Genomic DNA, 44,763 nt, shown 5'->3' on the forward strand with positions numbered 1-44,763 from the left:
TACAAAAGATCAAATGCAATCTATTCATGTATCGGTGACCGATTCCAACACGAAAATTCAATCGTTACATGAACGCTCTCAGCAAATTACGTCCATTTTAGATGTGATTACAAGCATTGCTGATCAAACGAACTTACTTGCTCTCAATGCAGCTATTGAGGCAGCAAGAGCAGGAGAGCACGGAAAAGGCTTTGCAGTTGTTGCTGATGAAGTTAGAAAGCTGGCGGAGCAATCGCAGGAATCTGCAAAGCAAATTTTCGGCCTAATCAATGGTATTCAATTAGAAACAGAACAATCCGTAAACATCATGGCAAAGGTTACGGAGGATGTTCAAAATGGACTACAAGTATCGGATGAAGCCATCACTAAATTCCAAATGATTAAAACGAGCATGGATAAAATTACTCCTAAAATGGAAGAGGTATCTTCTGCCTCTGAACAAATGTCAGCAGGTGTACAAGAAGTGACTGCTGTAACGGAAGATTTGGCATTCTCAGCAAAAGGAAATGCAGCTGCCTCAGAGGATGTTGCAGCGTCTACAGAGGAACAATTAGCTTCGATGGAAGAAATTAATGCTTCTGCACAAGCGCTTGCTCATATGGCAGACGAGCTAAAGCAGCTAATTAGTCAATTTAAATATTAATTTAAACATAACAAAAAACGCCATTCCGTTTGAGGAATGGCGTTTTTGTATAGATTATCGATCTTCTTCCCAGCAATCAGTATTTTTCAATGTTGGGATTGATTTTGCATAAAATACAGGATTTTTGCCTGCATTGCGTTGCATTGTAAAGTCGTCTAACACTTGGAAGGCAATTTTACCAAGTAACAAGATGATCGTAATATTGATGATAGCCATTAGTCCCATGAATAGGTCTGCTAAGTTCCAAACAAGCTCTACTTGCGCAAGAGAACCAAACATCACCATAGCAAGAACTAAAATACGGTAGACAAACATCCAACTTTTATGAGCATTCATAAACTCAATATTAGATTCACCGTAATAGTAATTTCCAACGATCGAACTAAAGGCAAAGAAAATAATAGAAATTGCAATAAAGTAAGGAGCCCATCCACCTACATGTACAGCTAAGGAATTTTGTGTAAGAATAATTCCATTACTTTCACCAGTATTATATAGACCCGCTAAAATAATGATAAATGCTGTTGCAGAACAAATCATAATTGTATCAAAAAATACACCTAAACTTTGCACTAACCCTTGCTTCGCAGGATGTGAGGTATTAGCTGTAGCTGCGGCATTAGGGACACTACCCATACCGGCTTCATTAGAAAATAAGCCACGGCGTACACCTTGCATAATAGCAGCACCAATCGCACCACCAGCAGCTTCCTGAAGACCAAACGCTTCTGTGAAAATCAGTTTGAAAACGGCAGGTATTTCAGTCAGATTCGTTACAATAACAAATAGAGCTACAGCTAAATAGAAAACTGCCATCACGGGTACAAGTACTTGCGTAACTTTTACGATTCTATGTACGCCACCAAAAATAATCATGGCCGTTAACACAACTAGAATAATACCAATGATAGTAGGATTAATATTAAATGCCTCACCTACAGAAGTTGCAATCGTATTCGATTGTACCGCATTAAATATAAAGCCAAAGCTTAACGTTAAAAGAATACCAAAAATAACCCCTAATTTACGTTGGCCTAACGCTTTTTCCATATAATAGGCTGGTCCACCACGGAACGTATCGCCATCCTTTACTTTGTACACCTGTGCAAGCGTACTTTCAATAAAGGCAGTCGCCATTCCTAAGATGGCAATAATCCACATCCAAAATACTGCTCCAGGTCCACCTACACCGATGGCTAATGCAACACCTGTAATATTCCCAGTACCTACACGTGAGGCTGCGCTAATCGTAAAGGCTTGGAACGGAGAAACACCTGAATCTCCCTCTCTTTTCTCCACTATTAAACGAAACATTTCAGGGAAAAGTCGAATTTGGACAAATTTTGTGCCAAATGAAAAATACAATCCAGCAGCTATTAACAATGTGATAATGCAATATGTCCATAAAATATTATTAGTATCACCTACAATATTCGATAACCATTCCATTTGCTTTCCTCCAATCTCAATACGCTTTAGTCTACACTGTTTTTTTGCAATATATCCACTTTTTGAAAATACAGAATTGTATTAATTTTTTTGTGCGACGCAATATTTTTACAATATTTGATATATATATCCCTAGATGTTGATTAGTATTACTTTTTTGTTTTCTGGGTTTCCATTTATTGTGTTATTGATTTTGAATGGTTTAATTGGCTTTTCATATTCTCTATTAACTTCTTTCAGTAGAGATCTCTACCTCTATAGGTGGTGAGAAGAATACGGATTTAATCTACTTTTCAATAGGTGTACAACATACGCTGAAATAGAGGAACTCAGTCTAAGAACGCCACGTCCTGTGGAAAGGCATAATTGATTTGAGTATAAAGATGCTAGTTACTTTTTTATTAGTATTAATATTGTTGTTACCTCTATTCCCATCCTATTAATTAGATAGTTACGCTCTTAAAAAGAAAAGCGGTAGAAATGGAGGAAGGAGAATACAAACAGCAAAATTTTTGAAAATTCCCTTATTTATTGTGGCTTTTTAGTATAATAATAAAATCATAGCCTTATTAACAAAAGTAGGGTATAGCATTTGTTGAAACCGAGTCGATTAGAGTGAAGACTGAGGCCGCAAAAAAGGCGCTAGTCGAGCGGAAATCAACATGATGTTTCGGGTAATCAGTCAAATTAAAGGGGGAATTTGTATGAAAACTATTGGCATGATTGGTGGTATGAGCTGGGAGTCTTCTGCTGAGTATTACCGTCTTATAAATCAAGAGGTAAAGACACAATTAGGAGGCTTACATTCAGCCAAATGTATTTTGTATAGTGTAGATTTTCAAGAAATTGAGCATTACCAAGCTAAGGGAGATTGGGAGAAGGCTGGGCAAGTGTTGGGAGAAGCAGCTCAATCTCTAGAGAGTGCAGGGGCAGATTTTATTATCATTTGTACAAATACAATGCACAAAGTTATAGATATCGTTGCCGCAAAAATCCAAATACCGATTTTACATATAGCGGATGCGACAGCAAATCAAATAGAAAAAGCTAGTTTACAGAAAGTTGCCCTTCTTGGGACAAAGTACACGATGGAACAAGATTTCTATAAAGCTAGAGTAGAGGGATTTGGTATTGAAGTGATTGTTCCACTTGCTGACGAGCGTACTGAGGTCAATCGTATCATCTATGAGGAATTATGTTTGGGCCAAATTGAACAAACATCGAAGGAATATTATTTACATGTAATTGAAAACCTTGTGCAGTCGGGAGCACAAGGAATTATATTAGGCTGTACAGAGATTGGATTACTTATTAAACAGGAAGATCTGGAAGTACCAGTTTTTGATACAGCAATTCTTCATGCAATGGCTGCTGTAAATATGGCGATTCATAAGGGGGAGTAAAATGAAAGTACGAGATAGGGGAATCGTTATTGGAACAATACCCACTGGTGAGAAAAATTGTATTACCGATGTAGCTGGCGTGCATGTAGGTCATGTAACGCTCGATGAGAAGTTGAATCAAGACGGCGCTTATGCCTGTACAGGAGTAACAGCGATTTTACCGCATAATGGCAATTTATTTCAGCAAAAGGTTACTGCTGCAAGCTATGTGATAAATGGTTTTGGGAAAACGACAGGGCTCGTTCAAGTGAATGAACTAGGGGTTATTGAATCACCAATTATGCTAACGAATACATTTGGCGTTCCAGCTGTAACACAAGGAACGTTACAATTTATGCTAGATTCGAATAGTGAAATAGGTCATTCAACAGGAACAATTAATATCGTAGTCGGGGAATGTAACGATAGCTATTTAAACTCTATCCGAGAATGTCCTATCACACCGGAGCATGCTGTGGAAGCAATCCGCAACGCATCAAATGAAACAGCAAAGGAAGGGGCAGTTGGTGCAGGAAAAGGAATGATGTGCTTTGGCTATAAAGGTGGGATTGGCTCATCTTCCCGAACTGTGACGCATGAGTCAACGAACTATACGGTAGGATGTATGGTCCTTAGTAATTTCGGGCAAAGCTCAGAGTTTCAAGCACATAGATATATTGCTTCGAACGGTCAAAGTGAATCGACATTATCTCCGACAGATGGTTCCATTATCATCGTACTTGCCACGGATGCGCCGCTTAGTAGTCGTCAACTGACACGTGTCATTAAACGCTGTAGTATCGGATTAGGGCGTACAGGCAGTCATTTTTCACATGGTAGCGGAGATATAGTTATTGGCTTTACAACAGCCCATCATATCGCTCATCTATCAGATCAGCTCGTCGAAACACGTACACAACTACGTGAGGATCATCCTATTATGAATCAATTATTTGCAGCTGCTACAGAAGCAACAGAGGAAGCCATTTTAAATTCACTATCACAGGCACAGACTACAATTGGTCGACATGGACATAAAGTTGAAGCTTATCAATTCTAGCTTTATGAATGATGGAATGCCGTTAGATGAACAAGTGGAACATATTAATTTCAGCCCTTTGCTACCAAATGAGAAACAACTGCAAAAAATCTATAATTTTTCATTGCGTCCGGAAACAAAAGACAATCGCAGTTCTATTTACTTCTACGCAAAACTTCAAAATGGACTTATTCGAGTAAAACAATTTTTTTATGATTGGGCTTTCCCTTTTATTTATGCTGATACAAATTTGGTAAAACAGGGTAATCCTTTTATCATTAATAATAGAGTAGGCTTTATTGGAATTGATTATAAAAATAACAAGGCTTTAAGCTATTCTGTAGGATTTACAACGATAGAGATATCCGTTTTTGAAGGTGATGCCACTGACGAAGAGTTACTAGAATTTCTTGCGAATTTAATGGAAATAAACCGTGATTTATCAAAAAAATTTTTTGCTACTGTAAGTTATACAGCTAGATATGATCGAGGGAAATGGGGGGAAGATGAAGTAACGAGAGTAGAATGGTTTACTTCAGAAAGAATGAATTCTTTCTCCGAGACATTATTAGATTATAAGTTAGATTCGATTGGAATTGGTAAAGAAATAAATGAAGTCCAATTACTTTATCGACAGAAGGAAAATCTTACAGATGGATGTTGGATTTCAATAGCGCCGCAATCTCTTGAACAAGACTTACCAAAAACTGTAGGGAGAAATATCGGAATTCGTCAAAAATGGAGATTTAGATTATTGAAGATATCATATGAAAATAGAAAAATTGAAGTATATTACGGAGTTCAAGAAACTAAATATCCAGCAAGATGGTTCTGGTTTAACTTTGATAATAAAACTATTCAATGTCATATTCGTTCTTCTGTATATGAAACTTCATCTTTAGTGCGCGAAATATTAATAAAAATACTATTTACTTGGCCATTAGACCGTTTAGTAATTTCGAAATAATTAGAAGAGTTTACCTCCGTTTTGATTAATATCAAAATGGAGGTTTTTTTATAACTAATTACTAAGGCTCATCACAACAGGTGGATGTCATTTCATAAAACGTATGCCATTTATATAAGCTAATTTCCGTTCCATTGCATGCCCCCAGGAAAGCGCCCAGTTAGAACGAAATCAACCTCACGTTATGGTTGAGAAATCCTTGAAGAGGCTTAAATTGGTCATTTTTTATTATATTTCGGTAATCTTCTACCCTATCCACGAATAAAATCCCTAAAAAGGTGATAAAACATCACCTTTCGACTGCTCGCATCAATGATTTGGCGCATCTTGTTAAAAAAGCAGAGAATAGCTATAACTCTGTAAGATTTCTTTTTTTATCTAGTCAATAAATTTAAGGTGTGATACATTCGATAAAACTGAATTATCTAAAAATTTTATCGAAACCTGAAATTGGAGGTGTGAACTATACATGACCCCATCCTTCAACCCATTGAGGTAAATAAAACTTCAATGAGGGAATCAACACCAGCAATTTGTGAAAATGGCGAGCCAATCATTCGAATTGGAGAAGAACATTCAAGAATTTTTATTGAGCCAATGTACTATCATCAAAAAATACCAAATAGTTTACAAGCTTTTTATTTACGTCAAGGTGTATATGACCGATTAATAGAAGCGTTATTATTATTACCTGAAAATTTTAGTCTGATCTTATATGATGGCTATCGTCCATTCCAAGTGCAGCAATTTTTGTTTGCGAATTTTTCAAAGCAAATAGCCCAGCTTTTTCCCCATTTTTCTGAGCAAAAGGTTGTAAAAGAAACGCGTAAGTATGTTGCGTTTCCAAGCATTGATCAAGCTCATCTTGTTCCGCATTTAACAGGTGGAGCGATTGATCTAACACTAGGAGATTTAGAGGGGAATGCGTTAAATTTAGGTTCAGCATTTGATGAAATCAGTGAAAAGTCTGCAACACGCTATTTTGAACAACATCCAAAGGAAGATTGGGAAGCATGTGTTCATCGACGTCTTCTGTATAACTGTATGACCATGGTTGGGTTTACGAATTATTCAGAGGAATGGTGGCATTACGATCTTAACAATGTTTCATGGGCAAGACGTGTTGGTGCAAAAGAAGCTAGCTATGGAGCTGTGGAAGCAATGATCCAAGACAATAAAGTAAAGGAGTTTCGATTTCTATGAAGGTCTATATTAGTGCAGATATTGAAGGGATTACTGGTACAACAGCTTGGAGTGAGACGGAGCTAAACGCGCCAGATTATCAGTTTTTCCAAAAGCAAATGACAAGGGAAGTGGAAGCCGCTATAGAGGGGGCTATTCGTGGTGGAGCAACTGAAATATTACTAAAGGATGCCCATGATTCGGCACGTAATCTTGATATTTCTAATTTACCAGTAAATTGCAAGATTATACGAGGTTGGACGTATGACCCGATGTGTATGGTTGCAGGACTTGAAAAGAGCTTTGATCGCGCGATTTTTATTGGGTACCACAGTAAAGGGGGAAGTGCGCGTAATCCTTTGGCACATACGCTTTGTGTTTTTGCGGATGTAAAAATTAATGGGGAGTATGCGAGTGAATTTTTAATTAATACGTACGCGGCTGCTTTACATGGTGTTCCTGTTTCATTTGTTAGTGGAGATGTGGGGTTAACAGAGGAAATTCAATCAATCAATAATCATATCCTCACATTTGCTACAAAAGAAGGGATCGGAAATGCGACTATTAGTGTCAGCCCGCAGCTGACGATTAAAGAAACGAAACGACTTGTTGAGGACTCAATGAAAGTTCCTCGGGAAGATTTGAAAGTACCATTACCGGAGCGCTTTGTAGTGGAAATCATTTATCGTGATCATACGCGTGCATATCGAAACTCGTTCTATCCGAATGCTACGTTTAAACCACATAATACAGTGGAATTCGTAACGGATAATTTTTATGAGGTGCTTCGAATATTACAATTCTTAACATAAGCAACGTAAAGGTAGGTGAATGGATGAAAATAAAAAATATTATCGTAGGGAAAGTTAAAGCACCGCTTATAACACCGTTTAAAACAGCTTTAAGAACAGTGCACAGCATTCACAATATTGCCGTCTATGTTCACACTGATGATGGGCAAATAGGCATCGGTGAAGCTGCACCAACTGCAGCCATTACTGGTGAAACACTAGGGTCCATTTCGCACGCTATAGAGGAGTATATCAAGCCAGCCATTATCGGGATGGATATTGAAGAATTGACAGCAATTATGGAGCGAATAGACAGCAGTATTTATCAAAACACCAGTGCGAAAGCTGCCGTAGATATGGCGATTTATGATTTATTGGCGAAACACTATCATACACCGCTGTATAAATTACTAGGGGGCTACCGGAAAGAATTAATTACAGATATTACGATAAGTGTAAATGATTCTGAAGAAATGGTGAAGGACAGTATAGCTGCTGTTCAGCGAGGTTTTCAAATTTTAAAAATCAAGGTGGGGAAAGATCCAGAAGGTGATGTAAAGCGGGTTATTGCTATTCGTGATGCAGTTGGACACGCCATAACATTACGAGTGGACGCGAATCAGGGCTGGACACCGAAGCAGGCTGTACAAATTATTGGCGCACTTGAAGATGCAGGGACGAATGTTGAATTGGTTGAGCAGCCTGTTCATTGCCACGATCTAGTAGGAATGCAATTCGTGACGGCTAATACATTGACGAACATTTTGGCGGATGAAAGTGTTTTCTCTGCAAAAGATGCCTATACAATTATTGAAAAGCGAGCTGCCGATTTGATTAATATTAAGCTCATGAAAACGGGAGGCATATATCAAGCACAGAAAATTTGCCACATTGCGGAGGCAAACGACATACCATGCATGATTGGCTGTATGCTAGAGACAAAAATTAGCGTAAGTGCTGCTGCACATTTTGCCGCATCACAGAAAAATATCACGATGATAGATTTAGATGGACCTAGTTTATGTGTGAAAGATCCTATTGCCGGGGGTCCAATATTTGAAAATGATCGAATTAGGATGACGGATGCGGTTGGGGTAGGATTTTCAATGTAGCTTCATCAGTGGAAGTGTTTCACCCTCCACTGATGAACAAAACGGGCTTTTACGGGTAGTTAACCTCCCCACTTATATATCTTGAAGTGGGAGTCTTGTACTTGACGATTTCGCTTACGGTACATATAAATCGCTACCCGTTTATGCGAGATAAAAAGATTGCTAGGGGGATGCTTATGATGAAAAGGTATTGGTTGCTTTTCGCGTGTCTAGTTGTAATGCTTTGTGCAGCCTGTAGTGACGATTCTTCAAGTGAAAAAAAATCAGAGTATCGGGTTGTTTATTCTGGGGAAATAAAGACGCTAAATTACTTAAAGACCTCTGAAACGAATGAGTTTGCTGTAGCAGCGAACTTAGTGGATGGATTAATTGAGTATGATAAGTATGGTGTTGTGCAACCGGGCTTAGCGAAAGAATGGTCATCAAATGACGATGCTACTGTTTGGACGTTCAAGCTTCGTGACGATGCAAAATGGGTTACACATGACGGTAAAGAGTATACGGATGTTGTTGCTCAAGATTTCGTAGATGGCTTGCATTATGTACTTGATGCAAAAAATGAATCATCGACAGCTTGGATTGCAACGGTCGTGAAAAATGGGGAGGCCTTCTATAACGGGGATATGACTGACTTTACGAAGGTAGGCATTAAGGCGATAGATAAGCAAACAGTGGAATATACTTTAGAAACGCCTACACCTTATTTCCTGTCTATGTTGAACTATGTCTGCTTCTTCCCAGTTAACGGTAAGTTTATAGAAGAAAAAGGTGATAGTTTTGGTACAACTCGTGAAAATTTCCTTTATAACGGATCGTTTATTTTAGATAAATTTGAACCGCAAAATGAGCGAGTACTTGTGAAAAATGATAAGTATTGGGATAAAGACAATGTACTGATTGATCGTATTCGCTATAAATACAATAAAGAAGCGGCTACAGTAGCACCAGAATTATTTTTACGAGGAGAAATCGATTCAGCGAGTATTCCAACTTCTATTATTGATGAGTGGTTTAAAGACGAAAAGAAAAAAACACAAATCCGTCAAACACAGAATAACTTCTATACGTACTTCTTTGCATTAAATTTTAATCCGCAGTTTGATGCAGAATACGAGCCTGAAAATTGGAAGAAAGCGGTCAATAATAAAGATTTCCGAAAATCATTGTTCCATGCGCTTGACCGCGAATCTGCGATGCTAACGTTAGAACCTTATAATCCAAAAGATTTACTGAGCAACACAATTACGCCTAAAAACTTTGTCAACGTAGAGGGAGCTGACTATACACAATTAGAACCATTAGCTAATCTAGCAAACAATGACTCCTTTAATAAAGAAAAGGCATTGGAATATAAAGAAAAAGCGAAAAAAGCGCTAGAAGGGAACGTAACTTTCCCTGTAAAAGTGTTAATGCCTTATAACTCTGGTAGTCCAGATTGGGCAAATCGTTCACAAGTCGTTGAACAGCAGATTGAAAAATTATTAGGTACTGATTATGTAGACGTTATTGTAGAGGCCGGACCATCGACAGGCTTTTTAGCAGAGGTTCGTAAACCTGGTAAATTTGCATTCCTTGAAGCTAACTGGGGTCCAGACTATGCTGATCCATCAACGTATACAGATCCATTCACTGCAGACGGCACTTATAATAAACCGGAGCTAGCTGAAGGTTATACAGAAGCAAACGGAAAAACAAAATATCAAAACTTAGTGGACGAAGCAAAAGCGACGATCGATACAGCAAAACGTTACGAGCTGTTTGCGAAAGCGGAAGCGTTCTTAATTGATGAGGCATTTGTCATTCCTTATTCAGTAGGAGGAAGTGGCTATGTTGCTTCTAAATTAAATCCATTCGAGGCTCAATATTCCCCATTTGGTGTGACTGCCGAGAAATTTAAAGGTCAGCGAGTTTTAGAAAAACCAATGAGTAACGAGGAGTTTAAAGAAGCTTTAGCGAAGTGGGAGCAAGAAAGAGCGGATGCGTTAGCTAATGCGGCGAAATAATTGAAAATTCAATTATTTAAAAACCTATCCCGATAATTGTTAGTTGAATCAATCGATCATTAGGGTAGGGTAGTTCATGTTGGAAAAACATGATGGCTCCATTCAAGATAAATATTCAAAAGTAGTGAGTATTGATGAAGGAGATACCGAAATAGAAAAGTCGGGATCTCCTTTAGTCTTTCTGAAAAAGGAGGATGAAGTGATGCTGGGGTATATAGGTAAACGTTTATTACAATCAGTTTTAACACTGTTTATTATTATTACGATTGTTTTTTCATTACTTCGTTTAATGCCTGAAGAAGGTTATTTAGGCGCAGCAGCGGATAAAATGTCACCTGCTCAACAAGAGATCTATTTAACGAATTTAGGTTTACGGGACCCATTACTTGTACAATTGGGGAATTTTTACACGAATTTGTTTCAAGGTGATTTAGGTAAATCGGTTACATATCGGACAGATGTACCAGTCGTCACGATTATTGCAGATAAGATCATGTATTCCTTGCTATTCGGTTTAGGTGCGGTTGCACTCTCTCTTTTAGTAGGGGTTCCGCTCGGAATATTGATGGCCCAGATGAAGGGACGCTGGCTGGACCGTTTGGGTACTGGCTATATTGTCATTGTTGTTGCAGTGCCAGCCGCCGTTTATTATTTAGTCATTCAAATGTATATTACAGAATTTTTACATTTGCCAATGCTTTTTGATGAGTATCAGCCCATTACTTGGATATTACCTCTTACTTCAATGGCACTAGCGCCGACTGCTTCCTATGCGATGTGGATGCGACGTTATATGGTGGATGAACTAAACAAGGATTATATTAAGCTAGCGAAGGCGAAAGGTGTTAAAGAACGTACATTAATGTTTAAACATGTACTACGAAATGCCTTTATTCCGATGGCACAATATTTACCCGCAACTATTCTTTTTACGATTACAGGCTCTATCTACATTGAATCTTTATATTCCATTCCTGGGATGGGGGGCTTACTCGTAGATGCTATACAGCGACAAGATAATACGGTTGTACAGGGCTTAGTGCTTGTTTTCTCTTCACTTGGCATTATCGGACTCATTTTAGGGGATATCGCTATGGCCCTTGTAGATCCGCGGATTAAATTAGGGAAAGGGGAGAGTGTACGTTAATGGGAATGTATTCAGAAGAAATAAACAATATTTCAAACAAATCACGTGAAACATTGTTCGAGTTTGCGGAAGTAGATGACCGTCAAGCTGAAGAAACAGCCTACTCTAATTACTCTTATTGGCGTTCAACTTGGAAATCCTTTTTGAAAAACCGCATCGCTGTTTTTTTATTAGTTGGCGTGCTTATTATCGTAACCTTTACGATTTTACAGCCGTATTTACCAGCGCAAAAATCACCGACTGAAATATATCTTGATGAGCAAACAGGTCTCCAAGCACGTAATATTGCGCCAGGCACTGAATTTTGGTTTGGAACAAACTCCATTGGCCAGGATTTATGGTCACGTATTTGGGCAGGGACAAGGACCTCGCTATTTATTGGCTGTGTCGTTGCTTTAGTAGAGGCTATCGTAGGTATTACGATTGGTACGCTTTGGGGTTTTTCGCGTAAATTAGAGCTACCTATTACGCAGCTTTACAACGTCGTTGATAATATACCGACGACTATCGTACTTATTTTAATGTCCTATATTTTGCGACCGAGTATTTCAACCATCATCATTGCTATGTGTATTACCGGCTGGGTAGAAATGGCGAGGTTTATACGCAATCAAATTGTTATTTTACGAGATCGTGAATATAACTTAGCGTCAAAATGTTTAGGAACACCTGATTACCGAATTATTGTGAAAAATCTATTACCCTATCTTATTTCTGTCATTATGCTACGAATGAGTTTAGCTATTCCATTTGCAATAGGCTCGGAAGTTTTTTTAACATACATCGGATTAGGGCTACCGATTAGTGAACCATCTTTAGGAAATTTAATCAATGAAGGCCGAGTGCTCATGATGTCTCCAGAATTAAGATATCAGCTCATTTTCCCAAGTATTGTATTAAGTATCATTACGATTGCATTTTATATTATAGGGAATTCATTTGCAGATGCAGCAGATCCGAAAAATCACGTATAAAGGGGGATGATGGAAGTGACACAAACTAATTCACCTATTTTAACCATTCAAAACCTTGTCATTAAATTTACACTTCGTGGCAGAGTGCTAATGGCTATTCGCAATATTTCCCTTGATTTATACAAAGGTGAAAGCCTTGCAATCGTTGGCGAATCAGGTTCAGGAAAATCCGTTCTCATGAAATCAATTATGGGCTTGCTCGATAAAAATGGCCACATTGATCAGGGGCAGATCCTCTACAATAATCAGGATTTAGCACAGTTTAGAACCGAGCGGGAGTGGCTAAGCATTCGTGGAAAAGAAGTGGCAATGGTGACACAGGATCCAATGACATCATTAAATCCGCTTAAAACGATCGGTAAGCAAATCGAGGAATGCGTTCATCTACATCAAAGCTTAAAGGGGAAAGCCGCATACGAAGAAACCTTAAAATTGTTAAAAGATGTAGGCATATATGATGTGGAAAAGCGCTATAAGCAATATCCTCACGAATTTTCCGGTGGTATGCGTCAACGAATCGTAATAGCGATTGCGCTAGCATGTAAGCCCAAAATATTAATTTGTGATGAACCAACAACTGCATTAGATGTAACAATCCAAGCACAAATTTTACAGCTGCTAAAAAATCTCCAACAAAAATATGGACTAACAACCGTTTATATAACCCATGATTTAGGCGTTGTCGCGAAAGTTGCCGACCGAATTGCAGTGATGTACGCAGGTGATATCGTTGAGGTGGGCAAGACGCATGAAATTTTCTTTAACGGCAAGCATCCTTATACTTGGGCGCTTATTTCTTCATTGCCGCAACTAGGCTCAAAAGGGCAGCAGCTTTATTCCATCAAGGGTACTCCACCGAATCTTTTTCAAGAAATTAAAGGAGATGCCTTTGCGCCTCGCAATCAATATGCGTTAAAGATTGATTTTGTGGAACGTCCTCCATTTTTTCAGGTGAGTGACACACATTATGCACGTACATGGCTATTGGATCCACTTGCTCCGAAAGTAGAGCCACCTGAAGCATTACAAGAATTTTTCGCAGAAGGGAGACGATACGCGCATGAGTCATAAAGACGTGTTAGTTGAGGTGAAAAATTTAAAGGTCGTTTTTGGTAAAGGCAAAAATAAATTTATAGCTATTGATGATGTCAGCTTCGATATTTTTAAAGGTGAAACGTTCGGTTTAGTAGGTGAATCAGGCTCAGGAAAAACAACAATCGGTCGAGCGATTATGCGGATCAATGAAGTCAGCGAAGGACAAATACTGTATCACGGTAAGAAGCTAAATGGCAAAATATCAAAAGAGTGGGATCGAGAAATTACACAGAAAATCCAAATGATTTTTCAAGATCCTATGGCATCGCTAAATGAACGAGCAAAGGTAGACTATATTATTTCCGAGGGACTTATTAATACAAAAAACATCAAAAATGAAGCCGATCGTCAACAGAAGGTACGCAATGCATTATTAAATGTTGGATTATTACCGGAGTTTTCTAGTCGTTTCCCACATGAATTTTCAGGAGGGCAGCGTCAGCGTATCGGAATTGCACGTGCACTAGTAATGGAGCCAGAGTTTATTATTGCAGACGAACCAATTTCAGCTTTAGATGTATCCATTCGTGCACAAGTATTAAATTTACTAGCAAACTTACAGCAGCAAAATGATTTAACCTATTTATTCATTGCGCATGACTTATCGGTAGTCCGATTTATTACAGACCGAACTGCAGTAATTTATAAAGGTAAAATTGTTGAGCTAGCAGAGACAGAAAAGCTGTTTACTAATCCAATTCATCCATATACAAGGGCATTATTATCGGCAGTACCTGAACCAAATCCTTATAAGGAGCGTGATAAAGTCGTAGAAATCTATGATCCGTCACAGCACCGCTATGACATTCAGCCACCGTCATTTTTCGAAATAGAGGAAGGTCATTTTGTATTGGCCAATGAAGAGGAATTGGAAAGATACCGTACTTCACTAAAGATGGAGGTAAGCAAATGATTCGTCCAAAGGCATTGAAAAAAGGTGACACTATTGGTTTGATAAGTGCTTCAGGTGCAACCCCACCAGAAAAATTTCTCCCCGCAGTTAAAAGTATTGAAAAACTAGGTTTTAAGGTAGTTGCTGGGGAAACGTGTCGGGCTAGGCATGGCTACTTAGCAGGCTCTGATGAGCTAAGAGCCTCTGAAGTTAATCAAATGTTTAGAGATCCAAATATTGATGGCATCTTCTGCATACGTGGAGGTTACGGAGCGACGAAAATTTTACCGTTTTTAGATTTCGATATGATCAAGGCAAACCCAAAAGTATTTGCTGGCTATAGCGATGTGACAGCATTACATATCGCTTTTAACCAAACATGTGGCTTTGTCACGTATCATACACCAATGCCATCTACAGAATTTATTCGGCTAGAGATGGATCCATATACATGGAATTCCTTTATCCAAAGTGTGACAGCAACAGAACGGACGGACTACTGCCTTGAAAATCCACCTGGACGTACAATGACAACGATTGTAGCTGGAAAAGCAACAGGACAGCTTATTGGTGGGAACTTAACATTAGTTACCGCATCTCTTGGAACTCCTTATGAAATTGATACAAAGGGCAAAATATTATTTTTAGAGGATGTAGACGAGAGTCAGCAACGTGTTGATCGGATGCTTACGCAGCTAAAATTAGCAGGCAAACTAGATGAGGTGGCAGGTATTTTACTAGGAGCTTGGACAAATTGTGGTCCTGAAAATCCAAAACATCCAGAGCATAGCCTATCCCTACAAACCATTTTCCAAGAAATTTTAGGTCCATTCCATAAACCCATCATTAAGGACATTACTTGTGGCCACATCTTACCAACGATGTCACTGCCACTAGGTCGTACGATCACAATGGATACGGAGAATCAGATGATAAAAGTGATAGAGTAGGTGAAATATGAAGCAAACGATAACAGAGATTCTTCAAAATGCTCCCTATAATGTGCATATGTTTGTGAAAGATTGTAAGACTGAGCAATTTTTCATTAGTGAAAAGCTAGAAGACACATTTTCAAGTGCTAGCTTAATAAAGGTGCCTATACTGCTTGCTGTTCTGAACTATTTAGAAAGTAACAACCATTCTTTAGAGCAAGAGATTGAGATAGCGCCAGAAGAGTGGGTTGATTTTAGTGTTATTAGTGAGCAGCGTCTAGAGCAAAGTACCATCTATGAGCTTTTAGTATGGATGATTATTACGAGTGATAATACAGCAACAAATGTATTAATCGATTTTCTAGGGATGGATGCACTCAATCATTATTTTCGTCAAATAGGGCTTAAGCAAACAATCATTCAACGGAAGATGATGGATTTTGAAAAGCTTGCAAAAGGCTTTGATAATACAACGTCGGCAAGTGATATGGCACTATTATTTTCACGAATTTATCGTAAGGACTTGTTATCATTAGCATTTAGTGAGCTAACAATCGATATTTTAAGTCGCCAACGAATACACGAATCATTAAGTCGTTATTTAGTAGATGATGTGAAACTTGCTCATAAAACAGGTGGTCTTGAAACGGTAGATCATGATGCAGGGATTGTGTACAGTAGATCGGGGGATTATCTCATAGGTGTTTTCGTAACAGAGGTTACGAATAATGATTATGCGAGGCAGCTAATCGGTCGTATTTCCAAAGTTGTTTACGAATACTTGGTGAAGCGGAAGGAGCGGATAGAATGAATGCCATTGTGACGTCCATGATCGCAAATTTACACGCAAAGCCAGATGAATCCTCAGAATTAGTGGATGAGGTACTATATGGGATGTCGGTAAAAATTATAGAAGACATAGATGAGAACTGGGCACGCATACAAACCGCTTGTCGCTATGAAGGCTATTGCCAAAAAGCTAACTTAATAGTTGATAAAACAAAAACAGATACTTGGCGACAAGAAGCAAACCATTTTATTAACCAAAGCTTCGCCGATGTTTTGCAGCAGCCTCGAATTCAAAGTGCGAAAATGATAACGCTCGTTAAAGGTTCAATCATCTGTTCGATTACTATTGACGGGTTAGATCCTGAATGGGCAGTAGTGCAATTAGTGTCGGGGGAGACTGGTTATGTACGTAGGCAATGGTTACAAGAAAAAATTCCAGAAAACAGCTTATCTGAGCAACAAATACGAGAAAATGTGGTCCAAACAGCGCTTAGCTATTTAGCAGCACCCTATCGCTGGGGAGGGAAATCACCACTTGGTATTGATTGCTCAGGTTTATGTTCAATGGCGTATATGCTAAATGGTGTATATATATATCGCGATGCCAAAATTGTTGAAGGTTTTCCTATCAAGGAAATATCTTTAGGGAACATACAAAAGGGAGACTTAATATACTTCCCAGGTCATATGGCTTTATATATAGGGGAGCTTCTTTATGTACATTCTTCGCTAGGCGGGAATGAGGTTAATATTAATAGTCTTGACGAGCAGCATCAGCACTATCGGAGTGATTTGGCAAATTCTATTACTGCTATTGGGAGCTTATTTAAATAAAAGATTTAGAGAAGCTTGATTTGGCTTCTCTTTTTCAATTTTTGATAAGAATCGGGAAATTATTGATAGAGATAACCTATTTGCATTATGCTATAATGAAATCAAAATTTGAATGATCGGAGGTTATGAATTGAATCTAGAGTTAAAAGAGGTACTACGTTCCGTTTTAAAAGAAGAATTGACGCCGGTTCATAAACGACTAGACAGAATTGACTATCGGTTAGACGGAATGGATCAACGATTAGACGGAATTGACCAACAACTAGATGTAATGAACAAACGTATTGACGACATTGAACAACGCTTAGATAAAATTGAAAATGATGTGCGTGAACTAAAGAGTGATGTGCATGAACTTAAAATTGGACAAGCAGAGCTTCAGAAAAATATTGTCGAACATTTAGGTGAGTTTACTGAAAAAATTGCTCAGCAAGTAGAAGATAGAACTTACGCTTTAAACAAGCGTGTTTTTGACATAGAAACTGTGATTTACAGATTAATAAGTTAATAATAATAGACTTTAAAAGAAAGAAAAAATCTCCATGAAAAAAAATTACATGGAGATTTATTATTAATATTTATAAATATTTAATTGCTGACCAGCCTCAAGTGTATCAGATCGAAGCTGATTCCATTGTTTGATGGACGTAACTTTAACATTATGAGCTTCTGCAATATGCATAAGCGAGTCACCATCAGTTACGGTAATTGTCTTTTTATCTTTGACAGGGCTGTCATACTGTTGTAAATCATACTTTGCTATTAGTGCATTCAGTTTTTCATTGTATCGTGAATCTGTTGCGTAGGAGCCTGTTAAAAACTTCGTAGCATCTGTGTAGGACTTCGCATTGCTTTTAAAAATGCCTGCATAGAAATTTTTGTCCCAAGAAACCCCATTACGCATTAATTTTACATAATCTTGTAAAGATGCCTCATAGGAAGGATATTTGCGGAATTGAGCCATCACCGTAGTCATATTACCTTTCCCGTCATCCTCAGATGTTTCAAATGTCACGGAGTCATTTTGATAACTACCTTTCATACCAAATAAATTATTATTTGGAGCAGATCCAAGACCACTTTGTCCATGCTCACTTTCTAAAACGGCTTGCGCAATGATAATCGATGCATACAAGTCATTTTCGGCACCGAGTTTCCGTGCAATTTCAGCAATTGAACCAATAAACTCTTCTACACTAGGACGATTATCTACAACTACAGGCTCTTCAGTTTCATGCGTATTGAAAAGTTGCGTCACCATAAAAAACGAAATACAAATAACAATAATAGTAATCATAAGTCCTTTGAAAAAATTAATTACGTATTTCATTGTTCATTGATGTTGATAGATTACAACATCTCCCTTCCTCCTTTCTTTTCAATAACGAGGTTCATATATTTCTAATTATTCCAGAGTCATTAATAGAAATAAAGTCATGTTTTGTTTTATAGAGTATATCATTCATAGAACGATAAAACCCTTCATTTAGTTCCTTAATTTCCAGCACTTTTTAGAAATGAAAGGAGATTGAATAGTAGTTATACGTACTCAAAAACAGTATACGATTTTCTATGAAAATTATGAGACAAATAGAGTAAAGCGTCAAGATGACTAACGTTTTGATATAAAACAAAAAATTAAGTTTGAAATGACTTTAGATAGTGAAATATATATAGGAACACGTTGTATCTTAAAAAAGTGTTAGTTCTAGACCTACTATGCTTAACGTATATGAAATGAAGAAGACTATAATAGTAGTTTATTTCTATATTAAAACATTAAGTAAATAGACAATGTGTGTTCTCAAAAAAATCAAGGAATTCTTGCAAAGTGGATTAGCTGATTGGAGTGAAGCTGGGCCCTAGGAAAGCGCCTAGTCGGAACGGAAATCAACTCCATCGTTGTAACAAGTGGGTCTACGTAGCAATTTTTTAATGGCGATTAAAATTGATGTAACAACTGAGGGTATTCGTTTAACAGGTAGTGACGCTGAAAAGGAGCTTATACAATGATAGCATTTGAAAATGTTACAAAAAAATATGCAAATGACCAAGTCGCAGTGAAAGCTATTCATTTAGAGATCAAAAAGGGAGAATTTTTTGTTCTTATTGGACCTAGTGGCTGTGGAAAAACAACAATATTAAAAATGATTAATCGTTTAATTCATTTAACAGAAGGAACTATTCGAATTAATGGTAAAAGAATAAGTGATTACAACATTCATGAATTGCGATGGAATATCGGCTATGTCCTTCAACAAATTGCGCTTTTTCCTCATATGACGATTGAAGAAAATATAGCTGTTGTGCCTGAATTGAAAAAATGGAGTAAACCGCAAATCCAGCAACGAGTTCATGAGTTATTAGATATGGTTGGACTTGAACCAGATAAATATAGTCAGCGCAAACCAACAGAGCTTTCTGGTGGTGAGCAGCAAAGGGTCGGTGTTGTTCGTGCATTAGCAGCGGATCCCGAAATCATTTTAATGGATGAGCCTTTTAGTGCTTTAGATCCGATTAGCCGCACAAAATTACAGGATGATCTTCTTGAGCTTCAGCAAACAATACAAAAAACGATCGTCTTTGTTTCGCATGATATGCAAGAAGCCTTAAAACTAGGTGATCGAATATGCGTAATGAAGGATGGGGAGATTGTGCAGATTGGTACTCCACAAGAAATCATACAAAATCCTGTTAATGATTTTGTTCGAGAATTTATTGGGGTAGAAGAGTATGGGGAGAATACTTTCAATATCCAAAATGTAATTGAACCTATTGCAGTTGAGAATATTCAAAGAAATCAAGAGAACACCATTTCCTTCAATGATTCTTTACAGACCATTCTTCAGAAATTAGCTCATTATGAATGTTTGGGTGTAGAAGAAAAAGGGGAAATGATAGGTGTTGTCACAAGAGCATCCATGCTTCAATATTTAGCACAGGATTCCTTAGAAAGAGGTACTTTAAATGGCTAATTTTTTTGAGGTGTTGAGCGAACGAAAAGGCCAGCTATTGGCATCTTTATTAGAGCATATTCAAATTTCCTTCATTGCGCTATTCTTTGCCGTGTTGATTGCTATTCCTCTAGGGATCTATTTAACGAATAAAAAGAAAATAGCGGAGAGTATTATTGGTATTAGTGCAGTTTTACAAACGATTCCTTCATTAGCGTTATTAGGGTTATTGATTCCGTTGTTTGGCATCGGAAAGGTACCAGCAATTATTGCCTTAGTTGTTTATGCACTTCTTCCGATTTTACGTAATACGTTTACGGGGATCAACGAAGTAGATCCATCTTTAAAAGAGGCAGCGATGGCTATGGGGATGAATACGCGAAAGCGATTAGTGAAAGTAGAGTTGCCTCTTGCTATGCCGGTTATCATGGCAGGGATTAGAACAGCTATGGTATTAATCGTTGGAACAGCAACATTAGCAGCATTAATCGGAGCTGGAGGATTAGGAGATATCATTTTGCTTGGTATTGACAGAAACAATACAGCTCTAATTATTTTAGGGGCTGTTCCTGCCGCGATTTTAGCATTAGTGTTCGACTTCTTACTGAAAAAGCTAGAATCACTGTCGTTTAAAAAAACAATTTCAGCATTGAGTATGATTAGTGTTGTGGCATTAGTAATGATTGTCTTCCCACTACTAAACCTCAAAGAGAAAGAAGAGATTATCATTGCAGGGAAGCTTGGCGCTGAGCCAGAGATTCTAATTAATATGTATAAAATGCTAATCGAACATGAAACAGATTTAAAGGTGCAATTAAAACCTGGGCTTGGTAAGACTTCCTTTGTATTTAATGCTCTTAAATCTGGTAGCATTGATATCTATCCAGAATTTACTGGAACGGCAATTTCAGAGTTTTTAAAAGAGGAAGCTATCAATAATAATCAAGAGGATGTTTATCATCAGGCGCAAGAAGGAATGATGAATAAGTTTGATATGGTGATGCTTAGTCCGATGAAATATAACAATACGTATGCATTGGCAGTATCAAAGCAAATGGCTGAAACCTATCATTTGCAAACAATTTCTGACATTAAACCTATTCAAGAAAAGATAAAAGCCGGTTTCACATTGGAATTTAATGATCGAGAAGATGGTTATTTGGGCATTCAAAAAAATTATGGTATTTCACTTTCAAACATAACGACTATGGAGCCAAAGCTTAGATATCAGGCAATCGAATCAGGTAATATAGACTTATTAGATGCTTATTCAACGGATAGTGAAATACGTCAATATCATCTGAAAGTTTTGGAAGACGATCAGCAACTATTTCCACCTTATCAAGGAGCTCCATTACTAAGGAACGAAACGCTAGAGAAGTATCCTGAAATTGAAGCAGCTTTAAATAAGCTGGCAAATCAAATAACAGATGATGAGATGCGCGAAATGAATTATCGAGTAAATGTAGATGGCCAAAACATAGAAGACGTGGCACGTGAATATTTAATAAAAGCAGGACTGTTGTAAGACGAAATCACAAGTAGCTAGAAAAGAGATATATTTATCTTTTTTTTAGCTACTTTTTATTAGTTTTAGGCTGTTTTTGTAAAGATAGTGGCCAACCAAAATTATTGTCATAAGGTTATGGCATATTTTGGATTATTAGAAAGGTCGAATGAAATAGTATAATTAAGCGTAATGTTACTAGTTTTGTAATAGGTGCCAAGTTTGATTAAAAAATTATGCTTGGACATTTAGAAGATACTGTCCGAGTAATGATCGAATATATAGAGAAAAGAGAATTGAAAGAATGCGTATGATTTTTTGGACTATTGTAACAAGCGGGCTAACTTTGGCAATGGTCGGGTATATGATCCATTTATTGAAAACAAGAAAAGAAAATTTAGATTTTCCTAATCACATTTTTGTAGTGAGTTCAGTATTAGTTATTAGTTTAAGTTTAACGATTGTGCAATTATATGATTGGACATTTAAATGGTCCGGCAATGCACCAATGATAGAGGGACCGTGTACGGTTAAACATGGCGGAGGAAGAACTCCGCAAACAGAGATCGTTTTTGAAGAAAAGACACTTTCAGCAAGTTTGTGGAATCGAGATGCAACTGTTGGAGAATATGCACATTGCATAGCAACATATATGCTGCTCACTGAGGAATTAATTGAAATCCACCTTGATACTAAAGAAAAAACTGAGGCTGTTTCTAAAAGATTGTTGCTATTCAACTAGTTGAAGAAGTGATTATAAACTTTATTGGTCTGAGTTTAAGTTAAAAAACTTTAAAGCAAAAAAAGGTGGTTTAATGATGGGTGTATTATCCTTAATTACAGGGGTTGTTTGTATAGTGATTACGTTTCGTATTTACATACCGGAGATAATGAAAGCCGATTCTGTAAAGGAAAAATGGATGGAGTTTTTTGATTTTGTTACAGATCCTTTCACAGGATCAAGTTTGTTTTATTTAGGTCTGCTACTAATGCTATATGGTTTAATAAGTATATAAAATTCAATTTGAATATTTTTTAACAGAGTTAATTCTTTATATTTTGTCGATTAATTCTGTTTTTTTACGTTTTAATAACAATAATCTATACGTTAGAAGCCTAGTTTTATCAGGAATTTCGAAAAGGGAAATGAAACTATATTCTTGGGTATATTGTACTTATTTCCTAATAACTTTGAGTGATACAGCCTTTTTAGTACATTGATAATTATTATTCAAAGAAAATAACTTGAAAAAGTTCAAATTATGAAAATAATGGTAATTGAAAAATAAGATTGAATTATTCAATAAACAATATTTGGATGTTCGTTGCTTCAATAGTACAATTTCTTCCAGTGCAAGTTGTTTTGGAGCTAAATATGGATTAAAATGGGTATCGGCTCGAAAAAATAACTTTTATTATTCGTTTTTACTGTTGAGCCAAAAAATCAATAAAGAAACAACTTGGAGGAAGAAATGAAAAAAAGTTTATTTTTAATGTCTTCGCTAATTTTATCGACTTCAATTATTCTTAGTGGTTGTGGGAAAGAAGGGGACGAAACAAAGAAAGACGATGAACCAAAGAAAGTACAGGAGGAAAAAGGACAAGAAAAAGATAAAGTCCAAAAGGAAGAACCTAAAAAAGATCAAGAATCAACAAAAGGTTCAGCTGACTTCGCTTCCTTAATTTCTTATATGGAGAAGGAAACACAAGGGAAAACTAAAGTTCTTTTTGAAAATAATGAATCACAAGTACATAAAATGGAGAATGTTTCAATTTCACTTGATGCATATTCAGTAGTAGAGTTAAAGGATTTCCACACAGACTTTAATATTCCATTTAACGAAGAAAATAACGGTGGTGTCATTTTAGCTAAATATACAGTGAAGAATGATATGGATAAAGATGTTTATTACATGCCTAGTTTAGACGTTACATTTACGGGTGCTAGTAAGTATTATACGAATGATAAGTATTTGATTCCGGAAGAAGATCAATTACCGAGAAAACTAAGCTTCGAAACGGATTATTTGATAAAAGCGGGTGAGGCGGTAACTGGGTATATCGCTTATCCATTCGGTGAAACAGATTTAGCAAAAATCAATGAATTGGGTACAGTATCAGTAATGATTCCAGTACCGCTTGCCGAAAAAGAAAAATATGATACTACTATTGGTACTGAAGGAAGATTTAATCTTGCTTTAAATACAGATGGCACGAAAAAAGTATCAAGTAATTCAACATTTTATCAAGATAAAGTAACAATGGACAATATGGGTGAAAAGAAGATTCTAAAGGAAAAAAGCGACATCAATGAAAGTAAAAAAATAGGTGATGTAAATGCTACTTTAGAAGGGTATCAGTTTACAAAATTTACACCTAATGAGGTGGAAGCTCCTCGTTTCTCGAATTTCACAAACGGTGTCACTTTATTAACAGTTAAATTTAAACTTGAAAATAAAGCTACTAGTGAAATTGGCTTATCTTCTATGTCTTCAAAATTAACAGTTAATGGTGGCATGCAATATTTATTAAGCGAAGGTATGCTATTAAACTATAAGCCTAATGACATTATTAAAGCTGGTGAAAATGGCGAGCTTTTACAAGTATTCGTATTAGATCAAGAGCAGTATGAAAAAATTTGGAAAGATAAAGCCTTTGACATTGAGTTGGGTCCGATCCGAAATAAAGGAGCAGAGGATACTTCTAAAGGTAAAAAAGAAACATTTACATTACCAAAATAAATGGCTGGAGCCCTCTCGTAAATTGAGAGGGCTTATTTTACCATCCGCTTAGACCTAATCCTTTGCGATGGGACGATTCAAGCATCACTAGTTTTTTCTCCCATTCATCACATTTCTTTTCCCAATAATGAGAAGGAAGTATAGACGGATCAATCTTCCGTAATGTAGTCCTTAATTGATGAGGGATAGCTAGTATTTCATCACTAAACTTCATTTCGTCTTTATCTCGAAAATTATTATAGTATTTCACAATTTTATTGACGCATCGTTTATATGCCGCTAAAGAATGACAAAAAGTCTCTATTGATGAATTTACATAAATGCGTTCTATGTTTTCAAAATTGCTGTAGTCAATTAAGAGAATTTCATCACTAACTTTACTGAGTACAAAATATTCATGATTGGCATGCTTTTTAATCAGATAGAAATCCTCAAACATTAAATACATCGGTAGTTTATTGATAATATCTGCATAGTACCAATCACCTTCAAGTTTCTTTAAAGGTTCCTCCTCACCAAATTGTTCTAATTTTGATGCTTCCGCTTTTAATTCCGCCTCTTTAAGGGAGGTATAGCTTCTCAAAAATCCTTTCGCAATCGATAAAAATTTATATTTTCTGCGGAACTTTTCAAAGTCGTCTTCAATATTCTCAACTAGAAAGTTAATTGTAGTTTGAGAGATTCCTATTTGATCCATTTGTAAGATCATTCTGTATGTAGGTAAAGATTCCAATTCTATTTCATCCCTTTCAAGTTGTAACTATTGCCTTTTGTCATAGTATACCTAATTCAGTATGCGTGATGGTATTAAAATTAAACAATAATTTTTTAATGATAAACATTAATTAATTATTGAAAAGGGTATAGTGAGATGTATAATTAACAATAAGAGAGGGGATGCTTGGAATGGAACAAATAATCCAAAGTAAAGAATTTCTATTTTTAACAAAAGGGTTACGTTTAATTTTTACAATCATGATGGTTTTAATTATAATTGGACTTATTATGATAGGCGTATTAGTGCAGGGGTAATTTTTGTGCCGGAGAATAGTGTAAATAATTTTCTAGAACAAGGTAATATAACAGCTTTCATTCATTTAGAAGGGATTCAAATTGAATTAGCAGATAAGGTAATGGAAAATATTCAGTATACGAAAATGAGTGTCGTGAAATTACTATTGACTGCTACAATCTACATAGGATTATTATTATTCATCGTTGTTCAAGTAAGAAATCTGTTGAGTAATTTAAGTAAAGGAATTATTTTTTCAGAAAAGAATAGTAGAAAAATAGAATGGATAGCTTATACTGTAGTTGTATTAAGCTTGACAGTAGATACATTTCGCACGTACATTGCTTATACAGTTACTGAACAAATACAATTAGGTGAGTTGTTAGTAGGTACAGGTTTGATAAAAGAGATAAGCTTTCAATTCCCCGGAATTAATTGGACTTTATTATTATGTGGTTTCGTCATTTGGACGATAGCACGTGTATTCCGATATGGTGCGTTTTTACAGGATGAATATGATGCAACAGCTTAGGAAGTGAAAAAATGACGATAATTATTCGATTAGATCGAATGCTTGCTGATCGAAAAATGCAGCTAAGTGAGCTAGCAGAAAAAGTAGATGTGTCGATTGTCAATCTATCCAACTTAAAAACTGGGAAGGTTAGAGCTGTGCGGTTTTCTACGTTGAATGCAATATGTAAGGCATTGAACTGCCAGCCAGGAGATATTTTGGAGTATATAGACGATGAAGAATAACAGAGACCCGAAGCGTGAATGCTATTCGGGTCTCGATTTTTTTTACGGTAATTGACGATGTGAAATAAGAACTGTAAAATAAAAAAGACCGACCAGACGGTTTTTTCTTCAGTCAGTAGAAGACTCCTACCTGTGAAGGTGGCGAGATGAATGCTGACGAGGTTTCTATTCAGTGGGTGGTTTCTAAACCCCTACTGAATGAAGACAAAGCCTCCGGCGGATGTCACGGATTTTTAAAGGAATGAGAAAATGATGTTAGCCTAAAACCTTCGCATCCTGCGAAAACGGCTAACTGACCTGCATCGGTAAAAACGCCACGTCCTGTGGCATTACGAAATGACCGACATCGTGTCGGCCCTCGTGCAGGCCTGGGGACAATTCAAAATCCGGACGCAATTACGCCAAGGCGAAAAGGGGGGATTGTGTGTCATCAAAAGCAGATTTAAAACGAATACATATTATTCAAACGGCGATTCAATTTTTAAAGGATAATGATTTAAGTACTTTAACTTTAGAAAGGATAGCCGAAAGGGCGAACATTAGTAAAGGTGGTTTACTGTATCATTTTAATACGAAGGATGCCCTTCAAACTGCAATTGCTGAAACGATTTTAAACGAGGTTATACAATCCTTTGAACATCTAGCAAGTTTTGAGCAAGGGACAGGAAGGCTGTCGAGAGCATTTATTTTAACTTCTCAAAAAGATCTTGCGAATGGAGCATCTTTAAATATTGCGGTTCAAATATTGCAAAATGACCATTCATCCATCTCAACCGTTTATGAATGTTTATTAGAAGAGTTGTTTCAGGATGGCTTAGAGGCCTCCGTTGTTCATTTGATTCGGTTAACGATTGATGGATTGTATTATTCAAAACTATTAAATATCGCACCGTTATCCGATAAGGCAACAGAAGCTGTCTTTGAACAATTAATGCACATGACAAGGAAGGACTAACATACATGAGTGCTTTAGGTTTTTTATTTATTTCAATTATCGCAGAAGTTTTTGCAAGCTCGATGCTGAAACTTACAAATGGCTTTAAACGATTATTCCCGTCAATTGGTGTAGTGGTTGGCTATGGAACAGCTTTTTATTTCTTTTCTCTAACATTACAATCTTTAGCAATTGGCACTGCCTATGCGATATGGGCAGGAATAGGAACGGCGCTAACGGCATTAATCGGTGTAATCTTTTATAAGGAATTATTTAATAAAAAAAAGCTGATGGGTATTCTATTTATTATTGTTGGTGTAGTTATCCTTAACCTTGCGGGTAGCGGACATTAAGGAGGGATTTGTAAATGAAGGGTTATCTTTTTTTAGCGTTATCTATTGTCAGTGAGGTATTTGCAACTACGATGCTTAAGTTTTCAGAGGCATTTACAATTATAGGTCCATCCATCGCTGTAGCCATAGGATATGGGATTTCGTTTTATTCTTTGTCCTTATGCTTAAAAACGCTGCCATTAAGCCTTGCATATGCCATTTGGTCAGGTATAGGTACAGCCTTAACAGTAATTGTCGGAATTGTTGTGTGGGGAGAAATGTTTAATTTATACTCAGCAGTCGGAATTACACTAATTATTGGCGGAGTCATTCTGCTAAACCAGGGGGACCAACAAAGTGTTCAATAAAGTGAAACGTGGAGTTCACTATTAATAATTACTCATCATCAAACGAGCATTAACGGGCAGTTGAACTCCGACCTAACTTCTTTGTTGTTGTTTAGGGAGTCTTACTGCCCGTTTATTCTTGCTTTAAAACCTTCTGCAATGAACTTCAAAATATCAATTCTCCAAATGAAAGGTTAACATAATCTAAATTCGGTTAACTATTTTCCCTCAGTTTTCAAGATAAAGAACTAATTTTATAGGTAAATCAAAAAAGTCGTCATATTCATTGTCTTTACATATGATAAAGAGAAGATGTTGCATAAAGTGAAATGGGAGATTCTTATCCCCGCTGATTGTTCATAAACCAATCAGGCTATTACGGGCAGTAGAACTCCCACTTATATCTTTTACACTAAAACCTTAAATAGGTAGTCTTACTGTCCTGGACGAATGGGCACATGTAGACTTGGGAGGGGCTGGGGGAAATGAATAATGAAAATAAAAGAAACCATTTTCTATGTGAAGCGCTCTACGACATAAAAGCACTCCAAGATATGATAAAGGATTTTCATTCTAAATACTTTGGTCAACTGCTTGTGAAAATTGTGGGAAGTGATACAATTCCCTTTTTTTTAATTACACAAAACGGTACCCATTTAAGGTTAATGGATACGGTAAAGCAGTTTGAAACAGAGTTTTTTCGTATAGAGGCTATTGATAAAGAACTTTGTCGAGGAACTGTTTCGCTTTTGCGTGCTTATGATTATGAAGGGCATGATACGAATTTAATTGCAGAGGTTGTCAGGTTAGAGCGAACGTCCACAGTAAAATCCATTGAATTAAGTAGTATTTCTGCGATTCAGTTACTGAAGCCAGACATGTTAAAAGGGAAATTTATCATTGAGCCCAAATGGTGATGAAATTTTTAACTTTTTGCAGCCTATTAAAATAACATGAAAATTAGAGCATCTGTCTATATGCACGTTGTATGACTGAATTTATTAAAGAGAGAATCGTATGAAGGGAAGAGATTAATGAATGACAATTATTGGAATGTTACATCATCGTCTAGATCCTCGAACAGTTATTAAGTCTTATGCGTTTGCAGCTGTCGCAAAAACAGAAGGGGCTCAATTTTTTTACTTTACACCAAAAAGTGTTAACTTCGATGATCGTTCCATTAGAGGAAAAGTATATGAAAATGGTGATTGGCATGAAAGAACGATGCCTTTCCCAGATGTTATATACAATGCAGGGAGTCCAGAAAAATTATCCGTATCAAAGGACATTATTGAGAAATTGAAAAAGGAAATCCCTTTTACAACCTATTCTATAGGGAATAAGTGGAATGTAATGAAGCGGCTGAAGGAAGCTAAGGAGTTCGAAAAGTATTTAATTCCATCTGAAATTGTAGTAAATATTGATTTATTCCATAAATTTATCGCTTTTTATAGAAAAGTCGTATTTAAACCGACAGATGGCCGTAAGGGTAAAGGGATTTATTTTATTTCGAAAGTAGGAAGTACTAACTTTGAAGTAAAAAAGGATTCTGAAACGACTGTTTGTTCCAAGTCACAGCTAGATGAAATAATTAGAGGGCAGCTTTCTACAGGCACCTTTATCGTGCAACCCTATATTCAATCCACAACAAAAACAGGTCAAGTTTATGATTTTCGTCTTCATGTTCAAAAAAACGGTGAAGGTAAATGGGTTATAACGACGATTTATCCACGAATTGCACCAAATGGCTCTATTATACCTAATATAAACAATGGTGGATTTACGAATTATTTAGATCCTTTTCTAGAGCAGGAATTTAAAGAAGAGGCCTTTGATATTCGGCGTATGTTAGAGCATTTTTCCTTATCGCTAGCTCAACATTTAGATGAAATTCAGATGGTGCAATTTGGAGAAGTTATTGATGAAATTGGCATTGATATAGGCTTAGATGAACATCGGAAAATTTGGATGTATGAAGTAAACTGGCGACCAGGTTGCCCTCCTGCCTTTTATTTAGAATTAGACGTGGTGATCAATACGATAAGGTACGCCATGTACCTTGCTAACAACCAAAAGCAAATAAAAAGGGAAATTAAGAAACAGAAGAAAAATAAGGATATAAGCGAAGTTAAAAGTGAAAATACACAACAGACGACAAATAAGGCTATTGGCGAAGTTAAAAGTGAAAATACACAACAGACGACAAATAAGGCTATAAGCGAAGTTAAAAGTAAAATTACCCAACAGAAGACAAATAGGGCTTTACCGATTATTGCGATTACCGGCAGTGCTGGAAAAACGACATCAAAAGCATTTCTTGCCTCTATTTTATCGGAAAAATGGAATATTTTTGAGTCAAAAGATTATTGGAATACAACAGAGCATACGAAAAAACATAAAGAAGAAATTAACGATTCGCATGAGGCTGTTGTGTTAGAGTACGGGATGGCCTACCCAGGTATCATAACGAATCACTGTAGTATTATCCAACCGAATATTAGTATTATTACAAATATAGGTTTAGCTCATGTAGGCAACTTTGATGGAGATATTAAAGGCGTGGCCAAGGCAAAATCAGAATTAATACATGGCATGGATCAAAACGGTTTATTAATATTGAATAAGGACGATGACAACTCAAAATATTTAGAGACACAGCAATTTAAAGGAAAGGTATTAACAGTTGGTATTCATGGCACAGCGGACTATAATGCTTATGATATTCAATATAAAGATATCGGTATGACCTTTAAAATAAAGCTACAAGGACAGGAAATGGCTATGTATATCCCCATTTTAGGAGAGCATCATGTTTACAATGCGCTGAATGCGGTTGCAGTTGCAGATTATTTAGGATTTAGTCCAGCAGATATTCAAGCGGGGCTAAACTTTAAAAAACCACCTAGAAGATTAACGATTTATAACTGTTCAGATGATATTACGGTTATTGACGATACGGTTCACTCTCATCCACAGGGCGTACGTGCAGCTATTAATGTTCTTACAAATATAGCAAAGAAACGTAAAGTTGCTATTATTGGGCAAATGCGAGAACTAGGGGATTTGAGAGAAGAGGAATATCGTAAATTGGGTGAATATATTTATGAGCAAGACATAGATTTATTCATCACATATGGCTTTAGAACGGAGGAAATGGGAGCAGCCGCAAAGGCTATAGGGATGGATCCTTCTAAAATTTATCATTTTATTAATAAGGAAAGCTTGCATGCTCTTTTAGAGAAAGTTATAGAACCTCACGACACCATTTTAGTAAAGGGTGCTAGTAAAACGAATATGTTCGAAACGGTTAAATTTTTAGAGCAAACATTTAAAGAATAAATAAAAAAGCCCGAGTAATTGACCTTTTGAAAAGGGACAATTATTCGGGATATTTTTTGTAGCTAAACAATGAGAGCAGTTTCATGAATCTTAAATCTATGACACTTTTAGAATGAATTTTATTTCTTTTGCGGCATTTATTGCGTTATCTTTTGCTTCATCTAATGTCGCACCTTCCGCAATTACATAGGCATAACGATGTCCCATCGATAAAGGAGGGGTCAGAAATGTTCCTCTTCTCGGCTTCACATATACTTCCACAACTCCCGGTGAATTCGTTGCTCTATTTCTTCCAATAACTTTTTCTAAAATACCTTTACTTTCAACAATTACGTATTTTGTATAGACGAACTTTTTATGCCTAGGATTGATATTAGGGCATTCACCTAAAAATAATTTAAGTGTTTCTTCCACTAAATTAAATCCAAAAGCGGCAGAAATCATTGAATTCATTGCCCCCCCTGAAATTCGAGGATTAATCTCGATAAGCTTCCAGCCATTCTTTGTTAAACGGAGTTCTAAATGCAGTGCCCCATTTTCGATGTTAAACGCTTTAACAATAGATTGGAGCACCTCCTCAAGACCAGTTTGAATTTCTTTAGGAACTTTCACGAGAACCCCGTAACCAGTTATGATAAAACGTTTACCTTGAGTAATTTCTTGTTCAATAATGCCAATGACATGAGGTTGTCGCTTATAGACAAGTGCTTCTACTAAATATTGTGGGCCATCGATATATTCTTCAATCATTAGTGTTTCACGAGGATTTTTACTTCGTAGGTAGCTTAGGTGTTTATTCAGTTCGCTTGAGTCATTTGCTAACAAAACATCTTTGGAGCCTGTTGATTTTGGAGATTTTACAATGAGTGGAAATTTCAAGTTGTTAGGCACGGACTCATTAGGCTTGAGAAGGAAAAATGTAGGAGTATAAGGCTGGTTCTTTAAAAAATTTCTAGTCTTCTCTTTATCCTCCATCATTTCAATAGCTGTTGAAGATGTATAGTTTTCACAAAATTCATCACATAACATAGAGGCAATATGGACATAAGGATCGACAAAACTAACGATAGATTTTATTTCTAACCCAATTTTACTTAAATTGTTAATCTCATCTTTCATGTCTTCTATATTTGAAGTATCAATAAGAATCATTTTATGAATATCTGGGTAGGCTCTTCTCTGCTGCAATTGCTTTTCGTTGTTTGTAAAAAGTACAGTAAAATAACCTAATTTTTCTGCTGCTCTTGTTGCTTCACGACTTGACCCGGATTTGTTTGTGCCGATAAATATAATCGTTTTCAGGTATATCACTCCTTCTATTGGTACTTAGATACTTAATCAACTATATATATATGCGAAGAAATAGATTTCCTCTAGTTATGTATCTCGTCTACATCCAAGCAACTTTTAAGAAGTTACATATACTAGAAAATGAAAGGAGGGGAGATTGATATGAAGCCTCTTACAGTGCAGGATTTAAAAGCGATAACTGCAGGCGATTTAGTGCAAGGGTCGGAGGAAGTGTTGATTCAACATGGTGCATATCGACTAAAGCAAGTTAAAAGACCAAATACAGTCCTTTTTACGAGTAAGCCTATTGTCAACTGGGAAAAACTTGAGCCATTTTATCCTATAGTACTTGTAACCGATAGATTTTATAGAAAAAAAGAAGTACCTGAGCAAATAATCATCATTAAAGTAAGAGATACAGATGAGGCCTATTGGAAGTTTGTAGATTTTTATCGCAATCAATTTAATATCCCTATCGTAGCCATTACTGGTACTTCTGGTAAATCGACGACGAAGGAAATGATTAAACATATACTATCTGCCAATAAAAATGTAACATCTACGCCACTTAGTAGTAATTCTAGAACTGCTTCTTTGCAATACTTACTGAATATTGATGATCATACTGAAGCAGCCGTTTTTGAGACTGCTGTTGGTTCACCGGGAGACATCCGAATTGCAGGGGATTATTTCAAGCCGACTATTGGGATCATTACAAATATAGGAGCACATCATTTAAATTATTGTAAAACGTTGGAGGGATATATCCAAGCAAAGGGTGAAATGTTGGACATTATTAGCCCTACAGGCACATTAATCATTAATGCTGAGGATATCAACACAGGTAAAATAGATTTATCGAAGTTTCACGGCCGCATCATTAAAGTAGGCAAGCATACATCCTGTGATTTTCGAGCAAGTAATATTCGCTACCACAAAAATGGTATGCTGTTCAACGTTCATCACAAGAAGAAACTCTATGAAATCTATGTACCAGGTTTTGGCGAGCACCAAGTATATAATGCGCTTGCTGCGATTGCAGCTATTTATGAAATGGGCTTGCCGATTTCTTTAGCAGCTGAACAACTGCAATCATACCGAAAACTGAATAAGCAGCTTCAGGTGTTTAAGGGCATTAATAATTCCATATTAATAGATGATACATGGAATATTACGACTACTTCTTTGGAGGCAGGGTTAAAGGTTTTGAATGCGCTCGGAGAAGGGAAGAAAAAGATTGCCATTATTGGGACGATTACAGATTTAGGGTCTTGGGGATATATCATTCACGAGCAAGCGGGAGAAATAATTAGGCAAATTGGGGTTGATGTACTCATTACGATAGGGGAACATGCAAGCATTATGGCGGTTCATGCCATTGAGGCAGGACTGAGTTCACCTGTGTATATTTATAAAAATAGTACGCTGGCCTATAAATTATTAGAAAATATTGTAGATGAAAATACGATTATTTTCATTAAAGGAGATATGTATAGTAAAGAAATTTATAAGTTGGCAGATGATCTAAAAATAAAGAAATCATCTGCTTCCGAATAGATTTCACCTAAATAAATGTTATTTTTCATCATTTACTAGATATTGAGCATATATATAGCTGATTGCTAAAAGAAAGAAGGCTAGTTATATATTGCTCATTTATTCAGAAATGTACTTTATAGAAAGGAGGCGAAGTTAACTTGCAACATATCAGTGTGCATGAGATAAGAAAACTATTGCAAGGAGAATTATTAAGCGGTTCTGAACGCTGGTCTGTTAAACATGCGATTTATTACAACCGACATGATCTTACACAAAATCATACCCTTATGTTTGTTAGTAAAAGAGATACCATCAACTGGCAAGAAATAGATCGAAAGGGGCCATCTCTAGTCATTTCGGATAAATCATCAGAAGAATTGAAAGATGCACTGAAGAATACAACTGTAATACGCGTTAGGAGTATTGTGCAGGCCTATTGGAAATTCATTGAATATTACAGAAATCTATTCGAAATACCAGTCGTTGCTTTAACCGGAACATGTGGGAAAACTACTACGAAAGAAATGATTAAACACATAACTAGTAAGGAATGGGATGTTCAAGCATCTGTAAGTAGTAAAAATGAGCCACGGCAATCCTTGCCATACTTGACTGGAATCAATCAGAAGACAAAAGCAGCTATATTTGAATTAGGTTTGGGCAATATCGGAAATATTAAACACCAGTGTATGATCTATCAACCGACGATTGGTATTATTACGAATATAGGTGTCCATCATTTAGACGGGTGTATAAATCTTGATGGGTATATAAAAGCAAAGGCAGAAATTTTAGAAGGAATAAAAAAAGATGGCACACTAATCATTAATGGTGATGATGAAAACACTAAAAAGATCCCCTTGCATAAATTTAAAGGGAAGTTGATTACTTTTGGCGTTCACGAAAAATCAGATTATCAAGCTAAGAATATCCAATTCACAAAAGGCGGTATGCAATTTGTACTAAAAGTGTCAAATGACCAGTTCAATGTATTTGTTCCAGGATACGGTGAACACCAAGTATATAATGCGTTAGCGGCTATAGCTGCTGTAAAGGAAATGGGGCTTTCCATTGAAATCGCAATTTCGCATTTAAAAACGTTTAAAGCGATGGCAAGACATTTAGAGTTTTCAACTGGCATCGGTGAAAGTACGATCGTAGATGATACTTGGACAAATAACCCAACTTCTGTTGAAGCGGCACTAAAGGTGTTAGATACGATAGGAAAAGGGAAAAAAATAATTCTTATTTTAGGTGACATTAAGAGATTAGGCAATTTCGAAGAAAAATATCATCGAGAGATTGGCACAATGGTCGCGAAAAGAACTATTGATACGCTTATTACTATTGGTAAAAGGGCAGAAAATATCGCGAACCAAGCGTTGAAGGAAGGTACGAAGGCGGACGTTCATATGTTTAAAGATGTTTCAGGAGTATTAGATGTACTAAAGACTAAGCTCGATAGTGAAACCATCGTACTTATTAAAGGACCAATGTCTAGCAAATCTATGATCGAATTTGCGAATCAGTTGAAAAATAAATAAAAAGAAAAAGAAGCTTCCTTAAGGAAAGCTTCTTTTTTCTACATACAATTTAGAGCGGTCTTAAAAAACACGTTTTGCTGTAATATAATGCTCTTTGTAATAATCAACCATTAGTACTCTTGTATTTATACCACTAGAACTTGGAATGATAATACGGTGATCACCTGCATAGATAGCTACTAGTGAAGGAGTTTTAGAGCCTACAACACTATTAAAGAACACTAAATCACCCTTTTTTAAATTGGAACGTGAAACGGTTGTGCCAGCATTCATCAGATCCTTTAAATTGGTTGTACCAAGTTTAACGCCACTCTTGCGATAAACAAAGTCTACAAATCCTGGCGCTGTAAAGCGAAGACTTGCTTCATTATTTGTAGAGCTGATCGTTACTTTATTTTTATAATTAAAGGCGTTTTCAACAATTTTATCGCCTTTCGTTGCAGGGTTAGCTGAAAGTAGTGTAGGTAATACTCTACGAGCAGTTACATAATTATCTGTATAATATGGTTTACTATTTAAATCAGAGATAACGATATTTTGCTTAGGATCAGCCATGTGAATCATTTTATTGTTGCCAATATACATTCCTACATGATCAGGATCTGTTCCTGTTTTTTTACTCTTAAAGAAAAGTAAATCGCCTTTTTGTAATTGATTCTTTGCCACGTAAGTCCCTTGTTGCATCATATAATCTTCATTGTAAGTTCCAATATCTATACCATTTTTCTCGAAAATGTACATGATAAAAGTTGCACAAGAAAATTTATATGGATACGTAGCCTTGTATGTTGTATTACTATATGTTGCTTGACCAATTAAGCTTTTTCCAGTTTGAATTAATTGTTCCGCTTTCGCAGCAACAGCCTGAGAGTTATTTTGAGCATTAGTTGTTGCAGCCTCTACTTTTACTGGGTGAACAGTTGGTTGTACTATTCCCAATGTACTAAAACCTATCGATAATGCTAATGTTGTTGTTAAAAATTTTTTATTCATGATGTTAAGTTCCTCCTGAAGCTATTTGTTAAGTTTAATCCTGTTTTGGATTTTCTCTGGAATTAATCGTAGCATGAAAAAGTAAGGCTTCTTTGAGGTAATTGTTACCACGGTGGATGGGAATTCACTGTAAACACCTGATACAAAAGGCTTCATCGCCTTAATTTACAGTTTTATTACAAATGTTTCAGTTGGGTGAAGTAATTGTTAGAATCGAAAGGTCATAGGGTAGTAAAAGCCTTGACGGAGGGGGGAAACGACGATACACTCAGCATGAAATACTTAGCGATATTCAGGTTTTCATTTTTTGCTTTTTAGACGGCGGATGTCGATAAAATTCAAAAGTTGGGGGATAAAACGCAAAAGTTAATCGATAAAATAAAACAATTGGCCAATAAAACGAAAAAGTGATCCGATAAAATTCAAAAGTTAGATGACATTTGTTAAAACGACTGTCATGAGATATTCACCATCATATTTTTGAAAACATGCCAGTTGAATAGAAATTAACTTCTATTCAACTGTTGCTTTAAATTTCCTGAATCATTTCTACTCTATTACCGAATGGATCTCTAAATTCAAAACGTTCAAAATGAGGAATAGGAACTGAGTCGAAAATTTCAATATGATGTTCGATTAATGTCTTTTTCCACTCACCTATATTTTCAACTTGATAGGCGATATGAGCCTTAGTCGTTAATCTATCAAAGCCATCTTCTGTTCCTACATGTACCTCTTTATTGCCGACCTGTAACCAAAACCCACCTCGTCCTTTAAGCGAATCAGGCTTTTCAAGTTCTTTTAGTCCTAATACTTGACAGTAAAAATGTTTCCCTTCTTCTTCTTCACCTTTTGGAATTGTTATTTGAACGTGATGTAGACCTATAACCATTTGTTCTCCTCCTTTAATTCCAATCAATACTTACTTCTAGGATAATGATGGAAAACCCTTTAACTTCTTTCAGCGGGTGTCTAAACACTCGCTGAAATAGAGGAACTCAGACTAAGAACTTCACATCCTGCGAAGAACGCCTGAGTGGCCGACATCGTATCGGCCCTCGTGTTGTTGCTGTCGCTGCGCTTTCGCACAAAAAACATCTGCAGGCCCAAGTACAAAGCGGATTCCGGACGCAATTAAGCCGAGGCATAATTGATTTTCATGAATGAATAGTATTCTTCCTCACGAATGAAGCCTTTGTAACACCTGTAATAAGTATTAGGGAATAGGCCTATAGAAGCCATGAGGCGAAATAACGATCTACATCAGCTGATAAATTCAGAAAAATATTATCGAAAACTAATAATACGACTGCATCAATGAGCATGCCCGGTAATACGATACAAATAGCAGCCAGTAATCGCTCAGTACCCTTTATCTTTTTCAAAGAATAAATAGGTATTATCGCTATCAAAATGAGTGGAATAGCTAAAATGAAAGCGGCTATCATGAATAATGGTTTTTCAAGGATAAAAAAGTAATTCCCCATTAATCGGAATAAAGAACTTGCTACAAGCCAAATTGCAAACCCAAAACATAGAAAGAATGGCATTGTGGTTCCTCCTCAAATTATTTCCCTAGACGATACAGTGTCTCTAGGATTTTTTCTAACTGTTGATAGAATGCATCTACGTCGAAATCGTCCCGCATCATCACTTGTACGGCTAAACCGTCAATAAGGGCATTGAGAAAAATGCTCCACGTTTCCACTGTGACACCTTCAATTGGTGATGTATCCCACATTTTTTTTAAAATGTTACATAAATGTTCATTTTCAGTCGCTAAAATTTATCCAATTTGCTGCCTAATAGCTGGGTTAGTAAAGCTAAAGACGATTAAGGTGAAAAATAATTTATGATAAAAGGCTTCGTTTTCATATCGACTTTTTGCAGAGAAAAGTGCAGATAGAATCATTTGTTGATCAATCGTCAAAATTTTATTCCAAGAATTTCTACATATATCTTGGACAATTTCTAGAATTATTTGCTCTTTTGATTTGAAATGATAATAAATAGTTCGTTGTGTCACCCCGGCTCGCTTAGCAACAGCCTTTAATGTAAATTTTTCAATCCATTTTACCACTAAACTTTGCTTGGCAGCCGTTAATAAATCAGACTTTTCGATTCCAGTAGGTTTCGCCATTGGTTTACACCTCTCTAGTTATTAGTTAGTTGGATAACTAACTATGAAATAATAAAATATTCCTTGATTTACAAGTTTATTTTAACAATGGAGGATACACATTGGATAAAAGATAGAAGGACTTAATAACACAAGACGCTATGGTATAATAATAAAAACGGAATAATAAGATAGAGGTACAAAGTTGAATAGTTTCTCTCTAAAGACAAGCAAAGTAGGTGAACAAAGTGGGGAAATATCAATTGGATACCAAAGGTAAGGTAGCTGTGCAAAAATATCATGAGAAACAGAAGCCTGCCAAATTTGATAAAAAGCAGCAACTTGAAAAAATACGTGCGGAGTATTTGAAAAAGAAGCAAAAACAAACAGATCAATAAGAGTAGTAAAGGAGCGAGATGAACGATGTGTTTATCTCGTTCTTATTTTGAGGGCATGCAAGTATCCGATACCTCTGTATAGTTGTGAAAACGTCGTAAGCTATCTTGTGAATGAGGATGCCCCTGTTTCCGATAAATTAGTGTTGTCTACACTGATATAAAGGTGTCAATGTACACAAACCACTATAGTATAATAATAAAAACGGAATAATAAGATAGAGGTACAAATCATATTTTGATTTGTTTAAAAGGGAAGATCGGTGCAAATCCGACGCTGTCCCGCAACTGTAAATGGGAGCACGTTTCAAAAAACCACTGTTACAACTTGTAATGGGAAGGTGAAAAGTGTGATGAACATAAGCCAGGAGACCTGCCTTTATCTAGTACAACCAAAAAACCTACGAGGAATGAATTTTCTGTAGGGAATAGTGCTATGTTATAAACGTTGATATATCAAGGGTTTAACGTATATATTAAATTGAAATAAGATTGTATGCATGTAGTGAACACTTTACTTAGATTTTAAATCTATTTTAAGGTGGTTTTTTTTTGTTAATTAAGTTCGCTATTCAAGATTTTTTAGATGAAAGAGAAATGATGAATCTAAGTGAAGAAACTTTAAAAGGCTATAGGATATTTTTTAGAGAGTTTCAAACATGGTTAAGGGAGAATGATATCCTAGACACTTCTGATGTGTCTCCGAATACGATAAAAAGTTATTTAGTATATTGTAAGAAGGAGAAAGGAAATGCACCTAGTACAATTAATAATAAGTTGAAAAACCTAAAAGCATTTTTCAATCATTTAACTGAAAATGAATATATTCAAAAGAATCCTTGCTATAAAATAACAAAACAAAAAACAGATGAACGAATAGAAGTCTTTACAGATACTCATATAAGACAGATGCTACGATATTATAGACGTTTAAAGCGTAAAAGACCACGAATATACAGCGTACAGAAATACAGCAATTATTATAACCTTGCTTGGTACAGGAATTAGAATAGGTGAATTACGCAACTTAAGATGGTCAGATGTGATGGAGAATCAATTAGTGGTTTTTGGTAAAAATCGCAAACAAGAAACTGTTCCATTAACAGATAAAGTGTTAAACGAATTAGAAGAATTAAAATTATATTGTAATCGCTACTTTAACAAATTACCTGAGTATATTTTTGCTAATAGAAACGGAACCCAAATGTCATATGAAGCAACTAAGAGCGTATTCACAAGATTACAAGAAGTAATGAATTTTAAAGATGTACGATTATCTGCACACACATTTAGGCATACCTTTGCTCACAGATGTATAATGAACGGAATGGATGTTTTTACATTACAGAAGATCCTTAGGCATTCATCACTTTCAATGACACAAAAATACTTGGCATTATGGGGAAATGCTTTACATGAACAGAACAATAAGTATAATCCATTGAATAATATTGATATATAGAAAAAAACGAGGGCGAAATTTAGTCCTCTTTTTTTTATTTTATGTATTTAAATATCCTATACTCGATATAAAAAAAGAGCAAACAAATGTCTGCTCATATTCCATTTATATTAAAATTCAACAATCAATTTTTCTAATTTACCAATGATACGAACATTTTTATCAGTTTTAGGATTGAAGATTCTTGGAGGATAATTTGAATTTTCGCTTTGAAGAATGAAGCTACCGTTTGTTCTAAATACCCTTTTTAAAACAATTTCATCATCTACACATACAGCTGCTATATCACCATTTTCAACTTCTTCTTGTTTACGCATAAATAGAATATCTCCATCATAAATCCTTGCACCTACCATTGAATCACCACTTGCACGAACATAAAAATAATCTCCGCTTTTTATCCAATCTTCAGGAGTTGATCGATACTCTGTAGGTGTTTCGAAAACCACTAAACCTTCTCCGCATGAAACATTTCCATACAAAGGGAGCTTCACTTCACATGTATCGTCATATTCATCTACTTCAAAAAAGTGTGTAAAAGGTACATTGAAAAGTTCTGCCATCACCATGATTTTATCCATTAAAGGTTTATTAGCATTACGTTCCCAAGCTGAAACAGCAGTAGGTGCTACACCTAATTTTTTTGCTAAATCGTCTTGTGTCATTTTAAATTCCTTACGCAATGTTTTAATTTTTTCGCCTACAGTCACTATGTATCTCCTCCTTGACTTTATTATACATTTAAGCTGTAAAAAAAGTACAGTAAATCTGTAGTATCTTAAATGCAGGAGGTGAGCAGATGTGCAATACACATTTAACAAGCCCGTATTTTAGCAGGTTTAACTCAAAAAGAAATGGCTAAAAAAATGAAGATGTCTGAGAAAACATATATACAGTATGAAAAATAGAGACGAATCTTTCGTATGGATCAAGCTTATTTGTTTATGAAACATGTGAATGTTCCGTTTGATACAATTATTTTTTTTGCAGGACAACTACAGAATTTCTGTAGTTTGGATAAAATAGCTTGCACAATTTAGATATTGGAATGTGTTTTTAATCAGACAAGCTAATTCGACATATTCTGATAAAAAGGAGGGGGGATTGTGGAAGGGTTTGAAATATCTGAGGACAAAATTCTTAAATTGATTCCTATTGTCGAAAGCATCCTATCTAAAAAGTATGGTGAAAAATTGCACTACGTGATTTAACTGTAAACTCTATAACAGTTAATAAGAGAGATTGCGCGAAATAGCGCAGGCTGTATCAGTACGTCAGAAGAAAAACTATCAAAGCCTGAATGGAATAGTACAGGTCCTCCTTCATGGTGGCCAAAACCTTATTATAGGGCACAACCTATAACAGGTGAAGTATGGTCAAATTTCTGGAAGCCAGTAACAGAAATTTACACCGAAGCACGGACAACTACAGAAATGCAAACACAATCAACATTCGATGGATGGGATTTTGATACGGTATGGACAATAGATGAAGGTAGAGATTATCCTAGATTTAAATTAAAGATTACACAAATAAAATGCAAACGGATGCCATTAACAAACTACAGAGGGTGATAATATGACAAAATTTAATCAAGAAAAGTTAATCCGTGATGCATTGGGAAGCCCTGTACTTAGTCAGTATTGGGATGATGTGAAGCAAACTTTTATAATACCAGGTGGTGAAGGTGTTGATTTTACAAAAAAGAAGCTGATTCGTGATGCAGTTGGCGCAGTCATACCGCAATATTGGGATGGTAAAAAGGGTGGATTTGCAGCTATTACATCGGAAAATCAGCAGTCTAAAGAAACCATTAACCAGGGAAGATTAATGACAGACTTCTCAAGTTGGCAATTGTGGTATGGAGTAGTTTCACAAGATACAGAACATGTTAAAGTTGGACAGTCGTCTGTCAAAGTAACTACAAATGATGCCAATACTACATCAGCGAGTAGAATAAGATCAGTACAATTTAACTTATCAAAAACCAAAACAATGATGATACGATTCTACGTAGAAGATGTGAACAAGTTTTCTAATATTGAATTGAGGTTATCTTCAGTTGATAATATGGCCAGCTATTTTTCTTGGAAAACAACAAAATGGAAAATGATTAGTGGATGGAATGAGGTTATGATACCTCTTTCTAAATTGAATGTTGTAGGTAATGAAAGTCTTAATAATTCGATTACAACATTACAAATTAGTGTTACTGGCAATCATACATTTGTTGTATTTGATGGAATCTACACCAATAGGATTTTAAAAGGAAATGTATTGCTTCACTTTGATGATGGTTTTATTTCTCAATATACGAACGCTTTTCCCCTCATGTTGGCTAGAGGATTCGTTGGATCAGTTGGTGTCATTAGCAGCTCAGTAGGTATAACGGGATATATGAATTTAGCACAATTAAAAGAGATATATAATTATGGGTGGGATTTGTTTAATCACACTGTTACACATCAAGATTTATCAACATTGTCAATACATCGTATTCAGGAAGAATTGGACGTTTGCAGGCAATGGTTAATTTCAAATGGATTTTCCAGAACTGCTGATTTTGTAGCGTATCCTTATGGCGGTTATAATAATGACGTTTTAGAGGTCATGAAAAACTATAAATTAGGAAGGTCAATAAGAGAAGAATATGAAATTCTTCCACCAATTCAACCACATCTGCTTAAAACGGTCATTCTATATAACAATGTAGAAGAAATCACATTTAGAAATGCGATTGATTATGTAATAGAAACAGGGGCATCGGTTATTTTCCTACTTCATAAAGTAGAAGATGTAAATACAGATGAAATGAATTATCCGACAGAAAAGTTTAAAAACATGCTTGATTATCTATATTCAAAGCAGGAAGAACTAAATGTACTGTCATGGAGTGAGTATGCAAATATGTTTTAAGTGAAACGCGAGCATAAGCTAGCGTTATTTTTTATGTGACAAATCATCATCAAAAAGTTATTGAGGCTTTTTTTATATAAAAAGCATATCATTAATGATATAGGAGGTCTTTAAATAAGGCTGTTTTCGTAAACTTTGTTGTTTTGGTTAAATAGTGTTATTCAACAATCGGGCCAGATTGTTGAGGTGCATATGTAAAGTGAACTTACCAAAAATTATTCTTATGGAGGTTGTAGAATGAGAAATGGTGTTATCTTAATGACAATAATTTCGGGGCTACTTTTCTGTTTTATAATGATTGCAGCTTCGCTAACTCCCTTTCCGGATCCTGGTGGATTCAATTCTTTAGGTATGTGGCTGAATATTATAATGTTTCTTGTCTTTTATATTCTGTCTTTAATTTTGTATTGGGTAGGAGTTAAAGGAATGAAATATGTTATGGCAGTTTTTTGCGGAGTAGGGTTACTTATATCACTTTCAATAATTGTACTGGCATTTGTAATGGGAACGGTTACTTATAATGTTTCTGATTTTCTATATGTGATCGTTCTTTGCGTTATGTCACTAATTGCCAATATCGTTTGGTATATTGTTGCATTTAAAAAGTAGCAGATTTATAACGTTCTGTTTTATAGGGATGCAATGTATTAAACAATCGGGCGCGATTGTTGTATAGCCCAACTTTTCTTTATAGCAACAATCTTTGAGAAAACAGCCTTAAATAATGACTATAATTAATGATATGAACTACAAGTTAAAAGAAGCTAAATACTATTTAAATGACATGAGAATTAAACAATCTACTGGCACAAAGGAAGAATTTACTTATGCTTTTAGTTCATTTTTAACAAGCATTAGAAGTGTCACACAATACGCTTTTGATTATAAACAACAAGCGTATGATACATTAATCTCTAGCCTTAAATTCAAGGGTGTGTTTACAGATTTAAGAAATGAGAATATACATGCAAAACCTGTAGGAACTTCAAATGCTGGTCAGAGTTCTATACCTATAGTTCTGACAGTATCGAATGGAGAAAGTGAAGTAGATTCTTTAGAAAAAGATGAAAAAGAAAGTAGTCCTTTGAATGAATATTATTACATTTTTGAAGGACAATTTGATACGCCTGAATTTAGGGATAAGACTCTTATTGAATTAGCAAGCTTATATATTAATGAAGTAGAAAAATTTATTAGTGATTATGAGCAATTGATTTAAATCATAACATCTTTATAAAGAAAGCCTTCCACAGAAAATGAAGTGACCCCTAAAAGTTAGACACGGTTATTTCATTAGGCAGCTTGAGTAAAATGAGTTCGGTATTGAACCGGACTCATTTTTAATTTTGCCT

At 35.9% G+C, this 44,763-nt stretch carries 47 protein-coding genes and 1 riboswitch; of the genes, 37 read left to right on the forward strand and 10 right to left on the reverse strand.

The genetic code is table 11. From position 1 onward, the window contains the following. The coding region (locus tag ACQKN4_RS18425) for a methyl-accepting chemotaxis protein (protein ID WP_427484470.1) at positions 1-643 on the forward strand (643 nt) is incomplete at its 5' end. Positions 644-697: 54 nt separating this feature from the next. On the opposite strand, the gene ACQKN4_RS18430 is transcribed toward ACQKN4_RS18425, so the two are convergent. After that, positions 698-2,092: an alanine/glycine:cation symporter family protein gene (locus ACQKN4_RS18430; protein WP_079560142.1), complete on the reverse strand. Its 1,395-nt coding sequence runs from the start codon at positions 2,090-2,092 to the stop codon at positions 698-700. A gap of 704 nt (positions 2,093-2,796) precedes the next feature. On the opposite strand from ACQKN4_RS18430, the gene ACQKN4_RS18435 reads away from it, so the two are divergent. From ACQKN4_RS18435 to ACQKN4_RS18505, 15 genes are all read left to right on the forward strand, one after another. After that, complete coding sequence (locus ACQKN4_RS18435; protein ID WP_079560143.1) at positions 2,797-3,495, forward strand: aspartate/glutamate racemase family protein; 699 nt, start codon at positions 2,797-2,799, stop codon at positions 3,493-3,495. Position 3,496: 1 nt separating this feature from the next. Further along, entirely contained in the window at positions 3,497-4,534 is a 1,038-nt protein-coding gene (locus ACQKN4_RS18440; protein WP_427484471.1) for a P1 family peptidase, read from the forward strand. A 4-nt stretch (positions 4,535-4,538) separates the two neighbouring features. Then, positions 4,539-5,480: a hypothetical protein gene (locus tag ACQKN4_RS18445; protein WP_427484472.1), complete on the forward strand. Its 942-nt coding sequence runs from the start codon at positions 4,539-4,541 to the stop codon at positions 5,478-5,480. Positions 5,481-5,990: 510 nt separating this feature from the next. Then, positions 5,991-6,683 carry a M15 family metallopeptidase gene (locus ACQKN4_RS18450; RefSeq protein WP_427484473.1) on the forward strand — a complete coding sequence of 231 codons (693 nt, stop codon included), beginning with the start codon at positions 5,991-5,993 and terminating at the stop codon, positions 6,681-6,683. Beyond that, positions 6,680-7,474: a M55 family metallopeptidase gene (locus ACQKN4_RS18455; protein ID WP_079560146.1), complete on the forward strand. Its 795-nt coding sequence runs from the start codon at positions 6,680-6,682 to the stop codon at positions 7,472-7,474. Before ACQKN4_RS18450 ends, ACQKN4_RS18455 begins: the two co-directional genes overlap by 4 nt. 23 nt (positions 7,475-7,497) lie before the next feature. Then, positions 7,498-8,565: a dipeptide epimerase gene (locus tag ACQKN4_RS18460; protein WP_427484474.1), complete on the forward strand. Its 1,068-nt coding sequence runs from the start codon at positions 7,498-7,500 to the stop codon at positions 8,563-8,565. A 179-nt stretch (positions 8,566-8,744) separates the two neighbouring features. Continuing rightward, complete coding sequence (locus ACQKN4_RS18465; RefSeq protein ID WP_427484500.1) at positions 8,745-10,568, forward strand: peptide ABC transporter substrate-binding protein; 1,824 nt, start codon at positions 8,745-8,747, stop codon at positions 10,566-10,568. 76 nt (positions 10,569-10,644) lie between these two features. After that, positions 10,645-11,715 carry an ABC transporter permease gene (locus ACQKN4_RS18470; RefSeq protein WP_427484475.1) on the forward strand — a complete coding sequence of 357 codons (1,071 nt, stop codon included), beginning with the start codon at positions 10,645-10,647 and terminating at the stop codon, positions 11,713-11,715. Continuing rightward, positions 11,715-12,689 carry an ABC transporter permease gene (locus tag ACQKN4_RS18475; RefSeq protein WP_427484476.1) on the forward strand — a complete coding sequence of 325 codons (975 nt, stop codon included), beginning with the start codon at positions 11,715-11,717 and terminating at the stop codon, positions 12,687-12,689. The genes ACQKN4_RS18470 and ACQKN4_RS18475 overlap by 1 nt, the downstream gene beginning before the upstream one ends. 15 nt (positions 12,690-12,704) lie before the next feature. Further along, entirely contained in the window at positions 12,705-13,760 is a 1,056-nt protein-coding gene (locus ACQKN4_RS18480; RefSeq protein ID WP_240518198.1) for an ABC transporter ATP-binding protein, read from the forward strand. Further along, complete coding sequence (locus ACQKN4_RS18485; protein ID WP_427484477.1) at positions 13,750-14,697, forward strand: ATP-binding cassette domain-containing protein; 948 nt, start codon at positions 13,750-13,752, stop codon at positions 14,695-14,697. The genes ACQKN4_RS18480 and ACQKN4_RS18485 overlap by 11 nt, the downstream gene beginning before the upstream one ends. Next, positions 14,694-15,626 (forward strand): S66 peptidase family protein, encoded by a 933-nt coding sequence (locus ACQKN4_RS18490; protein ID WP_079560152.1) that lies wholly within the window; start codon positions 14,694-14,696, stop codon positions 15,624-15,626. The genes ACQKN4_RS18485 and ACQKN4_RS18490 overlap by 4 nt, the downstream gene beginning before the upstream one ends. A gap of 7 nt (positions 15,627-15,633) precedes the next feature. Beyond that, entirely contained in the window at positions 15,634-16,419 is a 786-nt protein-coding gene (locus tag ACQKN4_RS18495; RefSeq protein ID WP_427484478.1) for a serine hydrolase, read from the forward strand. Next, complete coding sequence (locus ACQKN4_RS18500) at positions 16,416-17,231, forward strand: C40 family peptidase (protein WP_427484479.1); 816 nt, start codon at positions 16,416-16,418, stop codon at positions 17,229-17,231. The genes ACQKN4_RS18495 and ACQKN4_RS18500 overlap by 4 nt, the downstream gene beginning before the upstream one ends. A 130-nt stretch (positions 17,232-17,361) precedes the next feature. Beyond that, positions 17,362-17,739, forward strand: coding sequence for a hypothetical protein (locus tag ACQKN4_RS18505; RefSeq protein WP_079560155.1), 378 nt, complete (start codon positions 17,362-17,364; stop codon positions 17,737-17,739). Positions 17,740-17,802: 63 nt separating this feature from the next. On the opposite strand, the gene ACQKN4_RS18510 is transcribed toward ACQKN4_RS18505, so the two are convergent. Further along, a complete protein-coding gene (locus ACQKN4_RS18510) occupies positions 17,803-18,561 on the reverse strand; it encodes a glucosaminidase domain-containing protein (RefSeq protein ID WP_427484480.1) in 759 nt (252 codons plus the stop codon). A gap of 679 nt (positions 18,562-19,240) precedes the next feature. Between ACQKN4_RS18510 and ACQKN4_RS18515 the strand changes: the two genes are divergently transcribed. The 4 genes from ACQKN4_RS18515 to ACQKN4_RS18530 all read left to right on the forward strand — a co-directional run bounded on the left by ACQKN4_RS18515 (position 19,241) and on the right by ACQKN4_RS18530 (position 24,433). Beyond that, positions 19,241-20,206 carry an ABC transporter ATP-binding protein gene (locus ACQKN4_RS18515; RefSeq protein ID WP_427484481.1) on the forward strand — a complete coding sequence of 322 codons (966 nt, stop codon included), beginning with the start codon at positions 19,241-19,243 and terminating at the stop codon, positions 20,204-20,206. Beyond that, positions 20,199-21,713 (forward strand): osmoprotectant update ABC transporter permease/substrate-binding subunit OpuFB, encoded by a 1,515-nt coding sequence (gene opuFB / locus ACQKN4_RS18520; RefSeq protein WP_079560158.1) that lies wholly within the window; start codon positions 20,199-20,201, stop codon positions 21,711-21,713. Before ACQKN4_RS18515 ends, opuFB begins: the two co-directional genes overlap by 8 nt. Positions 21,714-21,996: 283 nt before the next feature. Further along, entirely contained in the window at positions 21,997-22,434 is a 438-nt protein-coding gene (locus ACQKN4_RS18525) for a hypothetical protein (RefSeq protein WP_427484482.1), read from the forward strand. 730 nt (positions 22,435-23,164) lie between these two features. After that, a complete protein-coding gene (locus tag ACQKN4_RS18530) occupies positions 23,165-24,433 on the forward strand; it encodes a DUF5068 domain-containing protein (protein WP_427484483.1) in 1,269 nt (422 codons plus the stop codon). Positions 24,434-24,470: 37 nt separating this feature from the next. Here ACQKN4_RS18530 and ACQKN4_RS18535 read toward each other — a convergent pair whose 3' ends face one another. Continuing rightward, entirely contained in the window at positions 24,471-25,130 is a 660-nt protein-coding gene (locus ACQKN4_RS18535; RefSeq protein WP_427484484.1) for an SUKH-4 family immunity protein, read from the reverse strand. Positions 25,131-25,339: 209 nt separating this feature from the next. Between ACQKN4_RS18535 and ACQKN4_RS18540 the strand changes: the two genes are divergently transcribed. From ACQKN4_RS18540 to ACQKN4_RS18575, 8 genes are all read left to right on the forward strand, one after another. Next, positions 25,340-25,465: a hypothetical protein gene (locus ACQKN4_RS18540; RefSeq protein WP_427484485.1), complete on the forward strand. Its 126-nt coding sequence runs from the start codon at positions 25,340-25,342 to the stop codon at positions 25,463-25,465. Between the two features lie 5 nt (positions 25,466-25,470). After that, on the forward strand, positions 25,471-25,977 hold the full coding sequence (locus tag ACQKN4_RS18545) for a DUF2975 domain-containing protein (RefSeq protein WP_427484486.1): 507 nt from the start codon (positions 25,471-25,473) through the stop codon (positions 25,975-25,977). An 11-nt stretch (positions 25,978-25,988) separates the two neighbouring features. After that, positions 25,989-26,201 carry a helix-turn-helix domain-containing protein gene (locus tag ACQKN4_RS18550; RefSeq protein ID WP_079560164.1) on the forward strand — a complete coding sequence of 71 codons (213 nt, stop codon included), beginning with the start codon at positions 25,989-25,991 and terminating at the stop codon, positions 26,199-26,201. Between the two features lie 424 nt (positions 26,202-26,625). After that, positions 26,626-27,156, forward strand: coding sequence for a TetR/AcrR family transcriptional regulator (locus ACQKN4_RS18555; RefSeq protein WP_427484487.1), 531 nt, complete (start codon positions 26,626-26,628; stop codon positions 27,154-27,156). 5 nt (positions 27,157-27,161) lie between these two features. Next, on the forward strand, positions 27,162-27,488 hold the full coding sequence (locus tag ACQKN4_RS18560; RefSeq protein WP_079560166.1) for a DMT family transporter: 327 nt from the start codon (positions 27,162-27,164) through the stop codon (positions 27,486-27,488). Positions 27,489-27,502: 14 nt separating this feature from the next. Continuing rightward, complete coding sequence (locus ACQKN4_RS18565) at positions 27,503-27,835, forward strand: DMT family transporter (protein WP_427484488.1); 333 nt, start codon at positions 27,503-27,505, stop codon at positions 27,833-27,835. Between the two features lie 464 nt (positions 27,836-28,299). After that, positions 28,300-28,731 carry a hypothetical protein gene (locus tag ACQKN4_RS18570; RefSeq protein ID WP_079560168.1) on the forward strand — a complete coding sequence of 144 codons (432 nt, stop codon included), beginning with the start codon at positions 28,300-28,302 and terminating at the stop codon, positions 28,729-28,731. 121 nt (positions 28,732-28,852) lie between these two features. Further along, on the forward strand, positions 28,853-31,153 hold the full coding sequence (locus ACQKN4_RS18575; RefSeq protein ID WP_427484489.1) for a YheC/YheD family protein: 2,301 nt from the start codon (positions 28,853-28,855) through the stop codon (positions 31,151-31,153). Positions 31,154-31,249: 96 nt separating this feature from the next. Here ACQKN4_RS18575 and ACQKN4_RS18580 read toward each other — a convergent pair whose 3' ends face one another. Continuing rightward, positions 31,250-32,455 (reverse strand): ATP-grasp domain-containing protein, encoded by a 1,206-nt coding sequence (locus ACQKN4_RS18580; RefSeq protein ID WP_170938906.1) that lies wholly within the window; start codon positions 32,453-32,455, stop codon positions 31,250-31,252. 150 nt (positions 32,456-32,605) lie between these two features. Here ACQKN4_RS18580 and ACQKN4_RS18585 point away from each other — a divergent pair, with 150 nt between their 5' ends. After that, a complete protein-coding gene (locus ACQKN4_RS18585) occupies positions 32,606-34,000 on the forward strand; it encodes a UDP-N-acetylmuramoyl-tripeptide--D-alanyl-D-alanine ligase (protein WP_427484490.1) in 1,395 nt (464 codons plus the stop codon). A 140-nt stretch (positions 34,001-34,140) separates the two neighbouring features. Next, positions 34,141-35,526 carry a UDP-N-acetylmuramoyl-tripeptide--D-alanyl-D-alanine ligase gene (locus tag ACQKN4_RS18590; RefSeq protein WP_079560171.1) on the forward strand — a complete coding sequence of 462 codons (1,386 nt, stop codon included), beginning with the start codon at positions 34,141-34,143 and terminating at the stop codon, positions 35,524-35,526. A gap of 60 nt (positions 35,527-35,586) precedes the next feature. On the opposite strand, the gene ACQKN4_RS18595 is transcribed toward ACQKN4_RS18590, so the two are convergent. The 5 genes from ACQKN4_RS18595 to ACQKN4_RS18615 form a co-directional block, all read right to left on the reverse strand. Then, complete coding sequence (locus tag ACQKN4_RS18595) at positions 35,587-36,519, reverse strand: C40 family peptidase (RefSeq protein WP_079560172.1); 933 nt, start codon at positions 36,517-36,519, stop codon at positions 35,587-35,589. A gap of 529 nt (positions 36,520-37,048) precedes the next feature. Beyond that, a complete protein-coding gene (locus ACQKN4_RS18600) occupies positions 37,049-37,411 on the reverse strand; it encodes a VOC family protein (RefSeq protein WP_427484491.1) in 363 nt (120 codons plus the stop codon). A 337-nt stretch (positions 37,412-37,748) separates the two neighbouring features. Continuing rightward, positions 37,749-38,069 carry a DUF5367 family protein gene (locus ACQKN4_RS18605; protein WP_427484492.1) on the reverse strand — a complete coding sequence of 107 codons (321 nt, stop codon included), beginning with the start codon at positions 38,067-38,069 and terminating at the stop codon, positions 37,749-37,751. Positions 38,070-38,086: 17 nt separating this feature from the next. Further along, on the reverse strand, positions 38,087-38,260 hold the full coding sequence (locus tag ACQKN4_RS18610) for a hypothetical protein (RefSeq protein ID WP_427484493.1): 174 nt from the start codon (positions 38,258-38,260) through the stop codon (positions 38,087-38,089). 45 nt (positions 38,261-38,305) lie between these two features. Beyond that, positions 38,306-38,659 (reverse strand): helix-turn-helix domain-containing protein, encoded by a 354-nt coding sequence (locus tag ACQKN4_RS18615; RefSeq protein ID WP_427484494.1) that lies wholly within the window; start codon positions 38,657-38,659, stop codon positions 38,306-38,308. A 227-nt stretch (positions 38,660-38,886) separates the two neighbouring features. Here ACQKN4_RS18615 and ACQKN4_RS18620 point away from each other — a divergent pair, with 227 nt between their 5' ends. From ACQKN4_RS18620 to ACQKN4_RS18630, 3 genes are all read left to right on the forward strand, one after another. Next, complete coding sequence (locus tag ACQKN4_RS18620) at positions 38,887-39,036, forward strand: hypothetical protein (protein ID WP_094075068.1); 150 nt, start codon at positions 38,887-38,889, stop codon at positions 39,034-39,036. Positions 39,037-39,238: 202 nt separating this feature from the next. Further along, a riboswitch (cobalamin riboswitch) is annotated at positions 39,239-39,428 on the forward strand. 157 nt (positions 39,429-39,585) lie between these two features. Then, the gene (locus tag ACQKN4_RS18625; protein WP_427484495.1) at positions 39,586-40,041 is read left to right on the forward strand and encodes a tyrosine-type recombinase/integrase; all 456 of its coding nucleotides are present in this window, start codon (positions 39,586-39,588) and stop codon (positions 40,039-40,041) included. After that, positions 40,022-40,495 (forward strand): tyrosine-type recombinase/integrase, encoded by a 474-nt coding sequence (locus ACQKN4_RS18630; RefSeq protein ID WP_427484496.1) that lies wholly within the window; start codon positions 40,022-40,024, stop codon positions 40,493-40,495. The genes ACQKN4_RS18625 and ACQKN4_RS18630 overlap by 20 nt, the downstream gene beginning before the upstream one ends. A gap of 110 nt (positions 40,496-40,605) precedes the next feature. On the opposite strand, the gene ACQKN4_RS18635 is transcribed toward ACQKN4_RS18630, so the two are convergent. After that, on the reverse strand, positions 40,606-41,205 hold the full coding sequence (locus ACQKN4_RS18635; protein ID WP_427484497.1) for a LexA family protein: 600 nt from the start codon (positions 41,203-41,205) through the stop codon (positions 40,606-40,608). A gap of 117 nt (positions 41,206-41,322) precedes the next feature. On the opposite strand from ACQKN4_RS18635, the gene ACQKN4_RS18640 reads away from it, so the two are divergent. The 4 genes from ACQKN4_RS18640 (at position 41,323) to ACQKN4_RS18655 (ending at position 44,630) form a co-directional block, all read left to right on the forward strand. Further along, positions 41,323-41,403 (forward strand): helix-turn-helix domain-containing protein, encoded by an 81-nt coding sequence (locus ACQKN4_RS18640; protein ID WP_427484501.1) that lies wholly within the window; start codon positions 41,323-41,325, stop codon positions 41,401-41,403. 670 nt (positions 41,404-42,073) lie between these two features. Then, positions 42,074-43,411, forward strand: a complete 1,338-nt coding sequence (locus tag ACQKN4_RS18645; RefSeq protein ID WP_427484498.1) for a polysaccharide deacetylase family protein — start codon at positions 42,074-42,076, stop codon at positions 43,409-43,411. 237 nt (positions 43,412-43,648) lie between these two features. After that, on the forward strand, positions 43,649-44,020 hold the full coding sequence (locus tag ACQKN4_RS18650) for a DUF5391 family protein (protein WP_200749829.1): 372 nt from the start codon (positions 43,649-43,651) through the stop codon (positions 44,018-44,020). A gap of 115 nt (positions 44,021-44,135) precedes the next feature. Further along, positions 44,136-44,630: a hypothetical protein gene (locus tag ACQKN4_RS18655; RefSeq protein ID WP_427484499.1), complete on the forward strand. Its 495-nt coding sequence runs from the start codon at positions 44,136-44,138 to the stop codon at positions 44,628-44,630. The last annotated feature ends 133 nt before the right edge of the window (positions 44,631-44,763 follow it).

Source organism: Lysinibacillus sp. NPDC093692 (genome assembly GCF_050280125.1).
GTDB lineage: Bacteria > Bacillota > Bacilli > Bacillales_A > Planococcaceae > Lysinibacillus.

Bases quoted from the DNA above. Each gene is read 5' to 3' on its own strand.
- ACQKN4_RS18430 (WP_079560142.1), bottom strand. From the start codon at position 2,092: ATGGAATGGTTATCGAATATTGTAGGTGATACTAATAATATTTTATGG.
- ACQKN4_RS18435 (WP_079560143.1), top strand. From the start codon at position 2,797: ATGAAAACTATTGGCATGATTGGTGGTATGAGCTGGGAGTCTTCTGCT.
- ACQKN4_RS18440 (WP_427484471.1), top strand. From the start codon at position 3,497: ATGAAAGTACGAGATAGGGGAATCGTTATTGGAACAATACCCACTGGT.
- ACQKN4_RS18445 (WP_427484472.1), top strand. From the start codon at position 4,539: ATGAATGATGGAATGCCGTTAGATGAACAAGTGGAACATATTAATTTC.
- ACQKN4_RS18450 (WP_427484473.1), top strand. From the start codon at position 5,991: ATGAGGGAATCAACACCAGCAATTTGTGAAAATGGCGAGCCAATCATT.
- ACQKN4_RS18455 (WP_079560146.1), top strand. From the start codon at position 6,680: ATGAAGGTCTATATTAGTGCAGATATTGAAGGGATTACTGGTACAACA.
- ACQKN4_RS18460 (WP_427484474.1), top strand. From the start codon at position 7,498: ATGAAAATAAAAAATATTATCGTAGGGAAAGTTAAAGCACCGCTTATA.
- ACQKN4_RS18465 (WP_427484500.1), top strand. From the start codon at position 8,745: ATGAAAAGGTATTGGTTGCTTTTCGCGTGTCTAGTTGTAATGCTTTGT.
- ACQKN4_RS18470 (WP_427484475.1), top strand. From the start codon at position 10,645: ATGTTGGAAAAACATGATGGCTCCATTCAAGATAAATATTCAAAAGTA.
- ACQKN4_RS18475 (WP_427484476.1), top strand. From the start codon at position 11,715: ATGGGAATGTATTCAGAAGAAATAAACAATATTTCAAACAAATCACGT.
- ACQKN4_RS18485 (WP_427484477.1), top strand. From the start codon at position 13,750: ATGAGTCATAAAGACGTGTTAGTTGAGGTGAAAAATTTAAAGGTCGTT.
- ACQKN4_RS18490 (WP_079560152.1), top strand. From the start codon at position 14,694: ATGATTCGTCCAAAGGCATTGAAAAAAGGTGACACTATTGGTTTGATA.
- ACQKN4_RS18495 (WP_427484478.1), top strand. From the start codon at position 15,634: ATGAAGCAAACGATAACAGAGATTCTTCAAAATGCTCCCTATAATGTG.
- ACQKN4_RS18500 (WP_427484479.1), top strand. From the start codon at position 16,416: ATGAATGCCATTGTGACGTCCATGATCGCAAATTTACACGCAAAGCCA.
- ACQKN4_RS18510 (WP_427484480.1), bottom strand. From the start codon at position 18,561: ATGAAATACGTAATTAATTTTTTCAAAGGACTTATGATTACTATTATT.
- ACQKN4_RS18515 (WP_427484481.1), top strand. From the start codon at position 19,241: ATGATAGCATTTGAAAATGTTACAAAAAAATATGCAAATGACCAAGTC.
- opuFB (WP_079560158.1), top strand. From the start codon at position 20,199: ATGGCTAATTTTTTTGAGGTGTTGAGCGAACGAAAAGGCCAGCTATTG.
- ACQKN4_RS18525 (WP_427484482.1), top strand. From the start codon at position 21,997: ATGCGTATGATTTTTTGGACTATTGTAACAAGCGGGCTAACTTTGGCA.
- ACQKN4_RS18530 (WP_427484483.1), top strand. From the start codon at position 23,165: ATGAAAAAAAGTTTATTTTTAATGTCTTCGCTAATTTTATCGACTTCA.
- ACQKN4_RS18535 (WP_427484484.1), bottom strand. From the start codon at position 25,130: ATGGATCAAATAGGAATCTCTCAAACTACAATTAACTTTCTAGTTGAG.
- ACQKN4_RS18540 (WP_427484485.1), top strand. From the start codon at position 25,340: ATGGAACAAATAATCCAAAGTAAAGAATTTCTATTTTTAACAAAAGGG.
- ACQKN4_RS18550 (WP_079560164.1), top strand. From the start codon at position 25,989: ATGACGATAATTATTCGATTAGATCGAATGCTTGCTGATCGAAAAATG.
- ACQKN4_RS18560 (WP_079560166.1), top strand. From the start codon at position 27,162: ATGAGTGCTTTAGGTTTTTTATTTATTTCAATTATCGCAGAAGTTTTT.
- ACQKN4_RS18565 (WP_427484488.1), top strand. From the start codon at position 27,503: ATGAAGGGTTATCTTTTTTTAGCGTTATCTATTGTCAGTGAGGTATTT.
- ACQKN4_RS18570 (WP_079560168.1), top strand. From the start codon at position 28,300: ATGAATAATGAAAATAAAAGAAACCATTTTCTATGTGAAGCGCTCTAC.
- ACQKN4_RS18575 (WP_427484489.1), top strand. From the start codon at position 28,853: ATGACAATTATTGGAATGTTACATCATCGTCTAGATCCTCGAACAGTT.
- ACQKN4_RS18585 (WP_427484490.1), top strand. From the start codon at position 32,606: ATGAAGCCTCTTACAGTGCAGGATTTAAAAGCGATAACTGCAGGCGAT.
- ACQKN4_RS18595 (WP_079560172.1), bottom strand. From the start codon at position 36,519: ATGAATAAAAAATTTTTAACAACAACATTAGCATTATCGATAGGTTTT.
- ACQKN4_RS18600 (WP_427484491.1), bottom strand. From the start codon at position 37,411: ATGGTTATAGGTCTACATCACGTTCAAATAACAATTCCAAAAGGTGAA.
- ACQKN4_RS18605 (WP_427484492.1), bottom strand. From the start codon at position 38,069: ATGCCATTCTTTCTATGTTTTGGGTTTGCAATTTGGCTTGTAGCAAGT.
- ACQKN4_RS18610 (WP_427484493.1), bottom strand. From the start codon at position 38,260: ATGTGGGATACATCACCAATTGAAGGTGTCACAGTGGAAACGTGGAGC.
- ACQKN4_RS18615 (WP_427484494.1), bottom strand. From the start codon at position 38,659: ATGGCGAAACCTACTGGAATCGAAAAGTCTGATTTATTAACGGCTGCC.
- ACQKN4_RS18645 (WP_427484498.1), top strand. From the start codon at position 42,074: ATGACAAAATTTAATCAAGAAAAGTTAATCCGTGATGCATTGGGAAGC.
- ACQKN4_RS18650 (WP_200749829.1), top strand. From the start codon at position 43,649: ATGAGAAATGGTGTTATCTTAATGACAATAATTTCGGGGCTACTTTTC.
- ACQKN4_RS18655 (WP_427484499.1), top strand. From the start codon at position 44,136: ATGACTATAATTAATGATATGAACTACAAGTTAAAAGAAGCTAAATAC.